We start from the raw sequence: 56,961 nt of genomic DNA, 5'->3' as shown, positions 1-56,961 counted from the left end.
GGCGGGGCTGGACGTGTCCTACGCCGACGACGACCGCCTGGCCGGCGCGGTGGTGGTGCTGGACGCCGACACGCTGGAGACCGTCGACTCGGCCGTGGTGCCCGGTCGTGCCGAGTTCCCCTACCTGCCGGGGCTGTTCGCGTTCCGCGAGCTGCCGCCGCTGCTGCGCGCGCTGGAGCGGCTCACCGTCACCCCGGACCTGCTGGTGTGCGACGGGCAGGGCCTGGCGCACCCCCGGCGGTTCGGGTTGGCCTGCCACCTCGGGGTGGAGGTCGACCTGCCCAGCATCGGCGTGGCGAAGACGCCGATGGGCCGGTTCGACCCGCCCGCCGAGGTCCGTGGTTCGTCCACGGACCTCGTGCAGGACGGTGAGGTGGTCGGGCGCGCGTTGCGGACGCGTGACGGCGTGAAGCCGGTGTTCGTGTCCGTGGGGCACCGCATCGACCTTGATCGCGCGTGTGCCGAGGTGCTGCGGTTGTGCGTGACCCGGCTCCCGGAGACGACCCGTCGTGCCGACGCGCTCGGCCGCGCTCAGCTCAGGTAGGCCAGCTCCGGGTGCCGGGCCACGTACGCGTCCAGCAGGCTCCGCGCGGTGGACACCGAGTCGACCAGCGGGTGCAGCGCGAACGCCTTGAGCGCGGCGGCCCGCGTGCCCGCGAGCACCAGCCGTTCCACGGCCTTCACGGACATGACGAGTCCCGCCGCGTGATCGGGCAGCGGGCGGCCGGCGATCGGGCGCGCGCCACCGCCGTCGACCTCGCACGGCACCTCCACGACGGCGTCGGCGTCCACACAGGACAGCGTGGAGCCGTTGCGCACGTTGAGGATCAGCGTTTCGCGCGTGTCGAAGGCGATGGCGTGCATGAGCCGGAGCGCGACGTGCTCGTACCCGCCGCCGTCCAGTGAGTCGCGTTCCTGCTTCATGTAGGTCGCCTCGCGCTCCAGGCGCGTGGACTCCCAGTCGGCCTCGCCGTCGTAGAACCGCTGCTGCTGACGCAGCAGGAACGCGCCGCGGTCGTCACCGAGCGCTTCACGGGTGTCGTAGTAGTAGTGCAGGTACTCGTTGGGGATAGCACCCAACGCCTGCAACCACTCCACGCCGAACAACCGGCCCTCCTCGAACGACCCCAGCGCTTCGGGGTCGGCCAGCAGGCGGGGGAGCAGGTCCTCCCCGTCCCGGTGCACGCCCTGCAACCAGCCCAGGTGGTTGAGGCCCGAGTAGTCGAAGGTGACGTCGTCGTCGGCATCGAGCCCGAGCGCGTGCGCGACGCGTCGGCAGAGGCCCACCGGCGAGTCGCAGATGCCGATCACCCGCGGCCCGAGGTGCTCCGCCATCGCCTCGGTCACCAGCCCGGCCGGGTTGGTGAAGTTCACCGTCCACGCCTCCGGCGCGAGGCGGGCGATCCGACGGGCGATGTCCCGCGCGACCGGCACCGTCCGCAACCCGTACGCGACACCGCCCGCGCCCGCGGTCTCCTGGCCGAGCACGCCGTGCGCGTGCGCGATCCCCTCGTCCGCGGCACGCCCGGCGAGCCCGCCGACCCGGATCGCGGAGAACACGAAGTCCGCGCCGCGCAACGCCTCGTCCAGGTCGGTGGTCGCGGTCACCCGCGGGCCGCCCACCAGCACGTCCCGGATGCGGGCCAGGCGGTCCGCGGCCACGTCGTGCAGCACGAGTTCGTCCACCCACCCGGCCGCGACCAGCGCGCGGTGCACGAGCGGCACGCGGAACCCGCCACCGCCCAGGATGACCAGCCTCATGTGCCCCATCCTGCCTCTTCGAGCAGTTCGATGAACGCCGTGGCGAGCGGATCGGGCTCCTTCGCGGAGATCGCGGCCAGCACGCGGCTCACCGGCGGGTCGGTCCGCAGCGCCACCCCGTCGAACGTCTCCGGCAGCACGTTGCGGGGCACCAGCGCGGGACCCAGCCCGGCCGCCGCGAGCACGGGCACGGTCGCGGTCTGCTCGGTGCGCACCGCCGCCCACGGCTGGAACCCGCGCTCCCGGCACACCTCGGCCACGAAGTCCGCCAGCCCGTTGCCCGGCGCGGGCAGCACCCAGCCCTGGTCGGCGAACTCGCACAGGTCGACCGGTCCCTCCCGGTCCGTCCCGGCGGGCAGCACCAGGACGAACTCCTCCACGCCCAGCCGGCGGCAGTACCCCGACCACTCGAACGGCTTCGGGCCGATCCCGACGTCCGCCTGGCCGGTGGCCATGGCCTCCCGCAGCTCGTCCACGTGCCGGTGCTCGTACAGCCGGATGCGCACCTCGGGGTGCAGTGCGCGCCACTTGCGCAACAGGGGTGGCAACGCGCCGAGCGTCAGCGAGTACACGGTGGCCACGTGCAGCTCACCGCACTCCATGCCACTCGCGCGGCGGGCCGCCGTGGTGGCGCGTTCGGCGGCGGCGAGGGCGGCGCGGGCGAACGGCAGCCACGCGCGACCCGCCGGGGTGAGGCGCACGGCGCGGGGGAGGCGGTCCAGCAGCGGTGTGCCGACGCTCCGTTCGAGTGCCCGGATCTGGTGCGACAGCGCGGGTTGGGACACGTGGAGGAGTTCCGCGGCACGGGTGAAGGAGCCCTCGTCGACGACCGTCACGAGGTATTCGAACTGCCGCAGGGTCATGAACGCAGTTTATGGCGCGGTTAAGAAACATGCCTTGGACTCATGGGCTCCGGACCGCCGATGATCGACTTCATGGCGCCCCTGATGCCCCTTTCGCTGGTCGCACTCGCCATCGGCGCGTTCGCCATCGGCACCACGGAGTTCGTGATCGTCGGTCTGCTGCCCGAAGTGGCGGCGGACCTCGACGTGTCCATCCCCTCGGCCGGGCTGCTCGTGTCCGGCTACGCGTTGAGCGTCGTCATCGGCGCGCCCCTGATCACCGCCGGCGGTTCGCGCCTGCCGCGCAAGCGGTTGCTCATCGGTCTCATGGCGTTGTTCATCCTCGGCAACCTGCTGTGCGCGGTGGCGGACGGTTACGCGTTGCTGATGGTCGGGCGGGTCGTGGCGGCGTTGTGCCACGGCGCGTTCTTCGGCGTCGGCGCGGTGGTGGCCGCCGGTCTGGTCGCGCCGGAACGCCGCGCGCGGGCCATCGCGCTCATGTTCGCCGGGCTGACCTTGGCCAACGTGCTGGGCGTGCCGATGGGCACGGCCCTCGGGCAGTCGTTCGGCTGGCGCTCCACGTTCTGGGCGGTGACCGTGCTCGGCGTGCTGGCGTTGATCGGCATCGTGGCCCTTGTGCCACCGCAGGCCGCGTCCGGTGGTCTGCGTGGCGAACTGGCCGTGTTCCGACGTCCGGGCGTGTGGCTCGCGTTGGGCACCACGGCGCTCGGGTTCGGCGCGGTGTTCGCCTCGTTCACCTACATCGCGCCGATGATGACGGAGGTGGCGGGTTTCTCGCCGGGCGCGGTGACGTGGCTGCTGGTGTTGTTCGGGGTCGGGCTGTGCGTGGGCAACGTGCTCGGTGGCCGTGCGGCGGACCGCAGCCTGATGTCGAGCATGTACCTCATCCTCGCCGTGTTGGTGGTCGTGCTCGTGGTGTTCGTGTTCACCGCGCAATCCCAGTTGTTGGGAGCCGTCACGATCGCCCTGCTGGGCGTGGTCGGGTCCGCGACCGTCGCGCCGTTCCAGAGCCGTGTGCTCCAACAGGCCGAAGGCGCGGCGGCGCTCGCGTCGGCGGCGAACATCGCGGCGTTCAACCTCGGCAACGCGGCGGGCGCGTGGCTGGGCGGAGCCGTCATCGACGCCGGGTTCGGCTACACCGCGCCGAACTGGGTGGCCGCCGCGATGGCCCTGGGCGCGCTCGTGGTGGCCCTGGTGGGCGGACGGGTCGCGCGGACACCGGTCGGCACACTCGACGTCGCTGGTCAAGGGGTCGATCGTCGGTAGTCGAGTGCTGTCCACTGTGGACTGCGCGACCCCTTGACACGTCTCGTGAGGTGGGGGAAAGGTCTGCATCGACGTGTCCCGCGCATGATGGGGGAACAGCCGTGAAGGGTGTTCGGAGAGCCGCCGTGCTGGCAGCTCTGGCAACGCTGCCGCTGGGCGTGCTGCCCGCGGTGGCCTCGGCCGCGCCGGAAGGCCCGGTGTTCAAGGATGGCGAGGCGCAACCCGTCTTCAACGCCAAGGACGTGGTGCGGGAGAGCCTCTGGGTCCGCGCGCCGGTCGACAGCGACCGCGACGGCAAGGACGACGAGGTCTACACCGAGGTGGTCCGCCAGACGGCCACCGACCGGGGCCTCAAGGTGCCGGTGGTGTTCTTCAACAGCCCGTACTTCTCCGGCGGCAACGACGTGGCCAACCACAACGTCGACGTCGAGCTGTACGTCCCCAACCGGCGCGGCGGCTACGACAAGCGCGACGGCTCGCGGCTCAAGGCCCAGGCCGACGAGCGCATCGCGGCGGCCGTCGGTCCCAACGCCGGCCCCATCACCTCCGCGCGTTACGAGTCGTACTTCATCTCGCGCGGGTTCGCCATGGTCTACGCGGAGTCGCTTGGCACCGGCAAGTCCACCGGCTGCCCCACGTCCGGCGGTCGCAACGAGACCATCGGCTCCCGTTCCGTCATCGACTGGCTCAACGGTCGCACCACCGCGCGTGACGCGTCCGGTCGGACCGTGCGGGCCGGGTGGACCACGGGCAAGGTCGGCATGATGGGCGTGTCCTACAACGGCACCCTGCCGAACGCCGTGGCGTCCACGGGTGTGCAGGGGCTTGAAGCCATCGTGCCGATCGCGGCCATCTCCAGTTGGTACGACTACTACCGCGCCAACGGCGCCGTGGTCGCGCCCGGCACGTACCAGGGCGAAGATGTCGACGTGCTGGCCGAGTACGTGCACACGCGGGCGGATCGGGAGATCTGCAAGCCCGTGCTCGCCGCGCTCACCGCCGAGCAGGACCGCGTCACCGGTGACTACAGCCCGTTCTGGGACGAGCGGAACTACGTCAAGGACGCGTCGAAGGTCCGCGCGGCCGTGCTCGCCGTGCACGGGCTGAGCGACTGGAACGTGAAGACGAAGAACGTGGCGCAGTGGTACGAGGCGCTGCGGAACAACGGCGTCGAGCACAAGATCTGGCTGCACCAGTCCGGCCACACCGACCCGGACACGCTGCGGTCGGCGGAGTGGCGGCGCACCATCAACCGGTGGTTCAGCCACTACCTGTACGGCGTGGACAACGGCATCGAGAAGGAGCCGAAGTCGACCATCCAGCGCGAGGACCTGAAGACGTGGGTGGACGAGGCCGACTGGCCCGCGCCCGGCACGTCGAAGGCGAAGCTGCACCCGTGGGCGGGCGGTACGGCCAAGGGCGCGTTGCAGTCGTCCGCCGTGCCGGGGCGCCCCGTCGTGGAGTCGCTGCGCGACGACTCGTCCAAGCTCGCGGAGGACCTGGTCGACCTGCCCCGTTCCGGCAACCGGCTGTCCTACGCGACCCGTGCGTCCACGACGCCGCTGCGGTTGTCCGGCACGCCGAGCGTCGACCTGGCGATCTCGTTCGACCGGCCCGCCGCCAACGTGACCGCGTTGCTGGTGGACCGCGGGCCGGACGGCCGGAGCCACGTGATCACCCGCGGCTGGGCCGACCCGCAGAACCGCTCGGACCTGGACCGCACCAAGCCGGTCAAGCCCGGTGAGACCTACCGGCTCCGGGTCGACTTGCAGCCGCAGGACTACGTCGTGCCCGCCGGGCACTCGGTGGAGTTCGTGCTGCTGTCCAGCGACTACGACTACACGCTGCGGCCCAAGCCCGGTGCGGGCCTGTCGATCGACCTGACGTCGACGACGGTGGAACTCCCCGTGGTCGGCGGGGTGCCCGCGCTGCGCCGTTCGGTTGGTTAGGAAGTAATTCACCAACTCAATACCCGGTAAGCATTCCACTTGGCGGCTGCGCGTGGTCGGATCGGCACACCCAGTCGTCAAGGAGGCTTGCAGATGCGCCGTGTGCTGGTGACTCTCCTCGTCGCGCCGCTGGTCGGCCTCGCCCTCACCCCGGGCGAGGCCGCGGCGGCGCCGAACTTCCAGCTGCCGTTCCCGTGCAACCAGGTGTGGGAGGGGCAGACCCGGACCAACCACAGCCCCGCCAACTCGGTCGACTTCAACCGCGCCAACGACGACGGCGACCCGGTCGTCGCGTCCGCCGCGGGCACCGTGACCAGGGTCGCCAACGAGGGCGCCACCAGCTACGGCCGGTGGGTCGAGATCGACCACGGCGGCGGCTGGCGGACCCGGTACGCGCACCTGTCGGCGCAGCGGGTGAGCGTCGGGCAGGCGGTGAAGCTCGGGCAGCTGATCGGCAACGTCGGCACCACCGGCGGGTCGACCGGACCCCACCTGCACTACGAGCAGCGGCTCAACGGCGCCGACCAGAAGGCCAAGTTCAACGGCGTGCAGGCGTACTACTGGGGCACGCGCGGCTACACGAGCAAGAACTCGTGCGGCACCGGCGTCACGGGCACGGTGGGAACCGACAGCGGAGCCCCGGTAACCATCCGCTCGGGTCCCTCCACCAGCAAGTCGGCGGTCGGCTCGGTGGCGAGCGGAGCCTCGGTGACCATCCGCTGCCAGGTCAAGGGCGAGACCATCACCGGCAAGTACGGCACCACCGACCTGTGGGACAACATCGGCTCGGGCTACGTGTCGGACGCGTACGTCTACACCGGCTCCGACGGCCAGGTGGCCCCCGCCTGCTGACTCCCGCTCTCGCGGACGTCCCGCTCCCTGCCCCTCGCGCCCTTCGCTCCCTCGCGCCCCTCCGGCCTTCCAGCTCCCGCCCCCTTCCTGCTCCCGCTCCAGCGCGCCCTTCCCGCGCGGTCCCGCCCCTGCGCCCTTCCCGCGCGGTCCCGCTCCCGTTCCGCCCTCGCGCCCCTCCCTCACCCTCCGCGCACGCCTGCGACTCCCTCTCGCGCTCGCTCCAGCTCTCGCGCTCGCTCCAGCTCTCCCGCTCGCTCCTACGCTCCCTTCCGCTCTCCTACGCACCTCCTCTCGATGGCTATGGCTCCCTCTCTCGCTCTTCCAGGGCGGGGGAGGGGGCTTTTCCATTTTTCGTACACAAATGCCCGAAAAGTGTGACCACCTCCAATGAATCAACTGATCGGGTTCATCCGCTTGGCATTTCTCCTCCCGTGCCCCAAACTCAACCCATGACTCCCGCCAAACTCAGCCATCTCCGCACGCCCGGCGACGTGATCGCCTCATTGCCGTACCTGCTCGGCTTCCACCCCGAGGATTCCCTCATCCTGCTGCTGCTGGAAAGCGGAATCATCACCCAGACCCTGCGCCTGGACCTGCCACCCACGCGCAACGACCGCCGCGCGGCCGACGAACTGGCCCTGTCCCTGCGCGACCGGCCCGAGGCGCACACGATTGCCCTGGTGGTCGGCGGCGGCAGCGGGGACCCACCCGAACACCTCCCCAGAGAGCGCCTGGTGGCTGAGTTGGAGGCGTCCCTGAGCCACGTCGGCATCCCGGTGGCCTACGCGGCGTGGACGTCGGCAACAGCCAAGGGCGCACCGTGGCTCAGCTACCACGACCTGGTCGACCAGGGCGTAGTCCCGGACCCGATGGCCACGGCCGTGGCCGCGCAGGCCGTCGCGCACGGCCTGGTGACACACCGGGACCGTGAAGCCCTGGCCGCCACCCTGGCCCCGGACTCGGACGCGGCCCTGACGCGCCGGGCCGCCCTGCTGGACAAGGCGGCGGCCGAGGCGGAGGCGCACGACTACGCGGACCCGGCCACCGCGGCCCGCCACCACGCCCTGGTGAGAGAGCACGTGGCCACGGCCCAACACCGCACCCGACCCCTGACGGATCAGGAAGTCGTGGACCTGGCATTCGCCCTGTCGGACCTGTTGGTGAGAGACGCGAGCCTGGCCGAATCGATAGGCGAAAACGCCCGCGGCGCGGAACGCCTGTGGACCGAACTGACCAGAGCCACCCCACCCCCGGAACGAGCCGAGCCGGCCTCTCTACTGGCGTTCTCGGCCTACGTCAGAGGCGACGGGGCCTTGGCCCTACTGGCACTGGACCAAGCAGAAGAAGCAATGCCCGGCCACCGCCTATCCGTTCTCCTGCGAGCAGCACTGGAAAGCGGCATGCCCCCCACCACGGTAAGAAACCTAGCCGAAAAAGCATCCACCGCAGACTGGTTCCCCACCCCTCCCACAGCCACCTCTCCTGCGGCCACCACCCAGCCCTCTCCCACCCAGCCCTCTCCCACCCAGCCCTCTCCCACCCAGCCCTCTCCCACCCAGCCCTCTCCCACCCAGCCCTCTCCCACCCAGCCCTCTCCCACCCAGCCCTCTCCCACCCAGCCCTCTCCGGCCCGCCCGTCTCCCGCCGAACGATCCCTCACCGAGCCGCCCTCAACCGAGGCACCTCCCGCCCATCCGCTCCCCGTCCAGCCGCTCCCCTCCGAACCGTCTCCCGTTGAGCCGCCCGCCCGGCCACCCCGCACTTCATCAACCCCCGCCGCTCACCTCCCGCCCTCACCCGCCCCCGCTCCCACCTCACCCACCCTCGCCCCCACCCCCGCGCCTCTGCCTCCCACGCCCCTGCCTTCCACCCCTTCCACTCCGCACCCCGTCCCCGCCGCGCCGACCCCAGCCCCCGCTACCCCGCCCCCAACCGCTCCGCTGCCAATCTCTCCGCCTCCAACCACCCCCGAGCCTCCGCCCCTCGAAGCCTCAGCTGCCGCCCCTCCGCCCTCCGCCTCGCCCCCCGCGACTTCAATCGCCGCAACGCCTCCGGCCCCCGCCCCGGCCCCAACCGCCCCAACCCCCGCACCTTCCGCCCCCGCTCCCGCCGGCCCCGCCCCGGTCTCGGACCCGGACGCTCCCGTTTCCACCTCTGCCTCCGACCCCACCGCCGAGACCTCTGCATCCACCGCCCCGGCCCCCACCGCTCCGACTTCACCCGCGCCCACGCCGCCGACCCCCATCCCGACCTCTCACGCCGCTGACCCCGGCACCACCGCTCCGACTCCCGCCCCTCCGACTCCCGCCCCTCCGACTCCTGCCCCTCGGACTCCCGCCCCTCCGACTCCTGCCCCTCGGACTCCTGCCCCTCCGACTCCTGCCCCTCCGCCGGACGCCCCTGCCTCCACCACAAGGACTTCCAGTGCTGCCATGCCTCCGACTCCCGTACCCACCACTTCGCCTTCCCTCTCCGCCGTTCCGCCTCCCGTCGCTACAACCCCTGCCGTTCCCGCGTCTCCGCCTGCCATCCCTGCCCCTCCGCCTCCCGCCGCTCAAGCTCCCGCGGTTCCGCCCCTTCCGACTCGTACCTCTGCCCTTCCACCGCCTGACGCTCCTACCCCCACTACTCCCACGCCCCCACCTCCCACCCCGCCCGTCGAACCCGTCCCGCTTCCTGCCCCCGCCGTCACTCCTCAGCCCCTGACCGCCCCCACCACCCCACCCGCCGCTCTCACCACACCGAAGCCCGCCCCACCCGACACCTCCGCCCCACCACCGCCCACTCCGCCACCCCCAGCCGACACCGCGACTTCACCGCCCGCCGACCCCGTCTCCTCCGAACCGCAGTCCGCCTGGGACCTCTTCACTTCACCTCCACTCGCCACCTTCAGGACAGCGGTGTTCCCGCCCGCCGCTATCACGTGCAGCCCCTCGGGCGCCGCAAACCCTTGCGCCGCCACAAATCCAGCGAACCCGCCCGACCCGTCCACCCGCTGTCGGCGAAGCACTCCCCGCACACACGACAGCGCCAACCCGCCCCCGGTCGACCCCTCGTCCTAGCCCGCTCCACCCGCTGCCCCACGCCAACTCCGCCAGCCAAAGCTGCAGCCGCATCGCACGGCCCGCCGGATCCGCCCCGCGCCACCCCCTCAGCTCACGCGAGCGCGACGCTCATCAGCGTCTTCGCAGCACCACCGGCCCCCGTGGCACCCCGCCCACTCCGGTGCGCCCCTGTCCGCACCGGCTGGCCCCCGGTCCCCGCCGGCACCACCCACCGCACCCCGAATCTCCACCACGGCAGTGCGATGGCCCCCGGACCCCGCACTCGGCGAGCCGTCAGGCCCAGCGGTGAAACCCTTGCCACACAACAGGTCCGAGAGCGCCCGGACCACAACCCACCCAGCCACCCCTCACAGGGGTCGGGCCGAATTCCCCCGCCGGCCCGACCCCACCCCTACCCGGAAGGAGCCCAACACCAAGCCATCGAGCGCAAAGGAGGCCAAGCACCAACAAGGACACCCGCCACACACCCGCGCAGGGGCGGCGTGGGAGCGCGCGAATCCTGGCGGCAGACAGCAAACGGCCCCGCCGTCAGGGACTGGGGCGGGGCCGTTGGGGAGCGGGTTCAGACCAGGTCCGGGCGTTGCCAGGGTTCGCCCAGCACGTGCTCGGCCAGGAAGGAGAAGATCGTCTCGTACCAGAGCTTGGCGTTGCCCGGCGTCAGGATCCAGTGGTTCTCGGTCGGGTAGTACAGGAACTTCGCCGGCACGCCGTGGCGGACCAGATCGAAGTACAGGCGCTGGCCCTCGCCGATCGGGACCCGGTAGTCCTTGTCGCCGTGGATCACGAGCATCGGTGTCCTGATGTCCGCCACGCGCAGGTGCGGCGAGTTCGCCCGGACCTGCTCCTCCTGCCGCAGCGGGTCGCCCATCTCGCGGATCCAGTAGTACGAGTCGTCCGTGGTGCCGGTGAACGCGTCCAGGTGCCACAGCGACGCGTGCGTCACGATGGCCTTGAACCGGTCGGTCTGGGTGGCGATCCAGTTCGCCATGTAGCCACCGAACGACCCACCCATGGCGGCGGTGCGGGTTTCGTCGATGTCGTCTCGCTGGACGGTGACGTCGGTGATCGCCATGAGGTCCGTGTACGGCTTGGCACCCCAGCTACCCCAACCCGCGGCGATGAACTCCGGGCCGTACCCGGTCGACAGGGCCGGGTCGGGCAGGAGGACGGCGTAACCCCGCGCGGCCATCAGCCACGGGTTCCACCGCCAGCTCCACCCACTCCAGCTCATCACCGGGCCGCCGTGCACCCACAGGAGCAGCGGGGCGGGGCGGTCCGCGGAGGCGCCTTCGGGCAGCACCAGCCACGCCCGAACGGTGCGGCCGTCCTCGACCACCGTCTCGACCTCGGTCAGGGTGCCGGGCAGCGACTCGACCGCACCGGGGGCCTGGAGCACCAGCGGGGTCTGCTCCGGCTCCGTCGGCTCCAGCCGCACGGGGCGGGACGGCTGGTTCACGGCGTGGCGCAGGGCGTAGACGTGGTGCTCGCCGACCTGCACGTCGGTGTACGCGCCGGTGGCCGTCAGGCGGATCAGGTCGCCGGTGGCCAGGTCCAGCCGCCAGATCGGCTGGTGCCCGCGCAGGGAGCTGGTGAAGTACACGGCCGCGCCGTCCGGGCTGACCACCGGGTGCTCCGCCTCCTCGGCGAAGTCCGGTGCCAGCTCGGTCACGGTGCCGTCGAGGTCGATCCGCACGAGGGCGTTGCGCCACGGCCGCTCCGGGGTGGAGTCGTGCACGCGCACCGCGATCACGGCAGACGAGTCCGGCAGAAAGGTGACCTGCATGAACGAATGGCCTTCGACATCGGCCAGCACACGACCCGGTGAACCGTCCGTCGGAACCAGCCGCAGGCGCACGCGCGGCCCGTAGGACGGGCTCACGTCGACCCGCTCGGTGTGCACCACCCAGCGCCCGTCGGGGCTGATGGTCGCCGCGTCGTCCAGGCGCGCGGTCGCGGCGGGGCGGAGGTCGGTCAGGTCCGCCGCGTCCAGGCGGCCGTCCGGCAGGGTGCCGGTGAGCAGCCGCGAGTAGGCGGGGCCGAGGTCGGTGTCCCAGTACCGGACCGGGTACGAGTCGTAGAGGATGCCGGTGACGCCCGCGTCCTCGCGTGCCTTGCGCAGCGCCTCGTCGGCTTCGCCGAACTCGGTGGTCGGGTGCGCGCCCGCCGTCAGCAGCAGGGTGCCCGACTGCTTGGCGACCTCGACGCGCTCCACGCCGCGGCCGGGGCGGAAGACCTCGCGGGCCTCGCCGGCGGGTGGCAGGACCCACAGGGCCGTCTTGTCCTTGGCCTTGCCGCCCTCGGCGGGCTTGGCCTCCTGGTCGGGCCGCGCGGAGAGGAACAGGAGCGCGCCGTCCGGCGTGAACACCGGGTTGGACTCGCCCTTCGCGCCGTGGGTCAGCCGCCGGGCGGGCCGCTCGCCCGTCGGGTCGACCTCCCACAACGCGCCCTGCCACGTCTTGCCGTCCGGTGACAGCTCCGCCACCACCGTCACCAGCCGGGTGCCGTCCGCCGACAGCGCCAGCGAACCCAGCCGGGGTAGCGCGGCGATCGCGGAGAGGTCCGCGAAGTCGTCCGCCTGGAAAGTGCCGCTCATCGAGCCTCCTGGGACCGGGTGAACTCCCACGCGTCGCGCACGATGCCGGTCAGCTCGACCCGCTCCGGCTTCCAGCCCAGCTCGGTCCGCGCCCGCTCCGCGGACGCCACCAGCACCGCCGGGTCGCCCGACCGGCGCGGCGAAACCTCTGCCGGGATCGGGTGGCCGGTGACCTCGCGGCACGCGTCGATCACCTGGCGCACCGAGAAGCCGAGCCCGTTGCCCAGGTTGTAGATCCGGTGCTCGCCTGCCTCGGCGTGGTCGAGTGCCTTCAGGTGCGCGTCGGCCAAGTCCACCACGTGGATGTAGTCGCGGACGCAGGTGCCGTCCTCGGTGGGGTAGTCGTCGCCGTACACGGCGACCTGGTCGCGCTTGCCCTGCGCGACTTGGAGCACGATCGGGATGAGGTGCGTCTCGGTGGTGTGCCGCTCGCCGAAGCGGCCGTAGGCGCCCGCGACGTTGAAGTACCGCAGCGACACCGCCGAGATGCCGTGCGACCGGGCGTAGCCGGTGATGGCGTGGTCGATCGCGAGCTTCGTCGCACCGTAGGTGTTGGTGGGCCGGGTCGGCGCGGTCTCCGCGATCGGCACCGCGTCCGGCTCGCCGTACGTGGCGGCGGTGGACGAGAACACCAGGCGCGGCGTGCCGTGCTCCACCATGGCGTCCAGCAGCGCCAGCGCCGTGCCGACGTTGCCGTGCCAATACTTCGCCGGCTCCTGCTGCGACTCGCCGACCAGCGACTTCGCCGCGAAGTGCAGCACACCGTCGTAGCCCTCGGCGAGCACGTCGCCGATGACGTCGTTGATGTCCGCCTCGACGAGCCGGACGCCGTCGGGGACCGCGTCGGCGTGCCCGGTCGACAGGTCGTCGAGCACGACCACCTCGTGGCCGGACTCGGCCAGCCGAGCCGCGCACACGCTGCCGACGTACCCCGCACCGCCCGTGACGAGCAGCTTCACGTGTTCCCCGCTTCCGTTGAGTCGATGATCAATCGTCAGGTCAGGTCGGTTCAGGGCGGGTCAGGTGGGTGATCGGTCGTCCCGGCCGGCGCCCGCCGAGGGCACGGCCGGGAACGTCCTCGGGGCCGCCCACCCGCGTGCGGTGAAGTTGGCGAGCACCCGTTCCTCCACCGCCGCCCGCCGCTCGGCCGGCACCAGCGCGATGACGGAGCCGCCGAACCCGCCGCCGACCATGCGCGCGCCCAGCGCGCCCTCGGCCAGCGCCGAGCCGACCGCGACGTCCAGTTCCGGCACCGACACGCGGTAGTCGTCCCGCAGCGAGGCGTGCGACGCCTCCAGCAGCGGTCCCAGGTCGGCGGGCGACCCGGCGCGCAGCGCGGCCACCGCGTGCAGCACCCGGTCGTTCTCCGTCACCACGTGCCGCACCAGCGGGCGCAGGTCGTCCGGCAGCTGGTCCAGGGCTTCGGTCAACCCGTCGACGCCCACGTCGCGCAGCGCGGGCACGCCCAGCAGCTCCGCCGCGCGCTCGCACCCGGCCCGTCGCGCCGCGTAGCCGCCGTCGGTGTTGGAGTGGTGTGCCCGGGTGTCGACGACCAGCACCTCCAAGCCGTGGGCGGCGGCGTCGAACGGCACCTGCTCGGTCTCGCCGGTCCGCACGTCCAGGAACAACGCGTGCGCCTCGGTGCACAGCAGCGACGCGGTCTGGTCCAGCAGACCGGTCGGCGCGCCCACGAAGTCGTTCTCCGCCCGCTGCACCCAGCGGGCGATCAGCGGCCTGTCCTCGGGTACCCCCGCGAGGCCGAGCAGCGCCAGCGCCACCGCGCACTCCAGGGCGTGCGACGACGACAGGCCCGCGCCCACCGGCACGTCACCCGCCACCACGAGGTCCGCACCCCCGGCCACGCCCTCGCCACGCAGCACCCACGCCACGCCCGCCGGGTACGCGGCCCAGCCCGTCACCGCGCCCGGCTCCAGGTCGGCGATCGCCACCGGGTCGGCGCGGCGCAGCGCGCCGTCCTCACCGAGCGTCGCGACGGACAGCACGCCGTCGGTCCGCGGCGCGGCGGCGACCGCCGTGCGCTGGGGCAGCGCGAACGGCAGCACGAAACCGTCGTTGTAGTCGGTGTGCTCGCCGATGAGGTTCACCCGGCCGGGCGCGGACCACACACCGCGCGGCGCGGAGCCGTGCAGCTCCGCGAACGCGGTGGCGGCGCGCCGGGCCTGCGCCGCCAAGGTCACCTGGCCTGCACCAGGACGGCGTGCGCCACGGACTGGTCCAGCTCGGCCGTCGTGCCGTTGCCACGCACCTGCACGACCTTCGCCCCGGACGGCGCGCACACCTCGACCGTGCCGCCTGGCACGACGCCCACCGCCTTCAGACCCGCCATCAGGGCCGGGTCCATCTGCACGTGCTCGGCGATCCGCCGCACCTCCACCCGGCCGCCGCCGCGCCGCGCCACCTCGTCCACGCGGACCAGGCCGGCCTCGGCCGGTGGGGCCGGCTCGCCGTCGCCCAGCATGTCCAGGCCGGGGATGGGGTTGCCGTAGGGGGAGGTGGTGGGGTTGCCGAGCAGCTTCACGAGCTTGCGCTCGACGGCCTCGCTCATGACGTGCTCCCAGCGGCACGCCTCGCTGTGCACGTGCTCCCACTCCAGGCCGATCACGTCGACCAGCAGGCGTTCGGCGAGCCGGTGCTTGCGCATGACCGCCACGGCCAGGCCACGACCTTCTTCGGTCAGCTCCAGGTGCCGGTCGTCGGCCACGACGACCAGCCCGTCGCGCTCCATCCGACCCACGGTCTGGCTCACCGTCGGGCCGCTCTGCCCGAGCCGTTCGGCGATGCGGGCGCGCAGAGGGACGACGCCCTCTTCTTCCAGTTCGTAGATCGTGCGGAGGTACATCTCGGTGGTGTCGATGAGGTCGTTCACACCCGCTCCCCTTCGTGTGGTGCCAATGCTAGTCGCCCGTGGACGGGTGCAGGATGGTGCCGTGCATCCATTGATCAGCACCGAAGCCCTGGCTGCCGCGGCGGCCGGCGCCGTCCCTCCGGTCGTGGTGGACGTCCGCTGGCGACTCGGCGGACCTCCAGGACGTCAAGACTACGAGGTCGCGCACCTCCCGGGTGCGAGCTACCTCGACTTGGACGACGACCTGGCCGCCGCACCGGGTGACGGCGGGCGTCACCCCCTGCCCGCGCCGGGTGATCTGGAGCGTGCGCTGCGTGGTGCCGGGGTGCGGGAAGGTCACCCGGTCGTGGCCTACGACTGGGGTGACGGGTCGGTCGCGGCGCGACTGTGGTGGCTGCTGCGGTGGGCCGGTCACCCGGAAGTGGCGGTGCTGGACGGGGGTTACGCGGCGTGGGTCGCGGAAGGACGGCCGGTGACGGCGGAGGTGCCCGCGGTCGCGCCGGGCGACGTCGTGGTGCGGCCCGGCGGGATGCCCGTGCTGGACGCCGACGACGCGGCGCGGCTGGCCCGTGACGGGGTGTTGCTGGACGCGCGGGCCGCGCAGCGGTACCGGGGAGAGGTGGAACCGGTCGACCCGCGTGCCGGGCACATCCCGGGTGCGCGCAACGCGCCGTCCGCGGAGCACGTCGACGGCGAGGGGCGCTGGCTGGACGCCGGCGCGCTGGCGGGGCGGTTCCGGGCGATCGGGGTGCGGTCGGGCACACCGGTCGGCGCGTACTGCGGGTCGGGGGTCACGGCGTCGTCGGTGGTGCTGGCGCTGGAGGTGGCGGGTGTCACCGACGTGGAGCGGCCGGCCGCGTTGTACGCGGGCTCGTGGTCGCACTGGTGCACCGACCCGGAGCGAGAGGTCGCGACCGGGCCCAACCCCTGACCTCCGGCTGCGGAGGCGAAGGCAGGGGCGGAGGCGGAGCGCGGAGGGGACCCGTGGCGGCGGGAGCCTCGTGACGGAGTTCGCCGGGCCGCGCACGGGTGGCGGTCGGGTGCTCACCGGACGTGGCGGGGAGTGCGATCGGGCTGCCCGCCGGGAGTGGCGGGAAGCGATTGGTGTGCCGCGCCGGAATGGGGGAGCGGTCGGTGTGCCGCGCCGGGAGTGGGGGAGACCGGTGTGGCCCGCCGGGAGTGGCGGGGAGCGGTTGGGGTGCCGCGGCGCGGGTGGCGGAGCGTGGTCGGTCTGCCACTGTCGTGAGGGGCGGGCGCATCACCCTCCGGCCGCGGGTCAGGCGTTCGGGATCTTCTCGAACGCCTTGGTGGCGAGTTTCTGCGCGACCTGGCACGGGTCGAACGTGTCGATCGGCGTCACGCTCGCCAGGAACGCGGGCGTGATCACGTCCGGGTCGTCGGTGAGCATGACCACCACGGAGCAGTCGCCGCCCTTCTCCTTGACCTCGTACGCGGTGTTCCCGCCGATCTCGATCTCGCGCGCCTCGCCCTCGTACTCGGCGAACGTCACCATGAACAGCACCACGGCGAACGGCTCCTCGGTGCTCTGCACGCAGCCCTTCTCGCCGGCCTTCTTCGCGCCGATGGCCGCGGCCACGTCGTCCGGCGTGAGGATGTCGCAGTCCTCGTAGCCCTCGGTCTTCTTCTTGGTGCCGATCTTCACCTTGCCCGCGGGCTTGGTGCCGGTGGTCGGCGCGCCGGTGGGGTCTTCCTTCTTCCCCGTGGTCGACGCCTTGGTCGACGGCGCCTTGCCGGAGGTCGTCTGCTCAGCGCCGCGCGCCGCGCCCTCGGCCGGCCGGGCCGAACCGGTGACGGTCGTCGCGCACGCCGTGAGACCCAGCGTGAGGGCCAAGGCCAGCACGGCCGTCAGGGAGGAGGCTCGTCGCAGGTGCATGTGTGTCTGACCCCGTTCCGACGTGCGGGGTTCCATCCTCGATGGCCGCAACCTGGCCCGCTTCGTCCCGCCAGACTCTAAGTCCTGCGGGGGAGCGGTCACGCGGGGATCCACCAACCTGTGATCACACCCCGGGGCCGTCCGTGGGTTAGGTTGCCGGTCATGGGCGTCGACGTGGGTGACCGGGCCGCTGTCGTCTGGGACGAGTCCTTCCTCGGCTACGACCTGGGCGGCGACCACCCGTTGAACCCGGTGCGGCTGGACCTGACGGTTCGGCTGGCCGCGGCGCTCGGCGTGCTGGACGGCGTGCCGCTGGTCGTGCCGGAACCCGCCGCGGACGTGGAGATCGAGCGCGTGCACGACCCCTCCTACCTCTCCGCGGTGCAGGCCGCGCCGATGGCGGGCTGGGACGTGGGGCACGGGCTCGGCACCGCGGACAACCCCGTGTTCGACCGGATGCACGAGGCGGCGGCGTTGGTGGTGGGCGGCTCGCTGGCCGCGGCACGCGCCATCGCCGCCGGCGCGAAGCGGGCGGTGAACATCGCGGGCGGTCTGCACCACGCGATGCGCGACCACGCCGCCGGTTTCTGCGTCTACAACGACTGCGCGGTGGCGATCTCGTGGTTGCTGGACCACGGGTTCGACCGGATCGCCTACGTCGACACCGACGTGCACCACGGCGACGGCGTGCAGGACGCGTTCTACGACGACCCGCGCGTGCTCACGGTGTCGGTGCACCAGAGCCCGTCGAGCCTGTGGCCGGGCACCGGCCGACCGTCCGAACTGGGCGGTCGCGGCGCGGAGGGCACGGCGGTGAACCTGGCCCTGCCGCCGGGCACGCGGGACCCGGAGTGGCTGCGCGCGTTCCACGCGGTGGTGCCGTCGGTGCTGCGGGCGTTCCGGCCGCAGGTGCTGGTGACCCAGTGCGGTGTGGACACCCACCGCGAGGACCCGCTCGCGGACCTCGCGCTCACCGTGGACGGGCACCGCGCGATCTACCGGGTGCTGCGGTCGCTGGCCGAGGAGGTGTCCGGCGGCCGGTGGCTCGCCCTCGGCGGCGGCGGGTACGAGTTGGTGCGCGTGGTGCCGCGGTCGTGGACGCACCTGCTGGCCACGGTGCTGGACCGCGACGTCGACCCGGCCGCCCGGCTGCCCGCGGACTGGGTGGCGCACGTCGCGGGCCGCGCGCCGGGCTGGGCGTTGCCCACCACCATGTCGGACGACGCCGACGTCGCGTTCGAGCCGTGGGGCGGTGACGCGCGGTCGCCGCTGGACGCGGCCGTGCGGGACACGAGGCGGGCGGTGTTCCCGTTGCACGGACTGGATCCCGACGACCCGAGGGACTAGCTGTGGACCCCTTCGACTTCCCGCGGCACTGGGAGGCCGACGTCGTGCTCAGCGACGGCGGCACCGTCCACCTGCGGCCCATCACGCCCGACGACGGCGAGCGGCTGCTGGCCTTCCACGGCAGGCTGTCCGAGCGGACCCGGTACTTCCGGTACTTCGGTCCCTACCCGCGGATGCCGCGGCGGGACCTGGAGCGGTTCACCACGGTCGACCACGCGGACCGGGTGGCGTTCGTCGCGCTGCTGGGCGACGACATCGTGGCCGTCGGCCGGTACGACCGGTTGGGCGGCGGCGGGTCGGCCGAGGTGGCGTTCGTGGTGGAGGACGCCCACCAGGGCCGGGGACTGGGCTCGATCCTGCTGGAGCACCTGGCGGCGGCGGCCCGCGAGCGCGGGCTGAGCCGGTTCACCGCCGAGGTGCTCGCCGAGAACGGCCAGATGGTGCGGGTGTTCCGGGACGCCGGGTACAGCGTGAGCCGGGCGTTCGAGGAGGGCGTGCTGCACCTGGAGTTCGACATCGACCCCACCGAGGAGTCGGTGGCCGTGGCGCGTGCCCGCGAGCAGGCGGCCGAGGCGCGCAGCGTGCACAACCTGCTGCACCCGCGCTCGGTGGCGGTGATCGGCGCGTCGACCGACCCCACCAAGATCGGCCACGCGGTGCTGGCGCACCTGCTGGAGGGCGTCTTCCACGGCCCCGTGTACCCGGTGAACGCCGAGCACCGGTCGGTGCGCGGCGTGCGGGCGTACCCGTCGGTCCTGGACATCCCGGACGACGTGGACCTGGCCGTGGTCGCCGTGCCCGCCGCGAGCGTCGACGACGTGATGGACGCCTGTCTCGCCAAGGGCGTGAAGGCGTTGGTGGTGGTGTCGTCGGGGTTCGGCGAGACGGGGCCGGGCGGGTTGAGCGCGGAGCGGCGGCTGGCCGCCGAGGCGCGGGCGCACGGGATGCGGGTGGTCGGCCCGAACGCCCTGGGCGTGCTGAACACCGACCCGGCGGTGCGGTTGAACGCGACGCTCGCGCCGGCCCTGCCGGTGCGCGGGCGGACCGGCTTCTTCTGCCAGTCCGGCGCGCTGGGCACGGCGATCCTGGCCACCGCGGCGTCACGCGGGCTCGGGCTGTCGACCTTCGTGTCGGCGGGCAACCGCGCCGACGTGTCCGGCAACGACCTGCTCCAGTTCTGGGAGACCGATCCGGCGACCGACGTCGTCCTGCTGTACCTGGAGTCGTTCGGCAACCCGCGCAAGTTCGCGCGGCTGGCGCGGCGGCTCGGCCGCACCAAGCCGATCGTCGCGGTGAAGTCGGGTCGGCACGCGGTGACGCCCGCGCTCGCCGCCACCTCGGTCGCGGTGGACGAGTCGAGCGTGCAGGCGTTGTTCGAGCAGGCGGGCGTGATCCGGGTGGAATCGCTGGCGCAGCTGTTCGACACGGCGTTGCTGCTCGCCCACCAGCCGCTGCCCGCCGGGCCGCGGGTGGCGGTGGTGGGCAACTCGACCGCGATCGGCCTGCTGGCGGCGGACACGGCGCTCGCGCAGGGCCTGGAGCTGGCGGGTCCGCCGGTGGACGTGGGCGCGCAGGCCGGTCCGGAGGCGTTCGCGGCGGCGGTGCGCGACGCGTTGGCCAACCCGGGGACCGACGCGCTGGTGGTGGTCTTCGTGCCGCCGCTCGCGGTGCCGGGCACGGCGTTCGCGCGTGCGCTGCGCGACGTGGCGGGCACCAAGCCGATCGTGTCGACGTTCCTCGCGGTCGAGGGCGTGCCGGAGGAGTTGGCGGTGCCGGGGCCGGGTGGCGCGCCGGGCCGCGGTTCGGTGCCGTCGTACCCGAGCCCGGAGCGCGCGGTGATGGCGTTGGCGCGGGCCAGCCGCTACGCCCGCTGGCGGTCCGCGCCGCAGGGCCGGTTCGCGCGGCCGGACGGCGTCGACCCGGCCGCCGCGCACGAACTGGTGGAGTCGCTGCGGTTGGGCGAGACCGGTGAGCGGCGGCTCGACGACGACACCGCCGTGCGGTTGCTGGCCTGCTACGGCGTGCCGGTCGTGCCGTTCCGGGTGGCGTCGTCGGAGGACGCGGCGGTGGCCGCCGCCCGCGAACTCGGGCACCCGGTGGCGGTGAAGGCGACCGACGAGCGGCTGCGGCACCGGACCGACCTGGTCGGCGTGCGGCTGGACCTCACCGGCGACGACGCCGTGCGGACCGCGTACCGGATGCTCGCCGAGGTGTCCGAGCGGCCCGACGTGTACGTGCAGCGCATGGCGCCCAAGGGGATCTCCTGCGTGGTGGGACTCCAGGACGACCCGTCGTTCGGCACGCTGGTGTCGTTCGGGTTGTCCGGTGTGGTCAGCGACCTCCTCGGCGATCGCGCCTACCGGGCCGTGCCGCTGACCGAGACGGACGCGAAGGCGTTGGTGCGCGCGCCGAAGGCCGCGCCGCTGCTGGCCGGTTACCGCGGTGGCGAGTCCGCCGACCTCCCCGCGCTGGAGGACCTGGTGCTGCGGCTTGCCGCACTCGCCGAGGACGTGCCCGAGGTCCGCGAGGTGGCGTTGGAGCCGGTGCTGGCGAGCGCGGCGGGCGCGTACGTCGGCAACGCCCGCGTGACCCTGGGCCCGCCGCCGTCCAGGCACGACACCGGTCCGCGCCGGTTGCGATCACCGGGCGCACCGCGCTGAGCGCACTGGGTCAGCGCCGACGCGCGTGCCGCCGCTCTTGATCGATCCCGCTCAGGTGAATTCCCGTGGACTATGGACGGAAACCTTGTCGCCGCCTAGGTTTCCGGCATCTCAAGAGGACCCGGGAATGGGGAACAATGGCACTGGCATCGCTGCGCGCCCTCGCACTGGTGTGCTCCGCCGCGCTGGTCCTCGCCTCGTGCTCCGCCGGCGACGACACGACGGTCGTCGGGAAGGCGAGCGCCAACAAGCTCGTCGTCGCGGTCGGCTACGACCAGCCGGGGCTGGGCGTCCGCCGGCTGGACGGCGTCTTCAAGGGCTTCGACGTGGACGTGGCGCGGTACGTGGCGAAGGAGCTGGGCGCCGAGGACGTGTCGTTCATCGAGGCCACCCCCTCGCAGCGGGAGCAGCTGCTGGTCGACGGCAAGGCGGACCTGGTGGTGTCCACCTACTCGATCACCGAGAAGCGCAAGGAGGTGATCGACTTCGTCGGCCCGTACTTCGTGGCGGGCCAGGACCTCCTGGTGCGGTTGTCCGACCCGCGGATCACCGGTCCCGAGTCGCTCGCCGCCGGCATGAGGCTGTGCTCGGTGGACAACACGACCTCGGCGCAGTACGTGAAGGACAAGTTCGCCCAGTCCGTGGAACTGGTGAATTACCCGAACTTCAGCGACTGCGTCACCGCGCTCTTGGCGGAACAGGTCGACGCCATGACGACCGATGACGTGATCCTCGCCGGGTACGCGGCGCAGAACCCGGAGCTGCTGCGGGTCGTCGGGAAGCCGTTCAGCAAGGAGGAGTACGGGATCGGGCTGCGCCGCGGCGATGCCGCCGGCAAGGCGAAGGTGACCGCCGCCGTCCAGCAGATGATCGACTCCGGCGAGTGGCGCAAGTCACTCCAGGACAACGTCGGCCAGTCGGGCTACCGCATCCCCGATCCGCCCAAGATCGTTTCGTGACGTGCGACCCACCCCGATAGCGGTCTGACCGGCGCGTTCGAGGTCGTAGGCTCGCCGGGTGCCTGCTTCGCATTTCGTTCCCCAGTACCGCGCGGACGGACCGGTCCGCGCCGGTATCCCCGAGCACGGTCGCATCCCGCGCTACTACGCGGTGAAGACGGAGCTGCTGTGGCTCATCGAGGCGCTGGGGGAGGGCGCGGCGCTGCCGTCCGAGCGGGAACTCGCCGAGCGCTACTCGGTGTCCCGCGTGACGTTGCGGCAGGCGGTCGGCGAACTGGTGCTGGAGGGCAAGCTCCAGCGCCGGCAGGGCAGCGGCACGTACGTCGCGCCGCCGAAGCTGGTGCAGCCGCTGTCCCTGGTGTCCTACACCGAGGGGATGCGGCGGCAGGGCGTGGACCCGGCGCGCAGCGTGATCACCGTGGAGCACCTGCCCGCGGACGACGTGCTGGCGCGCGACCTGCGCATCGGGCGCGGTGACACGGTGGTGCACCTGGAGCGGGTGCTGCTGGCCGACGAGGAGCGGGTGGGCCTGGAGTCCACGTACGTGCCGGAGGCCCGGTTCCCCACGCTGCTGGAGGTGTTCGACCCGACCACCTCGCTGTACGCGTGCCTGACCGACCGGCTCGGCGTGGCGTTCGCGGAGGCCGAGGAGCGGGTGGAGACCGTGTTGGCGACGCCGCGCGAGGCGTTGCTGATCGGCACGAACCCGGCGCTGCCGATGCTGTTGCTGCACCGCGTGTCCCTCGACGACGACGGCGTGCCGATCGAGCGCGTGCGGTCGCTGTACCGGGGCGACCGGTTCAGCTTCGTCGCCCGACTCCGCGCGGACGCGTAGCTTCCGCCGTCCGGCCCAGGGCGGTGCCGCGAACCGCGGCACTTCATCACGTGGGGATAACACATCTAGTCCACAGCTGCGGTTAACGCGCCCGTCGTCTTGGTGACACGACCGGTTCGTCATGGCTGCTGACGATGCGCGGTATGCGAGTGCTCATCGTCGGCGGGGGCGTGCTGGGGACCATGCACGCCTGGCAGGCCGTGGAACGCGGTCACGAAGTGGTCCAACTGGAGCGGGAACCCGAGGCGCGTGGCGCGTCGGTGCGCAACTTCGGCCTGGTGTGGGTCGGCGGGCGCGCGGCGGGCGCGGAGCTGTCCGCGGCACAGCGCTCCCGCGAGCTGTGGGAGCGGATCGGCGCACGCGTGCCCGCGGTCGGGTTCCGGCCGAACGGGTCGCTGACCGTGCTGCGGACCCCGCGCGAGCTGGCCGTCGCGGAGGAGGTCGCGGCCCGCCCCGACGCCGCCGAACGGGGCCTGGAACTGCTCGACGCCGCCGCCGCGCGAGCCGTGAACCCCGCGCTGCGCGGTGCTTTCCTCGGCGCGCTGCGCTGCACGCGCGACGCCGCCGTCGAACCGCGCACGGCGCAGCCCGCGTTGCGCGCGGCGTTGGCGGCGACCGGGCGGTACTCGTTCCTGCCCGGTCGCGAGGTGCGTTCGGTGTCGACCGGCGTCGTCCGCGACGACCGGGGTGACGAGCACCGCGGCGACGTCGTGGTGCTGTGCACCGGCGCGTGGCTCGGCGGCCTCGTCCGCGAGCTGACCGGCGGCGTGCCGGTGCGCCGGGTGCGGCTCCAGATGATGCAGACCGAGCCGTTGGGCGAACCGCTGACCACGTCCGTGGCGGACGGCGACAGCTTCCGCTACTACCCGGCGTACCGGGGCGCGGCGCTGGACGAGCTGAACCACGCGCAGCCCCAGGCCGAGGTGGCGCGGGAGCACGCGATGCAGCTGCTGGTGGTGCAGCGCGCCGACGGCGGCCTCACCATCGGCGACACCCACGCCTACGACGAACCGTTCCCGTTCGACACCGAGGACGCGCCGTACGCGCACCTCGCGGACGTGGCGGAATCCCTGCTGGGACGGCCGTTGCCACGCGTCACCCGCCGTTGGGCCGGTGTGTACGCGCAATGCGCCGACCCGACCCGCGTGGTGCACCGCGAGCAGGTCGAACCCGGCGTCTGGCTGGTCACCGGCCCCGGCGGGCGCGGTATGACGTGCTCGCCCGCCATCGGTTTCGACACGGCCGAGGAGGTCGGCCTGTGACCTCCCTCGTCGTGCTCGACATGGCCGGCACCACCGTGCTGGACGACGGCTTGGTGGAACGGGCCTTCCACCGCGCGCTGCCGGGCGCCACCCCCGCGATGGTCGACCACGTCCGCGCCACCATGGGCCAGTCCAAGATCGTGGTGTTCCGCGAGCTGCTCACCGACGAGACCGCGGCGCAGCACGCCAACGCCGAGTTCGAGCGCGCCTACGCCGAACTGGTCGCGGCGGGGCACTGCCGGCCCGTGCCCGGCGCGCGGGACGTGATCACCGGGCTGCGCGCGAGCGGTGTGCGGGTCGCGTTCACCACCGGTTTCGCCCGCGCCACGCAGCAGCTCATCCTGTCCGCGCTCGGCTGGACCGACCTGGCGGACTTCACCACGACCCCGGCGGAAGCCGGTCGCGGCAGGCCCTACCCGGACATGGTGCTCGCCGCCGTGCTCGGGCTCGGGCTGGCCGACGTCCGCGACGTCGCCGTGGTCGGCGACACCCCCTCCGACGTGGTGGCGGGCCTGCGTGCCGGAGCCCGCGTCGTCGCGGGCGTGCTGACCGGCGCGGGCACGGGCCCCGAGCTGGCCGCCGCGGGCGCGACGCACGTCATCGACTCGATCACCGACCTACCCGCCGTACTCGAAGGGCTGTGAAGAACCCGTGCTGCGCAAGGTTCTGGCTGTCGGACTGCTCCTGCTCACCGCCGCGTGCGGCGGCACGGCGGGCGGTTCCGGCGGCGATCAAACGGTGACCGTGTACACCGTCGACGGGCTGGCCGGCTGGTACGGCAAGCGTGCCGAGGAGTTCCGGGCCAAGACCGGCATCGAGGTCCGGTTCGTGGAGTCCGGCTCCGGCGAGGTGGTCACCCGCGCCGAGCGCGAGAAGGCCAACCCGCAGGCCGACGTGCTGGTGACGCTGCCGCCGTTCATCCAGCGCGCCTCCGCCGCCGGGCTGCTGGCCGACTACGCGCCGGCCGGCTCGGACAAGGTGCCCAACCGCACCGGGCAGTACACCGCGGTCGTCGACAACTACCTGAACTTCATCTACAACCCGAAGCTCGCCCAGCCCGCGCCGAAGACCTGGCAGGACCTGCTGGACCCGCGGTTCAAGGGCAAGCTCCAATACTCCACGCCGGGCCAGGCCGGTGACGGCACGGCGGTGCTGTTGCAGCTCAAGCACGTGTTCGGCGACCAGGGCGCGTTGGACTACCTGGCCCGCCTGGAGGCCAACAACGTCGGCCCGTCGTCGTCCACCGGCAAGCTCCAGCCCAAGGTGTCCAAGGGCGAGCTGCTGGTGGCCAACGGCGACCTCCAGATGAACCTGACCTCGATCCGGGACGACAAGTCCGAGTTCGAGGTGTTCTTCCCGGCCGACGACCAGGGCGTGCGGTCCACGTTCGCCATCCCCTACTACGCCGGGCTCGCCGCCGGCGCGCCGCACGCCAACAACGGCCGGAAGTTCCTCGACTTCCTGCTGTCCGAGGAGGTGCAGAAGACCGTGGGCGCCGACGCGATGGGCCGCGCCACCCGCTCCGACGTGCCCGCCGAGGGCCGGATCGAGGAGCTGCTGCGTGACGTGCGGGTGTGGCAGCCGGACTGGACGTCGGTCGTCGCCACGCTGGACGCCGACATCGCCGCCTACACCCGGGCGGTGGGGCGTTGACGCCCGCGGTCGAGCTGCGCGGGGTGTCCGTCCACTTCGGCCGGACCGTCGCCCTGCACGACTTGAGCCTCGCGGTGGCGCCGGGGGAGACCCTGGCGCTGCTCGGCCCGTCCGGTTCCGGCAAGTCCACCGCGCTCAAGGCCGTCGCCGGTTTCCTGCGACCCACCGCCGGGCGGGTGCTGCTGGCCGGCCGGGACGTCACCGACGAGCCGCCCAACCGGCGCGGGCTCGGCGTGGTGGTGCAGAGCTACGCCCTGTTCCCGCACATGACCGTGGCCGACAACGTGGCGTTCGGGCTGCGGGCCCGGCGGGTGCCGCGCCGCGCCGTCGCCGAGCGCGTCGCCGAGGTGCTGGACCTGGTGGGCATGGCCGGGTTCCGCGACCGGTACCCGCGCCAGCTCTCCGGTGGCCAGCAGCAGCGGGTGGCGATCGCGCGGGCGCTGGCCGTCCGCCCGGCCGTGCTGCTGCTGGACGAACCGCTGTCCGCGCTGGACGCCGCGTTGCGCGAGGAGATGGTGGCCGAGCTGCTGCGGCTGCGGGCGGAGCTGCCCGACACCGCCGTCGTGCACGTGACGCACGACCAGAGCGAGGCGTTGGCGCTCGCCGACCGCATCGCGGTGATGCGGGACGCGCGGCTGGTGGAGGTCGGCCCGGCCGCCGAGCTGTACCACCGGCCCGCCGAGTCGTTCACCGCCGCGTTCCTGGGCGCGTCGAACCTGCTGCCGGTGGACGTGGAGGACGCGGGCGCGGTGCGGCTGGGCGGGTTGCGGCTGGCGGCGTCGTCGGCCGGGCTGCCGTCCGGCGCGGCGGTGGCGCTGGGCGTGCGCCCGCACCGCGTGGGCGTGCGGCCCTACACCGGGTCCGGGCTCGCGGCGCGGGTGCTGGCCGTGCAGTGGCGTGGCACCGGTTACCGGCTGGACCTGGAACTGGAGCTGGGGCACCGGCTGCGTGCCGAGACGCCCGACGTGGCGGGGCTCGCCGTCGGCGACCGGGTCGAGGTGTCCATTCCGGACGGTTGCCCGCTGGTGCGGGTGGCGTGATGCGCCGGTTGCTCTGGCTGCTGCCGCCGGTCGCCGTGCTGGTGGTCTTCTTCGGGTACCCGCTGGCGCTGGTGCTGCACCAGTCGTTCGTCTCCGACGACGGCGTGGTGGGGCTGGCGAACTGGCACGAGGTGCTGGCGTCCGCGGAGTTCCGGCGGGCGCTGGTGCGGACGGTGCTGCTCGCCGTCGCCGCCACCGCGGGCTGCCTGGTGCTGGGCGTGTTCCTGGCACTGGTGATCGCGTTCGCGCCGTTCCCCGGCGTGCGCGCGGTGTCGCGGCTGGTGGACGTGGTCCTCGCGTTCCCGTCGTTCCTGATCGCGCTGGCGTTCACGTTCCTCTACGGCAGCGCGGGCGTGGTGAACGCGGCGCTGGGCGCGGGCGCGGTGGACTTCCTGTACTCCCCTTGGGGCGTGCTGCTCGCGGAGATCACCTTCTACACGCCGTTCGTGATGCGGCCCGCACTGGCGGCGTTCACGCAGATCCCCGGCGCCCAGCTGGACGTGGCCGCGAGCCTGGGCGCGTCGCCGTGGCGGGTGCTGCGGCAGGTGGTGCTGCCCGACGCGCTGCCCGCGCTGGCGTCCGGCGCGTGCCTGACGTTGCTGCTGTGCATGAACGAGTTCGGCATCGTGTTGTTCGTCGGGGCGAAAGACGTGATCACCCTGCCGATGCTGGTCTACACGAAGGCGATCGTGACGTTCGACTACCCGGCGGCGTGCGTGGTCGCCGTGGTGAACGTGGTGTTCTCCGGCGCGTTGTACGCGCTGCACCGCCGGGTGTTCGCGAAGGGGGAGGGCCGTGCTGCTGTGGACGCGGCGTAGTCGGATCATCGCCATCGCGTTGTTCGCGGCGTTGTTCGCGGTCGTCGTGGTCGCGCCGCTGGCGATGATCGCGCTGGCGGCCGTGGCCGGTTCGTGGAACGGCGTGCTGCCGTCCGAGCTGACCGGCACGCACCTGGCGGAGGCCGTGCGTGGTGACGCGGTGGCCGCCGCGGTGGTCAGCGCGCAGACGGCCGTCATCGCCACCCTGACGGCCGTCGTGCTGGGCACGTGGCTCGCGCTCGGCGCGGCGGCGGCGCCGCCACCGGTGCGGCGGTTCCTGGACGCGGCGGCCCACCTGCCGCTGGCCGTGCCGTCCGTGGTGGTCGGGTTGGGTCTGCTGGTGGCGTTCAGCCGCGCGCCGCTGCTGCTCAACGGCACCCGGTGGATCGTGCTGGTGGCGCACCTGGTGATCGTGCTGCCGTTCACGTTCAGCGTGGTGTCGGCGGCGCAGCGGCGTGCCGACCCGGTGCTGGCGGCGGTGGCGGAGAGCCTGGGCGCGTCGCCCGCGCGCGTGCTGTGGCGCGTGCGCCTGCCCGTGCTGCTGCCCGCGATGTCGGCGTCGGCGTCGCTGGGCCTGGCGTTGTCCATGGGCGAGGTGGGTGCGACGATCATGCTGTACCCGCCGGACTGGCGGACCCTGCCGGTCAGCGTGTTCACCCTGACCGACCGCGGTCAGGTGTTCGCGGCCTCGGCGTCCACCGCGGTGCTCCTCGGCATCACCCTCGCGGGCCTGCTCCTGTTGGGAAGGTTGGGCAAGCGTTCGTCCGAACGTTAGGAAGTCGTGCCCTGATACCGCCCATTGGCAGGCGTCGTCGTGAGTGCTCGCGGGGGTACCGTTGGTGCTCGGGAAGTGAGTCCTCCTCACCCGCAGCGGCGCGGGGGAAGCGGGGGGTGTTGCCGTGACGTTCAAAGAGGAGTTCCTGGCGGAACTGGAGGACTGCCTGCGCGGGTACGGTGCCGTGCCGGTGTGCGATCCCGGTGCGCTCGCGCGGTTCGTCGACTACGTGCGCGGCCTGCCGGACGACGACACGAGGCTGCGGTGCCTCGCGGGGGTGGACCAGGGTTCGGGTTCGTTCTGGAACAACCCGGCGGTGTGGTGGGAGCAGGTGCCCCGGTTCGGGGTGGGGCTGCACGACTGCTCGACGCTGCTCGACCGGCTGCTGGACGAGGCCATCACCGACGAGATCGACGTGCTGGAGATGGAGATCCGGGAACTGCCGGGCTGAGGCACCGCCGAAAAACCACCCGTTGTGCGCCCGGGTCGCCGGACGCACAACGGGGAGCGCTCAGACGGACAGCAGCCGGTCGAAGAACGCCCGGTAGCGCCGCAGCGCGAGCCGCAACTCCTCGGTGTCGGCCTGCCCGCCCTCGTGCCACTGCTCCTCCAGGGAGCGCTTGTGCTCGGCGAACGTGGTCGCGAGGCTCTGCACCACCTCGGCGACGAGTTCGTCCGCGCGCCGCACCGCGCCCTTGGGGTCGTCCACGAAGTCGGTCTGGAGGGTCCGCCACACGTCCCGGAAGCCGTCCGCCTCGTCCGCGCCGAACAACGGCTCCTCGTCGTGCCGCGGCTCGTCGTGCCGCGGCGACGGCACGGCGTCGTCCGCCGCCGGGTACGGCTCGCCCTCCGGAACTTCCTCGTACCGCTCGGTTTCCTCGACCACCTGGTTGTCCGGGTGGTGGTCGGTGGCGGCGAAACCCGTGTCCCGGACGTGCTTCTCCGGTGCCGCCAGGTCCTCGGTCGTCAGGCGATCGGTCATCACCGCGCTCCTTCCCGGCGCTGGGCGTCGCGCTGCGCGCCGCCCGCCAACAGGTCTTCGAACAGTGCCCGGTAGTGGACCATCGCCGCGCGCAGGTCCTCGGTGGACGCCTCACCCCGGTCGTGGCGGTCGGAAATGGTGTGCGCCTCGCGGTAGTGGTCGAGCGTCCGCGCGTGTTCCACGGACAGCAGCGACGCCTGCCGCTCGTACCCCTCGGTGGGGTAACCGCGTTCCGCCATCAGGTCGGTCACCAGGCGGTCCGCTCGGGCGACCGCGTCATCCGGCGCGTCGACGAACTGCTCCTGGATGCGGCTCCAGTTCCGCGCGTAGGCGTCGCGGGTGCCGGCGGGCAGGGGGCGCAGCTCCAGCTTCGCGTGCTCGCGCTCGCGCTCGACCAGCTCGCGCTCCGCGGCCATCCGGTTGTCGCCGCGCGCCATCGCCCGCTCGTACTCGGGCCCGAACTTCTCCTGCAACCTCTTGCGCCGCAAGAGGAACGTCGACAGGACGGCGACCGCGGCGACGACGACCAGCACGACGACGACAACGCCGATGATGGTGCCGGTGGACATCATTGCCTCCTTGGCTTGGCTGCCCTCCGGGTAGCCAAGCCGCGCACGGCACAAACGTGGCCGGTGACCGCTCGAGCCGCCGCTACCCCTTGACGCACACCACCTGCTTGAGCCGCGCGACGACCTCCACCAGGTCGTCCTGCCGCGCGATCACCGAGTCGATGTCCTTGTAGGCGCCCGGGATCTCGTCCACCACACCGGCGTCCTTGCGGCACTCGACCCCGGCCGTCTGCGCCGCGAGGTCCGCCTCGGTGAACGTCTTGCGCGCCTTGTTCCGCGACATCCGCCGCCCCGCGCCGTGCGACGCGGACTCGAACGAATCCGGGTTGCCCAGGCCGCGCACGATGTACGAGCCGGTGCCCATGGAGCCGGGGATGATGCCCAACTCGCCCTTGCGCGCCCGGATCGCGCCCTTGCGGGTCACCAGGACGTCCTCGCCGAAGTGGTGCTCCTCCGAGACGTAGTTGTGGTGGGCGCTGATCGGCTCTTCGAAGGACACGTGGGGGAAGGCGTCACGCAGCACGCCGCACACCAGCTCCAGCATGGTGGCCCGGTTGCGGCGCGCGTACTCCTGCGCCCAGTACAGGTCGTGCCGGTACGCCGCCATCTCCGGCGTGCCGGCCAGGAACACCGCCAGGTCCGGGTCGGGCAGCTCGGCGTTGTGCGTCAGGCCCCGCGCCACCTCGATGTGGTGCTGCGCCAGCTGGTTGCCGACACCGCGCGACCCGGAGTGCAGCATCACCCACACCCGGCCCGCGGTGTCCAGGCACACCTCCAGGAAGTGGTTGCCGCCGCCGAGGGTGCCGACCTGCCGCAACGCCTTGTCCAGCTTGAGGGTCGGGGTGAGCCGGTCGAAGCCGTCCCAGAACGCGTCACGCCCGACCACCGGCTCCCGGTGCATCGCGAAACCCACCGGCACGGCGGCCTCCAGCGCGGACCGCAGCGGGCCCAGCGACGCGGGCAGGTCGTCCGCCGACAGCGACGTGCGCACGGCCGTCATGCCGCAACCGATGTCCACGCCGACCGCCGCCGGGGACACCGCGTCCTTCAACGCGATCACCGAGCCCACGGTCGCGCCCATCCCGTAGTGCACGTCGGGCATCACGGCCACGTGCTTCACCGCCCACGGCAGGGAAGCGATGTTGTGGAGCTGCCGCAGGGCCTGCTCCTCGACCTCGGCCGGGTCGGCCCAGAGCCGGATGTCGACGTGCGCGCCGGGGATCGTGGTCGCGTTCATGCCGGAAGGCTAAGTCCGGCACTGCCCGGCGGCGAGTCGATTTCCCCGCCGGGCAGGGGAAACCGCCCCCTCAGCGGCTGACCGCGCGGCGGTACTGGCGGGTGGCCAGCGGCACGAAGACGACGAGGAACACGGCGACCCAGATGAGCGTCATCAGCACCGGGTGGCGCAGCGACCACACGTCCGGAGGCGGGAAGGCGGGATTGGTGTTCCCGAACAGCTCCCGGGCCGCCTGGGTGACCGCCGACACCGGGTTCCACTCGGCGAACGTCTTCAGCACGCCGGGCAGCTTGCTCTCCTGCACGAAGGTGTTGGCGATGAACGTCAACGGGAAGATCGCGATGAAGCTGGCGTTGTTGAACACCTCCGGGCTGCGCACCGCGAGACCGACGATCGCCATGCCCCACGACACCGCGTAGGCGAACAGCAGCAGCAGCGCGAACCCGGCGAGCGCTTCGGGGAACGACGAGTTGATCCGCCAGCCCACGATCAGGCCGGTCACCGACATCACCAGGACGACGATGACGTTGTTGACCAGGTCCGAGGTCGTGCGCCCGATGAGCACCGCCGAACGGGCCATCGGCAGCGACCGGAAGCGGTCGATGACGCCCTTCTGGATGTCCTCCGCGAGCCCGCTGCCGGTGATGGTCGAGCCGAACACCACGGTCTGCGCGAAGATGCCGGCCATCAGGAACTCCCGGTAGTCCATGCCGGGTATCTCGATCGAGCCGCCGAACACGTACGCGAACATCAGCACGAACATGATCGGCGACAACGTCGAGAACACCAGCAGGTCCGGCACCCGCTTGATCTTGATCAGGTTGCGCTTGGCGACGACCGCGCCGTCACCCAGCGCCTGCGTGAAGGCGTTCATTCCCCCTGCTCCTCTTCTTCGGCCGCGTGCCCGGTCAGCGACAGGAACACGTCGTCCAGCGTCGGCCTGCGCAGGCCGACGTCGAGCACCTTCACCGATTCCGCGTCGAGCCGCCGGATGCCCTCCACCAGCACCTCGGAGCCGCCGGACACCGGGATGGTCAGCCGGTGCCCGCGCTCGTCCTCGACGATCTCGCCGACCGCCAGCGGTCCGAGCGCGGCGCGTGCCGTCGTGACGTCCTGCGCGGAGCCGACGGTCAGCTCCAGCCGCTCACCGCCGACCTGGGCCTTCAGCTCGTCGGCGGTGCCGAGCGCGATCACGTGGCCGTGGTCGATGACCGCGATCCGGTCGGCGAGCCGGTCCGCCTCCTCCAGGTACTGCGTGGTCAGCAGGAGCGTGGTGCCGCCCGCCACGAGTTCGCCGAGCACGTCCCACATGCCGAGCCGGCTGCGCGGGTCCAGGCCGGTGGTCGGCTCGTCCAGGAACAGCACGCGCGGCGTGGCGACCAGCGCGCCCGCGAGGTCGAGCCGCCGCCGCATACCGCCCGAGTAGCCCTTCACCGGCCGGTCGGCCGCGGCCACCAGGTCGAACCGGGCCAGCAGCTCCCGCGCGCGTTCCCGGCTGCGCTTCTTGCCCAGGTGGTACAGGCGGCCCACCATGTCCAGGTTCTCGAACCCGGTCAGGTTCTCGTCCACCGCCGAATACTGGCCGGACAGGCCGATGCGGCGGCGGAGTTCCTTCGCGTCGGCGTGGACGTCCAGCCCGGCGACCGTCGCCCGGCCGGCGTCCGGCTCCAGCAGGGTGGTGAGCACGCGCACCGTCGTCGTCTTGCCCGCCCCGTTCGGGCCGAGCAGTCCCATGACGGTGCCTTCGGGCACCACCAGGTCCAGACCGTCCAGGGCGACGACCGATCCGTAGCGCTTGACCAGCCCTTCGGCCACGATTGCGTCTGACATGGGGGCCATGATGGACCCGCCGGATGGCATGTGAAGGGCGGATTTCACTCGGATGGAGCAGTGCCGCCCGGTCGGTGGGGGTTTCCGTGACACCGGGGCGCGGCGTGGTCGCCCGGCCGGCCGAGCCGCGTGGTGGGCGACTTGCGCCGGGCGGCGAAACGGTGTGCGCTGCGTGTCGTGACGATCCGCCGAGCATCCACTCCGGACCTCCCGCACCTCCTCGTGTTGATCCGGGAGTTCTACGGGATCGACGGGCACGAGTACGACGAGGAGCACGTCACCGCCGCCCTCGGGCCGCTGCTGGCGGGTGACGAGGTGGGGCAGGTGTGGTTGTTCGACACCGGCTACGCCGTGCTCACGTGGGGGTATTCGCTGGAGTCCGGTGGGCGTGACGCGTTGCTCGACGAGTTCTTCGTGCGCAACCGCGGTGGTGGCGTCGGTGGGCGGGTGATCGCCGAACTGGTGGAGGCGTGCCGGGCGGCGGGCGCGCGGAAGGTGTTCCTGGAGACGGAAGCCCACAACGACGCGGCCCGCCGCTTCTACGCCCGGCACGGGTTCACGCCGGAGGGGTCCACCTGGTTCAGCCGGGTGCTGGAGCCGGGCCCGCCGCCCGCCTGACCGGCAACCGCTTGCCGCGCCCGTCGCACGGGCGGCGGGAACCGCTTGCCGCCGCCCACCGGACGGACGCCGCCGATGCGGTGGTCCGCCGGACGACCCGTCGGCCCACGCCGACACCACCTGCGCCCGCGACCGGGCGCGGAACCGCCGACCCCGCACGGCGGGAGTCGCCCCGGGGGGCCTCCCCGCTCTGACGCCGCCCGCGCTCCGCGCCCGGGCGAATCGCGTGGTGTGGGGCCGTTCGACGCGTCGCCGCCGGCTCCGGTCGGCGGTGGCCGCGCCGCCGAAGGACCGACCGGACCGCCCTCCGCGCCCTTCGCCCGCCACGCACCGGAGGGCCGCCTTTCCCCGCCGGCGCGGGGTTCGGCATTCTCGTCCCGGGTGAACCGGACGCGGGCGGAGCCCGTGTGCTCACCCGGTTATCGAAGTCCGGCACGAGGTCCAGGGCCGCGCCACCGGCCCCCTCCGCGGCCGGGACCGCGAGACGCCCGCACCGCGACCGGGAGGAGGAGGCCGACGTGGTGTCGAGGACCGGTCGCGCCGCGGCGCGCGGCGAGTGGTCGGACCGGTTCGGGCCGCGCCCGCGTGGCCCCAGTGTTAGGGCTCATATTCAAGGGTGCGTATGCACCCAAAAACGCTCAACCGAGTGAACTGGAACCGGCGTGCGCGCCGACTAGGGTGTTTGCAGTTCTTTTCAGCGAGGAGCGATCCGAATGGCAGCCGTCCAAACCCGACGCAAGCGCAGGCTCGGGCAGTTCCTCAACGCGCTGCGCAAGCGCGCGGGCAAGACCGAGGTCGACTACCACGCGCTCACCCGCAAGACCCAGTCGACGCTGTCGCGGATGGAGAACGGCTACATCAGTCCGAGTTGGACCGAACTGGGCGCGTTGCTCGGCCTCTACGGCGCCTCGGACGCCGAGCGGCGCGAGGCGGAAGCGCTCTGGGAGGACGCCAAGCAGGACAGCACCCGCCTGGCCAACGCCGCCGCGTATACCCCCGAAGCACGCACCTACGCGCGGCAGGAGGCGGACGCGACGGAGGTCCTCACCATCGAGATGATCGTGATACCCGGTCTGCTCCAGACCTCCGCGTACGCCGCCGCGGTGCGCACGGCGGGTCGGCGTTTCCTGGACCCGGCCGTTCCGGTGGACCAGGCCGTGGCCGCCCTGGCGAGCCGACGCCGGCGGCTGCCGGGGCTGCGCCTGCACGCGATCATCGACGAGGCCGCGTTGCACCGCTCCGTCGGCGGGCGGGCGGTGATGGCCGACCAACTCGCGCACCTGCTGGAGATGGCGCGGATGCCCAACATCACCATTCAGGTGATCCCGTTCGGCGCAGGCGCTTACGGAACCATGTCGGGCGGTGGCGCCACCGCCCTCAAGTTCGACGCCGGCGACCCCTCCGCCGTGTACCTGGAGTACGCGGGCGGCGGTAAGTGGGTGGACAATCCCGCCGACGTCGAGAAGTACCTGCTCCACTTCGACGACATGGCAGCGGATGTCGCCCTCTCGCCCAAGGAGTCGGCATCGCTGATCAGAAAACTGGCAACTGCACTGAAGGAAACATGAACACGACTAAGACGTGGCGTAGAAGCTCGTATTCAGGCGCGGGCAACAACTGCGTGGAACTGGCCGTGAGCCGGAGGACCACGGTGGTGCGCGACAGCAAGCGGCCCGCGCCGCACCTGACCTTTGCCGACCGTCCCTTCCGAGCTTTCCTCACCCTCCTCCGCCAGGACTGACCCCCGACCCCGGCCGGCCGCCCGTCGGAACCGCAGTCCTGCGGGCGTCCCCCGGTCAATCTCGTGAAACCACCCGGTGGGCTTATCGCTCCCTCGATCGGGTCGCTCACCGGAGTTAGTCCACAAAGGACGCCGGGGTCGTTCGGTTTCGTCCGGTCGGGCGTGCCGTCGAATCCACCGCGACCCCGGGTGCATCGGTCGTCGATGCACCTTCGTCGCCGTGTCGCGTGGTTGGGCCGTTCGGCGGATCGGCCACGCGGTGCGGTGTGAGCCCGCTCATGGCGCATCGTCCGTCCACACCGGACTGATCGGGTGCTGCGCCGCCGGTCGCGCCCCTCGACGGCGCCGGCCCGGAACGGCGGGTTACCGGATCACCGCGCACACCGCTGTTCCCGTCGGGCGGCCCGATTCCTAAGGTTGCCTGAGCGGACCGCCTCGGGGCGGATGACCGGCGGAGAGGCGGACATGGAGCTACCCACGTGGGTGTGGCTTGCGGTGCTGGGCGGGATCGCGCTGGTGATCGCGCTCGACTTCTGGCTGGTGGCCCGCAACCCGCGGGAGCCGTCGTTCCGGGAGTCGCTGGGCTGGGTCGGTTGCTACGTCGGCCTCGCCGCGGCGTTCGGGCTCGGTGTCGTGGTGCTCGCCGGCCCCGGCCACGGCGGCGAGTTCTTCGCCGGCTGGATCACCGAATACTCGCTGAGCGTGGACAACCTGTTCGTGTTCGTGCTGATCATGAGCAGGTTCTCGGTGCCGCGGGAGAACCGGCAGAAGGTGCTCGTGGTCGGCGTCGTGCTGGCGCTGCTGCTGCGTGCCGTGTTCATCGCGGTCGGCGCGGAAGCCGTCGAGCGGTTCGACTGGCTCTTCTACGTGTTCGGCGCGTTCCTCGTGTACACCGCCTGGAAGCTGCTGCGGCAGGGCGACGAGGAGGAGGCCGAGTTCCACGAGAACGCCGTGCTGCGCGTGGTGCGGCGGGTCGTGCCGACCTCGTCGGCGTACGACGGCGCGCGGCTCACCACCGTGGTCGGCGGTCGGCGGGTGGTGACCCCGATGCTCATCGTCATGGTCGCCGTCGGCACCACCGACCTGCTGTTCGCCGTCGACTCCATCCCGGCGATCTTCGGCCTCACGCAGGAGCCGTTCCTCGTGCTGACCGCCAACGCGTTCGCCCTGATGGGCCTGCGCCAGCTCTTCTTCCTGGTCGGCGGACTGCTCGACCGGTTGGTGCACCTCGCCAAGGGCCTCGCCGTCATCCTCGCGTTCATCGGGGTGAAACTGGTCCTGGAGGCGTTGCACCACCACGGCGTCGCGTGGGCGCCGGAGATCCCGATCCTGGCCTCGCTCGGCGTCATCGTCGGCGTGCTGCTCGTGACGACCGTCGCCAGCCTGATGACCTCGGCTCGGGCCGAGGCGCGCGACTCCTGACGGCCACCGCGGACCACACCGCCCCACTAGCCTGATCGGGTAACTGTGAAAACGGCGGGGCAACCCGGATCGCGGTTCGCCCCGTCCTCTGCACATGAGAAGCCTAGGAACCGCACTCGGTGCCGGCGCGCTGCTGCTCGCGCTCGCCGGCTGCGCCACGTCCCAGCCCACGGTTGACGCGGGTGACGGCGGCGGTCCGACGCTGACCACGTCGCCCGCGTCGACCTCGCCCTCCGCGGACCCCGATTCCACCAGCCCGGTGCCACCGGGTGGCCGCGAGGTGCCCAAGGAGAAGCTCGACGCCGCCGCGGTGCCGGAAGGCACGCCCAAGACCGTGTGGACCGAGGGCGACGGCCGCACCCTCGGCCTGATCGGCCAGGAGGGCGGCTGCGGCAAGGCGAGCGTCGAGATCACCGAGCAGAACGCGACAACGGTGAAGGTCGTCGTGGTGGAGACCACGCCGAAGGACGCGGAGGTCTGCACGATGGACATCCGGTACCCGCCGCTGACCGCCGCGCTCGACGCGCCGCTGGGCGACCGCCAGGTCGTGCTCAGCACGCGCCAGGACCAGAAGTAACCCGCCACGCGCCCGGCTCGGCCGCCCCCGGCCGGGCCGGGCGCGACCCGGTGCGCCGGGCCCGACGGCGGTAGCGTCCTACCGCTATGAGGAACGTGAAGCTCGCCGGGGTCCTGGTGGCCCTCGTGCTGGCCGGCTGTTCCGGCGGCGGCGACGGCGCGACCGGCCCGTCGACGACCCCGACCACCGCGACGGGCACCACCAGGCCGAGCCCGCCGCCGCAGTCCTCCGCGCCACCGCTGCCCGACCAGACCGCGGTGCCGCCGGAACGCCTGGACGCCGGGGCGTTGTCCGACGCCTACGAGCGGCAGGCGTGGGTGTCCGCGGACGGGCGCACGGTGCGGGTGCTGAGCCTCGCCGGCGGCTGCAAGCGGGCCTCCGCCGAGGTGGCCGCGCAGTCCGCCGACCAGGTCCGGATCACCCTCGTCACCACCTACTACCCGCCCGACGGCGGCGCGTGCACCCAGGAGCTGTACGACGTGCCGGTGCACGTGTCGCTGGACGCGCCGCTCGGCGACCGCCTGCTCGTCCTGGAAGCACGTGAGCAGACCGCCTGACCACGGGCGGTTGATCTAGCATCCGTGCGTGTCGATTCCACTCGAACTGCGCCGGGGGCTGGCCGACCCGGAATTCTGGGCGATGTACGCCTTCACGTCCGACGACGAGTTCTTCGAGGAGGACGAGCACGTCGCCACCTTCGAGGTGGGCGGTGGCCTGGCGCTGGACCTGTCGGTCAGCGACGGCTACTTCGACCTCGGCGTCCGCTCCGGTGACGAGGAGCCGGTGACCGTCGGCTGGGACGACGAGGGGCACCCGCACCCGCACGCCCTGCGCTGGGCGGAACTGGACCTGGTGTGCCGGGCCGCCGCGTTGCTCGACCCGGAGCTGCGCCATCCCGGTCCCGGGCTGGCCCTGCTCGCCCGGTTCGCCGTGCTCGGCGAGCACGACGACGTGGACCGCGCGTCGGCCGCCCTGCACGCCGCCGTCACGGGCCTGCGTGGTGGTGGCGACGCCCCGTACCCGAAGCCGTCGCGGATGGGCGCGGGGTGGCACGTCGACGCCGAGGGCAACCACTACCTCGTCCACGACGACGCCTACACGACGCGTGGCGAACCGGACGACACGGACTTCCCTTGGGAGACCTGGCGCGCGTTGCTCGCCGAAGCCGAGCGGACGCTGGCCACCCGCGTCCACCGGCTCGCCGACCGCACGCCGCTGGACGCGGCCGTCGCCGACCCGGAGGCCGCGCCGGAACTGGCGCGGGTGCTGGCCGCCGACGGCTACGCCGACCGCGTGGTGCTGCGCGCGCTCACCGACCCGGTGCACCCGGCCGAGACCGCGTGGGTGCTCGAACTGCTGTCCGGCGCACCCCGCGGCTCACTGCTGCCGACGACCGCCACCGACGCGCGCGCCTGGTGGGCGGACCACTGACCGGGACTACTTGCGGAAGCTGATCTGGAGGGTCGGGGCGGAGGTCTCGGCGAAGAAGTCGTTGCCCTTGTCGTCGACGACGACGAACGCCGGGAAGTCCTCCACCTCGATCCGCCAGACGGCCTCCATGCCCAGCTCGGGGTACTCCAGGACCTCGACCTTGCGGATGCAGTCCTGCGCGAGCCGCGCCGCCGGTCCGCCGATCGAGCCGAGGTAGAACCCGCCGTGCTCCCGGCACGCGTTGGTGACCTGCTTGGAGCGGTTGCCCTTGGCCAGCATCACCAGCGAGCCGCCCGCCGCCTGGAACTGCTCCACGTACGAGTCCATGCGGCCCGCCGTGGTCGGCCCGAACGAACCGGACGCGTAGCCGTCCGGCGTCTTCGCCGGCCCCGCGTAGTAGACCGGGTGGTCCTTCAGGTACTGCGGCATCGGCTCGCCCGCGTCCAGGCGCTCCTTGATCTTGGCGTGCGCGATGTCGCGGGCCACCACCAGCGGGCCGGTCAACGACACGCGGGTCTTCACCGGCAGCCTGCCCAACGCCTCCCGGATCTCCGCCATCGGCCGGGTCAGGTCGATCCGGACCACCTCGTCGGAGAGGTCCTCGCCCTCGACGTCCGGCAGGAACCGCGCCGGGTCGCGCTCCAACTGCTCCAGGAACACGCCCTCCGGCGTGATCTTCGCCTTCGCCTGCCGGTCCGCCGAGCACGACACGGCGACGCCGACCGGGCACGACGCGCCGTGCCGGGGCAGCCGGATCACGCGCACGTCGTGGCAGAAATACTTGCCGCCGAACTGCGCGCCGATGCCGAAGTTCCGGGTCAGCTCCAGCACCTGCTGCTCCAGGTCCACGTCCCGGAACGCGTGGCCCGCCGCGGAGCCCGAGGTGGGCAGGCCGTCCAGGTAGCGGGCGGACGCGAGCTTCGCGACCTTCAGGTTCTGCTCGGCCGACAGGCCGCCGACGACCACCGCGAGGTGGTACGGCGGGCACGCGGCGGTGCCCAGCGAGCGCAGCTTCTCGTCCAGGAACCGCGCCAGCCGCGCCGGGTTCAGCAGCGCCTTGGTCTCCTGGTACAGGAACGTCTTGTTCGCCGAGCCGCCGCCCTTGGCCATGAACAGGAACTCGTACTTCGGCGCGGTGCCGGGCGCGGCGAACAGGTCGATCTGCGCGGGCAGGTTGGTGCCGGTGTTCTTCTCGTCCCAGAAGGTGACCGGCGCCATCTGCGAGTAACGCAGGTTCAGCTCCTGGTACGCCTCGAAGATGCCGCGGGACAGGGCTTCCTCGTCGGCGCCGCCGGTCAGCACGGACTCGGTGCGCTTGCCCATCACGATCGCGGTGCCGGTGTCCTGGCACATGGGCAGCACGCCGCCCGCGGAGATGCACGCGTTGCGCAGCAGGTCCATGGCGACGAACCGGTCGTTGCCGCTGGCCTCCGGGTCGTCCACGATGGCGCGCAGCTGCGCGAGGTGCGACGGCCGCAGCAGGTGCTGGATGTCGCGGATCGCCTCCTTGGCGAGCAGCGTCAGCGTGGCCGGCTCGACCTGGAGGAAGCGGCGGCCTGCGGCCTCGACGACCGACACGCCGTCCGCCGTCACCAGGCGGTACTCCGTGTCGGTGTCCTCGGCCAGCGGCAGGACGTCGGTGTGCACAAAAGGTGTGGTGGGCACTGCGGGCACGTCGCGGGCTCCCTTGCGCGCGTTCGGGTTCCGACGAACCTATACCGCGCCGACCGCCCCGAGGCCGTCGGCGTGGTGTGATTCGCGTCGTGCCCCCGGACGCGCGGAAGGCCGGGCCGGCCCCCGACCGCCCCGACCTTCCTCAGCGCGCGACCACCTCCACGAGAGGGGTGGAGGTGACGCGAAGATCCGTGTAACACGCGACCGTGCCGTGACCGGAGTCACAAGTCAACCCGGCCGTTCGGGTGAGTTCGTCAGCTCGCGTAAGCGCGGAGCTTCGCGGCCCGCTCACCCTGGCGCAGCTTCGCCATGACCTCGCGCTCGATCTGCCGGACCCGTTCCCGGGACAGGCCGAACTGCTTGCCGATCTGGTCCAGCGTGCGCGGCTGCCCGTCCTCCAGGCCGTAGCGCAACCGGATCACCGCCTGCTCGCGCTGCTCCAGCGTGGCCAGCACCCGCCGCAGGTCGTCCTGGAGCAGGCCCGAGATCACGGCGCTCTCCGCGTCCGTGGCGTCGGAGTCCTCGATGAAGTCGCCGAGCGGCGCGTCCTCCTCGGAACCGACCGGCATGTCCAGGCTCACCGGGTCGCGGGCGTGGTCGAGCAGGTCGGACACCTTGTCGGGCGTCAGGCCGGACTCGCGCGCCAGCTCCTCGGTGGTCGCCTCGCGGCCGAGCTGCTGGTGCAGGTCCCGCTTGATCCGGGCGAGCTTGTTCACCTGCTCCACCAGGTGGACCGGCAGCCGGATGGTCCGGCCCTGGTCCGCCATTCCGCGGGTGATCGCCTGGCGGATCCACCACGTGGCGTAGGTCGAGAACTTGAAACCCTTGGTGTAGTCGAACTTCTCCACCGCGCGGATCAAGCCCAGGTTGCCTTCCTGGATGAGATCCAACAGCGGCATTCCACGGCCGGTGTATCGCTTGGCCAGGGAAACGACCAACCGCAGATTCGCTTCGAGCAGATGGTTCTTTGCCACGTGGCCGTCGCGCACCAGGGCGCGCAGTTCCTCGCGGCGGGTCGCGGACAACCCGGACCCCGTCTCCAAGACGTGCTGCGCGAAGACCCCCGCCTCGATCCGCTTCGCGAGTTCCACTTCCTCGGCCGCGGTGAGCAGCGCTGTCTTGCCGATGCCGTTCAGGTAGACCCTGACCAGGTCGGCGGCCGGTCCCTGGGCGTCGAGGTCCAGCTCGGCGCTCGGTGCAGTCGTGTCCTCGCGGTCGAGGACCCTCGGGACGGTCATGGAGCTCCCTCCCCCTTGTCGTCGCGGGCGGCAGTGCGGTCACTTCCGCGCTGCGCTGCGCGGCGTTGCAGTCATCTGGGGAAACGCCGACCGCGTCGAAATGGTTCCCGCTTCCCCGATCTGGAGACGTCACTGCCGTCACAGCGGTTGCGCCGCGAATCCTGAGGATTGCCTGAGAAGGCAGCTAGAGTTCGACCAACACGGTGAACGGGCCGTCGTTCGCACTGCGCACGGACATCATCGCGCCGAACCGCCCGGTTTCCACTCGCGCGCCCTTCTGGCGCAGTTCCCGCACCACGGCGTCCACCAACGGCTCGGCGTGCTCCGGGCGCGCGGCGGCGGTCCACGACGGCCGCCGCCCCTTCCGCGTCTCGCCGTAGAGCGTGAACTGGCTCACCACCAGCAGGGGAGCGCCGGTCGTGGCGCACGACTCCTCGTCCCGGAGGACCCGCAGTTCGTGCAGCTTGCGCGCCATCAGCGGCGCCTTGGCGGGTGTGTCGTCCACGTGCACGCCCAGCAGGACCAGCAGTCCCGGCTCGTCGATCGCGCCGACCCGCTCACCACCCACGGTCACCTCGGCCTCGGTGACGCGCGCCACGACCGCCCTCACGCCGGCGTCACCATCCCGTGCCGCACCAGCTCCCGCACCACCGGCAGGGCCGCGTCGGCCAGCGCGTCGGCGTCCGCGTCGTGGGCGTAGGCCAGCAACGCCACCAGGTCCGCGAGCGGCAGCGCGCCCCGGAAACCCGCCAGCAGCTTCGCGGCCACCTCGTCCAGCTCGTGCTGCCAGCCGGGGCCGTCGGTCCGGTGCAGCCGCCGCACGACGGGCTCCCAGCCCTCGTCGGCGGGTGTGGAGACCTCCTCCAGCACCACCGTGTCCGGCACCGTGAAACGGGTGTTCAGGAGCTGTTCGTCGTCGTGCTCGCGCAGCCACCGCACGCGGTCCAGCCACGCCGCCGACTCCGGCCCCAGCGGGTCGTCGTAGGCGTGCCGCAGGTCCTCGCACACCACGTCGGGGTGCGCGGCGTCGGTGCGGCGCAGCGTCACGAACCCGAACCCGATGCCCTCCACGTCGTGCTCCGCGAACCAGTCCAGCCACGCGCCCGCCTTCGCCCGGCCCTCCGCCGACCGCGGGTCGACGCCGGCGTCCCGCAGCCACGTGCCGACGTAGAGCGCCGGGTCGGCCACGTCCCGCTGCACGAACCACGCGTCCACGTGCCGGGGCAGCCAGGACGACACGCGGTCCGCCCAGTCCTCGCCCTTGCGGTGCAGCCACGAGGCCAGCAGCTGGCCCACGCCGCCCTCGTTCAGGAACGCGGGCAGCTGCCGCACGACCAGGGCGCTGGCGTCGTCGCCGTCCAGGCCGGAGTCGCGGTACACGTAGTCCACCCGCGGCGGGCCGACCACGAACGGCGGGTTGCACACCACCTGGTCGAACTTCCGGTTGCGCAGCGGCGCGAACCACTCGCCCCGGCGCAGCTCCACGTCGACCTCGTTGAGCCGGAACGTGCCCTCGGCCAGCCGCAGCGCCCGTTCCGACACGTCGGTGGCGGTGATCCGCCGGGCGTGCCTGCTCGCGTGCAGCGCCTGCACGCCGCAGCCGGTGCCGAGGTCGAGCAGCGAGTCCACCGGCCGCCGGGACGTGGCACGCGCCAGGCTGATCGAGGCGTGGCCGACGCCCAGCACGTGGTCGGCGGGCACCGGGCCGCCCCGCTGGTCGGCGTCGAGGTCGGCGATCACCCACCAGGAGCCGTCGTCGTCGCCGTGCGGCCGGACGTCCAGCCCGGCCCGCAGCCGGTCGCCGGCGGCGGTCAGCAGACCGGCCTCGACGGCCCGCGCGACGTCCAGGTCGCCGAGGGCCGCCGCGACGTCGCCGGGCGACTCGGCGTCGCCGAGCAGGAACAGCCGGATCAGGGTGCCCAGCGGGCCCGCGTCGCGGGCGGCCCGGCGCGCGGCCTCCGGCTCGCCCCGGCCCAGCGCGGCGTGTGCTTGCGGCCCGAGCGCGGACACCACCCCGTCGGCGTCGTACCCGGCTTCGCGGAACGCGGCGCGCAACCGCGTGGTCAGGTCTGTGGAGAGATCAGGGAACACCGCCGAATCCTCCCGCACTCAGGTCCGGTACCGCCCCACGGCCAGCGCGATCGCCATGGCGAGCCGCTGGTCCGCGTCGTCCAGCGGCAGCGGGGTCACCTCGGCCATCTTCTGCATCCGGTACCGCAGCGTGTTCGGGTGCACGGACAACGCCCTGGCCGCCTCCCGCGCGTCGCCCTGCGCCGCCAGCCACGCCTGCAACGTGGTGGCGTACTGGGTGCCGAACTCCAGGTCGTGCCGGACCAGGTCCGCCACCGGTCCCCGCGCGGGCAGCCTGCCCGCCTCGGCGACGGCGGCCAGCCGACGCAGCAGGACCCGCGCCCAGGACTGGTCGTAGACCACCGGTTCGCCCGCGGACAACGCCAGGCACTCGTCGGCCTCGGCCCGGGACGCGGGCAGCTGGGCGGCGTCGGCGCGCCCGCCGATACCGGCCTCGACCACCGCCTCGGGCGGCAGTTCGCGGATCAGCGCCCGCACCCACTCCACCGCCACCGCCGGGTCGTCGCCGCAGGGCAGCACGGTGTAGAGGACGTTGCCGAACAACGCGCTGCGCCCGGGTCGTGACCAGCCGAAACCCGCCGTGGCGCGCTCGAAGGCGAGCAGCGCGGCACCGTGCTCGCCCTCGCCCGCGTGCGCCTGCACGGCGATCACCCGCAGGTCGGCGCCGGGCAGCCCGAGCCGGGCGAGGTTGCCCGAGTGGCCCGCGTCCAGCACGCCGATCACCAGGTCGGCCTCGGCCTGCCGCTCCAGGTCGGCGCTCGCCCGCGCCCGCAGCAGGTGCAGCGCGGCGGTCCGCGCGCCGTCCACCAGCGCCGCGTGCCGGGCCGCGTCGACGTCGCGGTCGACCTCGACCCAGACCGAGCCGAGCAGTTCCCGCCCCGCCCGCACGGCCACCACCAGCCGCCCGCCGAGCTGGTCGGTCAGCTTCGGCACGAACATCGGCTCGTCCGACCGCGCCAGGTGCGTGAACACGCCGTACTCGCGCAGCGACCGGCGTGCCTCGTCGGGCACCCGGCGGCCCAGGATCGTCTGCACCCGGACCGGGTCCACGCCCTGCTGCCGGTAGGAGTAGGCCAGCACCCGCGACTGCTGGTCCTCGATCGTCACCGGGCCGCCCACCACGGCGGCGATCGCGTCGGCGACCGCGAACAGGTCGCCGGAACCCTTCGGCCGCCCGCCGAGCACGACGGTCTGGGTGACGTTGGCCAACTGGCCCCACGGCACCGACGGGTCGACCAGCAGCACCGCGGCGCCCGACTTCCGCGCCGCCGCGACCACCCGTTCGTCCAGGGGAGGCGCGCCGTGCAGCACGACGGCCGCGGCCCCGGTGGACCCGACCAACCGCGCCGCCGCCGCGGGTGACGGCACGCCCAACCCGAGCAGCACGTCATCGGCCGCCGCGGTGCCGTTCTCCGCCGGGTCGTGCAACGCGACCCCGCGCAACTCGACGTCCCGCCCCCTGGGCGCGCAGCTCAGGTGCGTGCCCAGGCTCCCGAGCACGTCGACCAGACGATCAAGCGCCACCACGGACGGATCGTACTTTCACAATGAGACGCACGCCCCGCTCCGGCACCTTCGTGCCGAATCACCGGAACGCGTGGCGGTTGTCACCACGGAGGAATAACAAGCCCCGGTAGCTGTCGCGGGAAACCGCGTGGTGGGACGATAAGACGCATGGTGGACCACGAGCGCGACGGCACACCGGTGCTCATCACCGATGCGGCCCTCTCCTACGAGGAGCAGCACGCGGCGCGCAAGCGCAAATACATGATCATGATGGGTGCGCGGATCCCGTGCCTGGTCCTGGCGATGGTCTTCTACCAGACGTGGTGGCTGGCGCTGGCCCTGCTGGTGCTGTCCGTGCCGTTGCCCTGGATGGCGGTGCTCATCGCGAACGACCGGCCGCCCCGCAAGGCGGAGCAGGCCAACCGCTACGTCAAGGAGCACCGCGCCCTGGAGGCCAAGGGCCATCACGTGATCGAGGGCTGAGCACCCACCGCCGAGACCGCGCGCGCCGCCGCGCCGACACCGGCCGCCAACGCGTCCTCCCGGGACGCGCCGGCCAGCCAGGCGGCCAGCAACCCGGCGTCGAACGCGTCGCCCGCGCCCGTCGAGTCCACGCACTCCACGGGCAGTGCCGGCACCGGGACCACGCCGTCGCGATCGACCCAGCTCGCACCCCGCGCGCCGGACGTGGCGACCACGGCGCCCACCACGTCCAGCAGGGCGGTGGCCGATCCCGGGTCCGGTGACCCGGTGAGCGCCGTCAGCTCCTCCTCGTTGGGCAGCAGGAGGTCGACGCCGCGCACGTCGTCCAGGAAGCCGTCGTAGATCAACGCGGCCGACTGCGGGTCGACCGAGGTGGTCAGGCCCGCGGCCCGCGCGGCACGCAGCACCGCCAGCCCGGCGGGCCGGGACGTGGCGTCCAGCAGCACGTAGCCGGACAGGTGCAGGTGCCGTGCGCCCCGCAGGACCGCCGGGTCCAGGTCGGCGGGCGAGAACCGCGCGTTCGCGCCGCGATCGGGCAGCATGGAGCGCTGGCCGGTCTCGTCGACCAGGACGACGACGCAGCAGGTGGCCCGTTCGGTGTCCACGGCGAAGGCGCACCGGACGCCGGCCGCGGTCAGCTCGGCGTGCACCTGCCGTCCCGCGGCGTCCGCGCCGACCCGGGCCACCAGCGTCGGCGACGCGCCGCAAGCGGCCAGCCACACGGCTGTGTTCGCGCCCGCGCCGCCGGGTTCGATGGTCACGGCGGCACGCGAGTCACCGCCGTGCACGATCGGACCGGAGTGCCGGGCGACCACGTCGAGCCCGGCGTCACCGACCACGACGATCCCACTCACCGACACAGCTCCACGGCGACCCGCGCGGCCAGCGAGGCGTTGGACAGCACGAGGGCTTCGTTGGCGTCCAGGCTCACCCCGCCGCTGGCCGTGTGGAAGTGCTCCAGCAGGGCGGGGGTGACGTCCTTGCCGTGCACGTCCCGGGTCCGCTCCAGGCCCTCGGCCAGCAGCCGGTCGTGCAGGTCGAGGTCCATCTCGAACTCGGCCGGGATCGGGTTGGCCAGCAGCACGCCCGCCGAGCCCGGCACGGAGGAGCGGTGTGCGGCCACCACCGCGGCGGCGTCCGACGCCGTGTCCACGCGCCACGGCACGCCGAACGCGGACTCCCGCCGGTAGAAGGCGGGGAACGAGTCGGTGCCGAAGCCGAGGACCGGCACGGAACGCGTTTCCAGCAGTTCCAGCGTGGCCCCGATGTCGAGGATCGACTTGACCCCGGAACAGACCACGAGGACCGGCGTGGTGGCCAGCACGTCGAGGTCGGCCGACACGTCCCAGGTCTCGCGCGCACCCCGGTGCACCCCGCCCAGCCCGCCGGTCGCGAACACCCCGACCCCGGCGGCGTGCGCCAGCGCGGCCGTGGAGGCGACCGTCGTGGCACCGTCGACCCGCAGGGCGAAGGCGGCACCCAGGTCCCGCCGCGACAGCTTCACCAACGAGTTCGCCGGGTCGCACACGTAGTCCAGCTCGGAAGCGGTGAGACCGACCTTCGGCACCCCACCCAGGACCGCGATCGTGGCGGGCACCGCGCCCGCGGCCCGCACGACGTCCTCGATGCGGGTGGCGACCTCCCGGTTGCGGCCGGGCGGTAGCCCGTGGGACAGGATGGTCGACTCCAACGCGACCACCGGCCGGTTCCCGGCCAGGGCGGTGCGGACCTCTTCGCTGATGCTCGGCGTACTCACGAGGGGCCATCATCCCAGGTAAGCTGGGGCCGTGAGCACGCAGACTCTCCCTGACGTCGAGACCCGGCCCGAAGGCACGGACCACACCGGGGACGACACCCCGAAGATGTTCCACTACGTGCGCAAGGCCAAGATCGCCGAAAGCGCGGTCATGGGCACGCACGTGGTGGCGCTCTGCGGCGAGGTCTTCCCGGTCACCCGCACGCCCAAGCCCGGTTCCCCCGTCTGCCCGGAGTGCAAGAAGATCTACGAGGGCCTCCCCAAGGGCAACAACGGCGAGTAAGTCGTAGGACCCCCGCGCGGCCGGCCGGCCTCCGCCCGTCCGCGCGAACAGGCACGCCCGCCGCAGGGCGGGCACCGCCAGGCGGGCCGGGAGCGGCAGCCGTCGGACGAGATCGGCGGATGGACCTCGGTGAGGGCGGGCAGAGGTAAGTCCGGCTCAACAGGCGGGCACGCTGCCCGGTTCCCGGATATGGGCGAACAGGCGTCTCCCGGATATGGGGCGAACAGGCGTCGCACATAAGTCGGTTCCACACACCCTCCCCTCCGTCGTGTTCTCCCCGTATGGCCTGCGCGCCAGCGAACCGCGCTCGTTCCCAGGGCGCAAACACGCTTTTCGTTTGCGCCCTGGGAACGAGGGTGGTTGTCTTGACCAGGCCATACGGGGAGAACACGACGGCGCTTTGACATTCTCCTTGGCGGCCTGCCAAGCGGCGAGCGTCGCTTTTACTCTTTTTCTCTCAAGCTTTCGGCCGAGCGAATCTCCACGGTCTCCGACTCCGACTCCGTCTCAGACTCAACACGCCCCCGCCCCACACCCCACGCCCGCCGCCCCTCCTCGGACCGGATCCTCTCCGCGGCCCTCTCCAACTCCAGCCGTCGCCAGCGGCGGCGCTGTCGGCGGGTCATCCGCGCAGGCCACATCTCCTGCATCGCGGAGTTGAAGTAGGCGCCGATGATGATCGCCAACCCGATGAAGAACGCGAACAGCAGGAACGCGATCGGCGTGGCCAGCGCCCCGTAGGTGTACCCGGTCGTCGTGATCCACTGGATGTACAGCCGCAACCCGATGGACGACAACACGAACACGGCCATCGCGAGCACCGCACCGGGCACCAACCGGTGCCACGGCAGCTTGTTCGGCAGCGACAACTTGTACAACGTCGCCAACGCCAACACGAGCAGCACCGCGATGCCGGGGTAGTAGAACGCGCTCAGCCAGAACTCGATCGTCGGCCGCCACCCGGTGGGGAAGACCAGCAGCAGCAGGTCCGGCCCCAGCGCGAGCACCGGCAGCCCGATGATCAGCAGCAGCAGCGAGGCCATGTACAGCAGCAACGCGAAGATCCGCTGCCACACCTCGTTCCGCACGCCGTACTGGTCGTGCGCGGCCGTGATCGCGTCGACGAACGACGACATCGCCGACGACCCGGCCCACAACGAGATCAGGAACCCGACCGACACGATCTCGCCCTTGCCGGTGGTCAGGATCTGGTCGACCGTCGGCGCCATCACGCCGTTGACGACGTCCTGGCTGAAGATCGTCCGGCAGAACGAGATGATCCGGTCCTTGACGGCCGACACGACGTCCGGTCCCAGCCAGTCGCCGAGGTACCCCAGCGACCCCAGCAGCCCGAGCAGCAGCGGCGGCAGGGAGAGCGTCTGCCAGAACGCGGCCTCGGCCGCCTCCGAGAAGATGCTGCCCTCCCACGCCTTCGACAGCGTGCGCGCCAGCAGGCGCAGTGGCCCCTTCTTGGGCGTGCTGCGTACCGTCTCGTCGTTGGGCGAAGCCATCGCGCCGTCCAGCATGGTGCATGACCGCCTTTTTCGCGGCATCGGGCACGCGATGAAGGTGCGGGTCGCTCCACGCCCGCCCTCCCCGCCATCCCGCAGCGGGTAAGCTGTCGCTCGCCCTCGCCGGTCACCCACCACGAGGGCATTCGCATGTCCCGCACGGACACGCCGTCACCAGCAGGACGCCACCAGCAGCACGCCGTCGTGAAGGGAACGAGGTTGTCGCAACCGCAAGTCGCCACGACCCGTCCTCTCCGCGCATGGCAGCGGCGCGCCCTCACGAAGTACCTCGCGGCCAAGCCGAAGGACTTCCTCGCGGTCGCCACGCCGGGCGCGGGCAAGACGACGTTCGGCCTGCGGGTGGCCGCCGAGCTGCTGGCCGACCGCACGGTCGAGGCCGTCACGATCGTCACACCGACCGAGCACCTGAAGCACCAGTGGGCGGAAGCGGCGGCGGCGGTCGGGATCGCGATCGACTCGAACTTCCGCAACACCAACGCCGTCACGTCCCGCGACTACCACGGCGTCGCCCTCACCTACGCGCAGGTCGCGGCGCACCCGATGCTGCACCGGGTCCGGACCGAGCAGCGCAAGACGCTGGTTCTCCTCGACGAGATCCACCACGGTGGCGACGCGAAGTCCTGGGGTGACGCGATCCGCGAGGCGTTCATGCCCGCGACCCGGCGGCTCAGCCTCACCGGCACGCCGTTCCGCAGCGACGACTCGCCGATCCCGTTCATCACCTACGAGCCGGGCCCGGACGGGGCGCAGCGCAGCAAGGCCGACCACTCCTACGGCTACTCGGACGCGTTGAAGGACGGCGTCGTCCGCCCCGTGATCTTCCTGGCGTACTCGGGCGAGGCGAGCTGGCGGACCAGCGCGGGCGAGGAGTTCTCCGCCCGGCTGGGCGAGCCGCTGACCCAGGAGCAGACGGCACGGGCGTGGCGCGTGGCGCTGGACCCGACCGGCGAGTGGATCCCGTCCGTGCTGAAGGCGGCGGACCTGCGGCTCACGCAGCTCCGCGAGGGCGGTATGCCCGACGCGGGCGGCCTGGTGATCGCGACCGACCAGGCGGTGGCGAAGGCGTACGCCGAGATCCTCAAGCGGGTCACCGGGCACGACGCGACGCTGGTGCTGTCCGACGACCCGAAGGCGTCCGGCCGGATCGCCGAGTTCGCGCGGGGCTCCGAGCGCTGGCTGATCGCGGTGCGCATGGTCTCCGAGGGCGTGGACGTGCCGCGGCTCGCGGTCGGCGTGTACGCCACCAGCTCCTCCACGCCGCTGTTCTTCGCCCAGGCGATCGGCCGGTTCGTGCGCGCCCGCGCCAAGGGCGAGACCGCCAGCGTGTTCCTGCCCAGCGTGCCGGTGCTGCTCGGCCTGGCCAGCGAGCTGGAGCAGCAGCGCGACCACGTGCTGGGCAAGCCGCACCGCGAGAAGGACGGCTGGGACGACGAGCTGCTGGCGCAGGCCAACCAGGTCCAGGACGAGCCGGGGGAGGAGGAGCGCGCCTACACCGCGTTGGGCGCGTCCGCCGAACTCGACCAGGTGATCTACGACGGCTCCTCGTTCGGCACCGCGGCGTTCTCGGGCAGCGAGGAGGAGCAGGAGTACCTGGGTCTGCCCGGTCTCCTGGAACCCGACCAGGTCCGCGCGCTGCTGCGGCAGCGCCAGGAGAAGCAGCTGGTCGAGGCGAGCAAGAAGACCGCGCCCGCCCCCGCGCCGCCGGTGCGCGAGCGCCCGGTGAGCGTGCAGGAGCGGTTGGCGGCGTTGCGCAAGGAGCTGAACACCCTGGTCGCGATGCACCACCACCGCACCAAGAAGCCGCACGGCAAGATCCACAACCAGCTCCGCGAATACTGCGGTGGGCCTCCGACGGCCATGGCGAGCATCGAACAGCTCGAGGAACGGATCGCGACGCTGCGCTCGTGGTGAAGGCAGTTCGTTGCACTCCCACACACACTCGGGCGTAACGGGCTGCTCCTTCCAGCCCACGCCTCATTACTCCACGTTACCAATCGGTAAGCCCAACGTGACGGCTTGATCAATCCAGTGTGGTTCCGGTCACCCCATCGCGCGGCATACGTTGTGCGCCACAACATTTCCCGCGTAGTTCGGAAGGGGATGGCGGATGCGCAGCAGGAGCCTCGCCGTCGGCACCGTCCTGGCCGTGGCCGTCACGGCGTGCGGCACCAACTCCGGCAACACCTCGGGCAGCGGCACCGCCGATCCCGGCGGGTCGGGCGACGGCGTGAAGGTCGGCGTCGTCCTCCCCGAGACCGCCACCTCCGCCCGGTGGGAGGGCTTCGACAAACCGCTGCTGGACAAGGCGCTGCGCGCGGAGGGGCTCGACCCCGACATCCAGAACGCCCAGGGCGACGTGCAGAAGTTCGCCACCCTCGCCGACGGCATGATCAACGCCGGGGTCCGGGTCCTGCTCATCGCCGCGCCGAACAGCGAGGTCGGCGCGTCGGTCGCGCGGAAGGCCGAGGCGCAGGGCATCCAGGTCATCGACTACGACCGCCTCAACCTCGGCGGCAGCTCGAAGTTCTACGTGTCGTTCGACAACGTGAAGGTCGGCGAACTCCAGGGGCGGGGCCTGGTCGACGGCCTGGCCAAGCTCGCGCCCGGCAAGAAGCCCGCCGAGGTGATCGAGATCGAGGGCGCGCCGACCGACAACAACGCGACCCTGTTCTACAACGGCCAGCAGAACGTGCTGAAGCCCAAGTACACCTCGGGTGAGCTGAAGCTCGTGCAGTCGCAGCCCATCGAGGGCTGGGACAACCAGAAGGGCGGCACCACCTTCGAACAGATCCTGACCGGCAACGGGCAGAAGGTGGACGGCGTGGTCGCCGCCAACGACGGCCTCGCCGGCGCGGTGATCACCGTGCTGCGCAAGTACGGCCTGACCGGCAAGGTCCCGGTCACCGGCCAGGACGCCACCCCGGACGGCCTCCAGGCGGTGTTGCGCGGCGACCAGTACATGACCGTGTTCAAGCCGATCGCCGCCGAGGCGGAGGCCGCGGCGAAGCTGGCGGGCGCGTTGGCCAGGGGCGACACCGCCGCCGCCGACAAGCTCGCCAACGGCGTCACCAAGGACCCCAAGGGCAACCGCGACGTGAAGTCCGTGCTGCTCACCGCTCAGCTCATCACCAGGGAGAACGTCAAGTCCGTGGTGGACGCCCAGTTCGTGAAGGCGTCGGACATCTGCGTCGCCGACACCGCGGCGGCGTGCGCGGAGTTGGGCATCAAATGAGGCAGCGCTCCCCGAGCACAACGGCACCGGGGCAGCACACCCCGGCGGTGAGCGAGCCGATCCTCGAACTGCGTGGCGTCAACAAGAGCTTCGGACCCGTCCGCGTCCTGCACGACATCGACTTCACCGTCCGCGCGGGCGAGGTCACGGCGCTCGTGGGTGACAACGGCGCGGGCAAGTCGACGTTGGTCAAGTGCGTCGCGGGCATCCACGCGGCCGACTCCGGCGAGATCCGGTTCGCGGGCAGGCCGGTGCGCATCCACGGCCCGCGTGACGCCGCCGACCTCGGCATCGAGGTCGTCTACCAGGACCTCGCGCTGGCCGACAACCTCGACGTCGTCCAGAACATGTTCCTCGGCCGGGAACGCGGCCGGTACGGGTTGCTCGACGAGGCGGACATGGAGCGGGCCGCCCGCCGGACCCTGACGTCGTTGTCGGTCCGCACCGTGAAATCCGTCCGGACGAAAGTCTCGGCGTTGTCCGGTGGGCAGCGGCAGACCGTGGCCATCGCGAAGGCCGTGCTGTGGAACAGCCGGGTGGTGCTGCTGGACGAGCCGACCGCGGCGTTGGGCGTCGCGCAGACCCGCCAGGTGCTCGACCTGGTGCGCCGGCTCGCCGAGCAGGGCCTCGGCGTGGTCCTGATCAGCCACAACATGAACGACGTCTTCGCGGTCGCGGACCGCGTCGCGTGCCTCTACCTGGGTCGGATGGCGGCCGAGGTGCACACGAAGGACGTCACCCACGGCCAGGTGGTCGAGCTGATCACCGCCGGCCGCTCCGGCGACCTCGGCATCGCCCGCCCCGAATCCGCCACCACCTGAGGACCGAGCGCATGGCCGACGACGAAACCTCACCCACCGCCACGGCAACTCCCGCCGCCTCCCTCGACCCCGACCAGCACCACACCGACCAGCACGACTCAGACCAGCACTACACCGACCCACCCGCCGCGATCACCGACTTCGGCATCGACACCACGTCCCGCTCCACCGACGAGGCCGTGCGCGACTACTGGGCCCGCCTGCGCGGCGGCGACCTGGGTCCACTGCCCGCCCTGCTCGGCCTGGTCGTGCTGCTCGCCGTGTTCAGCTCGCTGGCCGACACCTTCCTCACCCTGGGCAACATCGCGAACCTGCTCGCCCAGGGCGCGAGCATCACGATCATCGCGATGGGGCTGGTGTTCGTCCTGCTGCTGGGCGAGATCGACCTGTCCGCGGGCACGGCGTCCGGCGTCGCCGCGTCCGTGATGGCGTTGCACCTGGTGAAGGGCGGCAACCTGCTCGGCGGCATGGGGCAGGGGGTCTTCCTCGCGTTCTGCGCGTTCCTGCTGCTGGCCGCGCTGCTGGCGGCCGTGATGCGGATCTGGGCGGGAGCCGCGATATCGCTGGTGGCGCTGGTGATCGCGGTGATCGGCGTGCCGCCGAACCCGTGGGTGGAGATGCTGCTGGCGATCTGCGTCGGCACGGCCATCGGGTGCGTCACCGGGTTCCTGGTGGCGAAGGTCGGCATCCCGTCGTTCGTGGTGACGCTCGCGTTGTTCCTGGCGTGGGGCGGTGTGGTGCTCCAGCTCATCGGCCAGGGCGGCACGCTGGGCCTGAACGACGACGTGTTGTTCCGGGTCGCCAACGGGAACCTCGGCACGGCCGGGTCGTGGGTGCTCTGCGCGGTCGCCGCCGGCGGTTATGCTGCCGTCGTGCTCGGCAGGCATTTCTCCAGGCTGCGCAAGGGTCTGGTGGCCCCACCCACCCCGCTCGTGCTGACCAAGGTCGGCGCGGTCGTCGTGCTCGCCGCGGTCGGGACCCACCTGCTGACGCTCAACCGCTCCGTCTCCGACGTCGTGGTCATCACCGGTGTGCCGTACGTGGTGCCGATCGTCCTCGTGCTGCTGGTGATCGGCACGTTCGTGCTGGAGCGCACCCGCTACGGCCGGCACGTGTACGCCGTGGGCGGCAACCGGGAGGCGGCCCGCCGGGCGGGCATCGACGTGGCCCGCGTCCGGATGAGCGTGTTCGTGATCTGCTCCGCCGCGGCGGCGGTCGGGGCGATCGTCTACTCGTCCAAGGTCGGTTCGGTCGACCCGAACGCCGGTGGCGGCAACACGTTGCTGCTGTCGGTCGGCGCGGCGGTGATCGGCGGGACGTCGTTGTTCGGCGGCAAGGGCCGGTTGCGGGACGCGGTGATCGGCGCGGCGGTGCTCGCGACCATCAACAACGGCATGGGCCTGCTGAAGCAGCCCGCCGCCGTGGTGTTCATCGTGACCGGTCTGGTGCTGCTGCTCGCGGCGGGCGTCGACGCGTTGTCCCGGCGACGCGCCGCGGCGGCCCGCTGACGGCAACCGCCGAGCGACCACACCGCGCCGAACCCAGTGAAGTGATGACGCCGACGTGACCACACCCACCGCGGGCGCCCGGCCGGACGAGGTCCGCAGGCACAACCGGACGGCGCTGCTGCGCCGGCTGCACGTGACCGGACCCGCCACCAGGGCGGCGCTCGCGACCGAGCTGGGCCTCAACCGCAGCACCATCAAGGCACTGGTGGACGGCCTCGCCGAAACCGGCGTGGTGGCGGAGCGGGTGCCCGCGCTGCGTTCCGGCGCGGGCCGCCCGTCACTGCTGGTGCTGCCGCAACCGCAGGCGGCGGTGGTGGTCGCGGTGGACGTCCGCGTGGAGCAGGTGGCGATGGCGTTCGTCGGGCTCGGCGGCCACATCCTCGGCCGCGACTCGTGGAACCTGCACCACCGGTCCCGCGAACCCGCGGAGGTGATCACGCACATCGCGGACTCGGTGCGGCTGCTGGCCGACGAGCTGGACGTGACGGCGGTGGGCGTCGGCGTGTCCGTGCCGGGCGTGGTGCGGCGTTCCGACGGCCTGGTCCACGAAGCGCCGAACCTGCACTGGACGGACGTGGCCCTGGGCCGCCGGCTGTCGGCCGTGCTGAAGGCGCCGGTCCGGGTCGGCAACGACGCCGAGCTGGGCGCGTTGGCGGAGCACGTCCGGGGCGCCGCGCGTGGTTCGGACGACGTGGTCTACGTCTCCGCCGACGTCGGCGTGGGTGGCGGCGTGATCTCCTCCGGCGCCCCGCTGCGCGGCAGCGGCGGGTACGTGGGGGAGCTGGGCCACATGGTGGTCCGACCCGGTGGCCGGCCCTGCTACTGCGGTTCGCGGGGCTGCTGGGAGACCGAGGTCGGCGAGGCGGCGTTGTGCCGGGCCCTGGGGCTGCCCGAGGACGTGCCGCGTGGCGCGATCGTCGCGGAGCTGCGGTCGGCGTCACCGGAGGCGCTGGCGGACCGCCTGGCCGGGTTCACCGAGTGGCTGGCGCTGGGTCTGGTGACCGCGGTCAACGTGCTGGGACCGGAGCTGGTGGTGCTGGGCGACCTGTTCACCGCGCTGCCCGAGCAGGTGGTGGACGAGGTGCGGCGGGTGGTGCGGCACCGGAGCCTGGTCAGCCGCGCGGTCGGCGGCACGCGCGTGGTGCGCTCGCCGCTCGGCCGGGACGCCAAGCTGATCGGCGCCGCCGAGCTGGCGTTCGAACCGGTCCTCGACGAGGTCTGAACGTGCAGGGGGGCGGAGACCCACTGGATCTCCGCCCCGGACGGCTAGGGTGCTACAGGCCGCGTGCGCGGCCCGTTCGTGTTCAGCCCTGCTGCAATTCGGCAGCGAGTTCACGCAGCTTCGTGCTGTGCTCACGAGCGTGGTGCCCGCAGAACAGCAGCTCGCCCCCGGACGGGAGCACGGCGCGTACCTGGGCAGCAGCCCCGCAGCGGTCGCAGCGGTCGGCAGCGGTCAACTCGGGGCGGGTGAGCGTCGTAGTCATGGAAATCTCCCTCCGTCCCGGCACCGTGGTTCGGTGCCCTCACACCTAGCTGCGACCACTCCGCATCTGGCGGGTGCGTCGTGCTCGCTGGCTTCCACTCTTGCAGACGCACGGGCGTAAGTCAGTGTTCCCGGGGCCGTGGCGACCCGCGTCACTCCGGATTTACCCACCGGCACGCCGCCCGAACCACCGCACTTCCACCGGTTCGCCCGCGTCCCGCTCACGTTCCGCTGTCGTGCCAACGGTTTCAGACCTGCGAATACGGTGCGGGGACGAGATCCACTAGGCCGAACGGTGGGTGCGCGTTGGGCCGTTCTGTGATCGGTAACACTTTGGTCCGCCCAGAGCGAACACGGCCCGGAATTCCACGATCCGGACGGATTACGTCCAGTTCACCCGCGCGTCAGCTCACACCGTCCTCACGCGACGATCGCTTCCGGGCGTCTTCCGGGCGTCTTCCGGGCGTCTTCCGGGCGTCTTCCGGGCGT

52 protein-coding genes (1 of these 52 only partly in view) are annotated in these 56,961 nt (G+C 72.3%); 31 read left to right on the top strand and 21 right to left on the bottom strand.

Annotated elements, in window-relative coordinates:
• On the top strand, positions 1-544 hold the 3' portion of the coding sequence (locus tag KZQ38_RS34205) for an endonuclease V (protein WP_219448162.1). Its footprint begins 89 nt before the window's first position; the window shows 544 of its 633 coding nt (coding positions 90-633); its start codon lies off the left edge, out of view; the stop codon is at positions 542-544.
• On the opposite strand, the gene KZQ38_RS34200 is transcribed toward KZQ38_RS34205, so the two are convergent.
• Positions 532-1,761, bottom strand: a complete 1,230-nt coding sequence (locus KZQ38_RS34200; RefSeq protein ID WP_219448161.1) for a family 4 glycosyl hydrolase — start codon at positions 1,759-1,761, stop codon at positions 532-534. The two genes, KZQ38_RS34205 and KZQ38_RS34200, sit on opposite strands and share 13 nt — an antisense overlap.
• Positions 1,758-2,624 (bottom strand): LysR family transcriptional regulator, encoded by an 867-nt coding sequence (locus tag KZQ38_RS34195; RefSeq protein WP_219448160.1) that lies wholly within the window; start codon positions 2,622-2,624, stop codon positions 1,758-1,760. Before KZQ38_RS34195 ends, KZQ38_RS34200 begins: the two co-directional genes overlap by 4 nt.
• Positions 2,625-2,708: 84 nt before the next feature.
• Between KZQ38_RS34195 and KZQ38_RS34190 the strand changes: the two genes are divergently transcribed.
• The 4 genes from KZQ38_RS34190 (at position 2,709) to KZQ38_RS37560 (ending at position 9,753) form a co-directional block, all read left to right on the top strand.
• Entirely contained in the window at positions 2,709-3,890 is a 1,182-nt protein-coding gene (locus KZQ38_RS34190) for an MFS transporter (protein ID WP_219448197.1), read from the top strand.
• Between the two features lie 101 nt (positions 3,891-3,991).
• Complete coding sequence (locus tag KZQ38_RS34185) at positions 3,992-5,839, top strand: Xaa-Pro dipeptidyl-peptidase (protein WP_219448159.1); 1,848 nt, start codon at positions 3,992-3,994, stop codon at positions 5,837-5,839.
• Between the two features lie 93 nt (positions 5,840-5,932).
• Positions 5,933-6,691, top strand: a complete 759-nt coding sequence (locus KZQ38_RS34180) for a M23 family metallopeptidase (RefSeq protein ID WP_219448158.1) — start codon at positions 5,933-5,935, stop codon at positions 6,689-6,691.
• Positions 6,692-7,140: 449 nt separating this feature from the next.
• Positions 7,141-9,753 carry a DUF4192 domain-containing protein gene (locus tag KZQ38_RS37560; protein WP_372452319.1) on the top strand — a complete coding sequence of 871 codons (2,613 nt, stop codon included), beginning with the start codon at positions 7,141-7,143 and terminating at the stop codon, positions 9,751-9,753.
• Between the two features lie 565 nt (positions 9,754-10,318).
• On the opposite strand, the gene KZQ38_RS34170 is transcribed toward KZQ38_RS37560, so the two are convergent.
• From KZQ38_RS34170 to KZQ38_RS34155, 4 genes are read right to left on the bottom strand one after another with little or no spacing between them, the layout of a single operon-like run.
• Entirely contained in the window at positions 10,319-12,349 is a 2,031-nt protein-coding gene (locus KZQ38_RS34170) for a S9 family peptidase (RefSeq protein ID WP_219448157.1), read from the bottom strand.
• Positions 12,346-13,308: a UDP-glucose 4-epimerase GalE gene (gene galE, locus KZQ38_RS34165; protein ID WP_219448156.1), complete on the bottom strand. Its 963-nt coding sequence runs from the start codon at positions 13,306-13,308 to the stop codon at positions 12,346-12,348. Before galE ends, KZQ38_RS34170 begins: the two co-directional genes overlap by 4 nt.
• Positions 13,309-13,368: 60 nt before the next feature.
• Positions 13,369-14,547, bottom strand: coding sequence for a galactokinase (galK, locus tag KZQ38_RS34160; protein WP_372452318.1), 1,179 nt, complete (start codon positions 14,545-14,547; stop codon positions 13,369-13,371).
• Positions 14,544-15,236 carry an iron-dependent transcriptional repressor DtxR gene (locus KZQ38_RS34155; RefSeq protein WP_219448155.1) on the bottom strand — a complete coding sequence of 231 codons (693 nt, stop codon included), beginning with the start codon at positions 15,234-15,236 and terminating at the stop codon, positions 14,544-14,546. The genes galK and KZQ38_RS34155 overlap by 4 nt, the downstream gene beginning before the upstream one ends.
• A gap of 61 nt (positions 15,237-15,297) precedes the next feature.
• Between KZQ38_RS34155 and KZQ38_RS34150 the strand changes: the two genes are divergently transcribed.
• Positions 15,298-16,146 (top strand): sulfurtransferase, encoded by an 849-nt coding sequence (locus KZQ38_RS34150; RefSeq protein ID WP_219448154.1) that lies wholly within the window; start codon positions 15,298-15,300, stop codon positions 16,144-16,146.
• A gap of 345 nt (positions 16,147-16,491) precedes the next feature.
• Here KZQ38_RS34150 and KZQ38_RS34145 read toward each other — a convergent pair whose 3' ends face one another.
• Complete coding sequence (locus tag KZQ38_RS34145; RefSeq protein WP_219448153.1) at positions 16,492-17,109, bottom strand: DUF3558 family protein; 618 nt, start codon at positions 17,107-17,109, stop codon at positions 16,492-16,494.
• A gap of 162 nt (positions 17,110-17,271) precedes the next feature.
• Between KZQ38_RS34145 and KZQ38_RS34140 the strand changes: the two genes are divergently transcribed.
• The 11 genes from KZQ38_RS34140 (at position 17,272) to KZQ38_RS34090 (ending at position 28,909) form a co-directional block, all read left to right on the top strand.
• Entirely contained in the window at positions 17,272-18,456 is a 1,185-nt protein-coding gene (locus KZQ38_RS34140) for an acetoin utilization protein AcuC (protein WP_219448152.1), read from the top strand.
• Between the two features lie 2 nt (positions 18,457-18,458).
• Positions 18,459-21,116: a bifunctional acetate--CoA ligase family protein/GNAT family N-acetyltransferase gene (locus KZQ38_RS34135; RefSeq protein ID WP_219448151.1), complete on the top strand. Its 2,658-nt coding sequence runs from the start codon at positions 18,459-18,461 to the stop codon at positions 21,114-21,116.
• Positions 21,117-21,253: 137 nt separating this feature from the next.
• Positions 21,254-22,075: a glutamate ABC transporter substrate-binding protein gene (locus tag KZQ38_RS34130; RefSeq protein WP_219448150.1), complete on the top strand. Its 822-nt coding sequence runs from the start codon at positions 21,254-21,256 to the stop codon at positions 22,073-22,075.
• A gap of 58 nt (positions 22,076-22,133) precedes the next feature.
• On the top strand, positions 22,134-22,910 hold the full coding sequence (locus tag KZQ38_RS34125; protein WP_219448149.1) for a GntR family transcriptional regulator: 777 nt from the start codon (positions 22,134-22,136) through the stop codon (positions 22,908-22,910).
• A gap of 143 nt (positions 22,911-23,053) precedes the next feature.
• Entirely contained in the window at positions 23,054-24,172 is a 1,119-nt protein-coding gene (locus KZQ38_RS34120) for a TIGR03364 family FAD-dependent oxidoreductase (RefSeq protein WP_219448148.1), read from the top strand.
• On the top strand, positions 24,169-24,816 hold the full coding sequence (locus KZQ38_RS34115; protein ID WP_219448147.1) for a phosphonatase-like hydrolase: 648 nt from the start codon (positions 24,169-24,171) through the stop codon (positions 24,814-24,816). Before KZQ38_RS34120 ends, KZQ38_RS34115 begins: the two co-directional genes overlap by 4 nt.
• Before the next feature lie 7 nt (positions 24,817-24,823).
• Positions 24,824-25,825 (top strand): 2-aminoethylphosphonate ABC transporter substrate-binding protein, encoded by a 1,002-nt coding sequence (locus KZQ38_RS34110; protein WP_219448146.1) that lies wholly within the window; start codon positions 24,824-24,826, stop codon positions 25,823-25,825.
• On the top strand, positions 25,822-26,865 hold the full coding sequence (locus tag KZQ38_RS34105; RefSeq protein WP_219448145.1) for an ABC transporter ATP-binding protein: 1,044 nt from the start codon (positions 25,822-25,824) through the stop codon (positions 26,863-26,865). Before KZQ38_RS34110 ends, KZQ38_RS34105 begins: the two co-directional genes overlap by 4 nt.
• Positions 26,865-27,683 (top strand): 2-aminoethylphosphonate ABC transporter permease subunit, encoded by an 819-nt coding sequence (locus KZQ38_RS34100; protein WP_219448144.1) that lies wholly within the window; start codon positions 26,865-26,867, stop codon positions 27,681-27,683. Before KZQ38_RS34105 ends, KZQ38_RS34100 begins: the two co-directional genes overlap by 1 nt.
• Positions 27,661-28,458 carry an ABC transporter permease gene (locus KZQ38_RS34095; protein ID WP_219448143.1) on the top strand — a complete coding sequence of 266 codons (798 nt, stop codon included), beginning with the start codon at positions 27,661-27,663 and terminating at the stop codon, positions 28,456-28,458. Before KZQ38_RS34100 ends, KZQ38_RS34095 begins: the two co-directional genes overlap by 23 nt.
• A gap of 124 nt (positions 28,459-28,582) precedes the next feature.
• Entirely contained in the window at positions 28,583-28,909 is a 327-nt protein-coding gene (locus KZQ38_RS34090) for a hypothetical protein (RefSeq protein WP_219448142.1), read from the top strand.
• A 60-nt stretch (positions 28,910-28,969) separates the two neighbouring features.
• Here the strand turns inward: KZQ38_RS34090 and KZQ38_RS34085 are convergent, their stop codons facing one another.
• The 5 genes from KZQ38_RS34085 to KZQ38_RS34065 form a co-directional block, all read right to left on the bottom strand.
• Positions 28,970-29,440, bottom strand: a complete 471-nt coding sequence (locus KZQ38_RS34085; RefSeq protein WP_219448141.1) for a hypothetical protein — start codon at positions 29,438-29,440, stop codon at positions 28,970-28,972.
• Positions 29,440-30,009, bottom strand: a complete 570-nt coding sequence (locus KZQ38_RS34080; RefSeq protein WP_219448140.1) for a hypothetical protein — start codon at positions 30,007-30,009, stop codon at positions 29,440-29,442. Before KZQ38_RS34080 ends, KZQ38_RS34085 begins: the two co-directional genes overlap by 1 nt.
• A gap of 82 nt (positions 30,010-30,091) precedes the next feature.
• A complete protein-coding gene (locus KZQ38_RS34075; RefSeq protein ID WP_219448139.1) occupies positions 30,092-31,246 on the bottom strand; it encodes an RtcB family protein in 1,155 nt (384 codons plus the stop codon).
• A 70-nt stretch (positions 31,247-31,316) separates the two neighbouring features.
• Complete coding sequence (locus tag KZQ38_RS34070; RefSeq protein WP_219448138.1) at positions 31,317-32,120, bottom strand: ABC transporter permease; 804 nt, start codon at positions 32,118-32,120, stop codon at positions 31,317-31,319.
• Positions 32,117-33,076 carry an ATP-binding cassette domain-containing protein gene (locus KZQ38_RS34065; RefSeq protein WP_219448137.1) on the bottom strand — a complete coding sequence of 320 codons (960 nt, stop codon included), beginning with the start codon at positions 33,074-33,076 and terminating at the stop codon, positions 32,117-32,119. Before KZQ38_RS34065 ends, KZQ38_RS34070 begins: the two co-directional genes overlap by 4 nt.
• Before the next feature lie 177 nt (positions 33,077-33,253).
• On the opposite strand from KZQ38_RS34065, the gene KZQ38_RS34060 reads away from it, so the two are divergent.
• From KZQ38_RS34060 to KZQ38_RS34030, 7 genes are all read left to right on the top strand, one after another.
• Positions 33,254-33,694, top strand: a complete 441-nt coding sequence (locus KZQ38_RS34060) for a GNAT family N-acetyltransferase (RefSeq protein WP_308258730.1) — start codon at positions 33,254-33,256, stop codon at positions 33,692-33,694.
• Between the two features lie 713 nt (positions 33,695-34,407).
• Positions 34,408-35,262 (top strand): helix-turn-helix domain-containing protein, encoded by an 855-nt coding sequence (locus tag KZQ38_RS34055; RefSeq protein ID WP_219448136.1) that lies wholly within the window; start codon positions 34,408-34,410, stop codon positions 35,260-35,262.
• The gene (locus tag KZQ38_RS34050) at positions 35,259-35,435 is read left to right on the top strand and encodes a DUF397 domain-containing protein (protein WP_219448135.1); all 177 of its coding nucleotides are present in this window, start codon (positions 35,259-35,261) and stop codon (positions 35,433-35,435) included. The genes KZQ38_RS34055 and KZQ38_RS34050 overlap by 4 nt, the downstream gene beginning before the upstream one ends.
• Positions 35,436-35,900: 465 nt before the next feature.
• Positions 35,901-36,857: a TerC/Alx family metal homeostasis membrane protein gene (locus KZQ38_RS34045; protein WP_219448134.1), complete on the top strand. Its 957-nt coding sequence runs from the start codon at positions 35,901-35,903 to the stop codon at positions 36,855-36,857.
• 94 nt (positions 36,858-36,951) lie between these two features.
• A complete protein-coding gene (locus KZQ38_RS34040; RefSeq protein ID WP_219448133.1) occupies positions 36,952-37,434 on the top strand; it encodes a hypothetical protein in 483 nt (160 codons plus the stop codon).
• A gap of 86 nt (positions 37,435-37,520) precedes the next feature.
• A complete protein-coding gene (locus KZQ38_RS34035; protein WP_219448132.1) occupies positions 37,521-37,991 on the top strand; it encodes a hypothetical protein in 471 nt (156 codons plus the stop codon).
• Positions 37,992-38,019: 28 nt separating this feature from the next.
• Positions 38,020-38,865 (top strand): hypothetical protein, encoded by an 846-nt coding sequence (locus KZQ38_RS34030; RefSeq protein WP_219448131.1) that lies wholly within the window; start codon positions 38,020-38,022, stop codon positions 38,863-38,865.
• A 6-nt stretch (positions 38,866-38,871) separates the two neighbouring features.
• Here the strand turns inward: KZQ38_RS34030 and KZQ38_RS34025 are convergent, their stop codons facing one another.
• The 5 genes from KZQ38_RS34025 to KZQ38_RS34005 form a co-directional block, all read right to left on the bottom strand.
• A complete protein-coding gene (locus tag KZQ38_RS34025) occupies positions 38,872-40,539 on the bottom strand; it encodes a fumarate hydratase (protein ID WP_308258729.1) in 1,668 nt (555 codons plus the stop codon).
• Positions 40,540-40,793: 254 nt separating this feature from the next.
• A complete protein-coding gene (locus KZQ38_RS34020) occupies positions 40,794-41,777 on the bottom strand; it encodes a sigma-70 family RNA polymerase sigma factor (RefSeq protein ID WP_219448130.1) in 984 nt (327 codons plus the stop codon).
• 184 nt (positions 41,778-41,961) lie between these two features.
• Positions 41,962-42,387 (bottom strand): D-aminoacyl-tRNA deacylase, encoded by a 426-nt coding sequence (gene dtd / locus KZQ38_RS34015; protein WP_219448129.1) that lies wholly within the window; start codon positions 42,385-42,387, stop codon positions 41,962-41,964.
• Entirely contained in the window at positions 42,384-43,868 is a 1,485-nt protein-coding gene (locus tag KZQ38_RS34010) for a DUF7782 domain-containing protein (protein ID WP_219448128.1), read from the bottom strand. The genes dtd and KZQ38_RS34010 overlap by 4 nt, the downstream gene beginning before the upstream one ends.
• An 18-nt stretch (positions 43,869-43,886) precedes the next feature.
• Positions 43,887-45,395: a PucR family transcriptional regulator gene (locus KZQ38_RS34005; RefSeq protein WP_219448127.1), complete on the bottom strand. Its 1,509-nt coding sequence runs from the start codon at positions 45,393-45,395 to the stop codon at positions 43,887-43,889.
• 147 nt (positions 45,396-45,542) lie between these two features.
• On the opposite strand from KZQ38_RS34005, the gene KZQ38_RS34000 reads away from it, so the two are divergent.
• A complete protein-coding gene (locus KZQ38_RS34000; RefSeq protein WP_219448126.1) occupies positions 45,543-45,857 on the top strand; it encodes a DUF3099 domain-containing protein in 315 nt (104 codons plus the stop codon).
• Here KZQ38_RS34000 and KZQ38_RS33995 read toward each other — a convergent pair.
• Positions 45,839-46,711 (bottom strand): carbohydrate kinase family protein, encoded by an 873-nt coding sequence (locus tag KZQ38_RS33995; protein ID WP_219448125.1) that lies wholly within the window; start codon positions 46,709-46,711, stop codon positions 45,839-45,841. The genes KZQ38_RS34000 and KZQ38_RS33995 overlap by 19 nt on opposite strands.
• Positions 46,708-47,613, bottom strand: coding sequence for a pseudouridine-5'-phosphate glycosidase (locus KZQ38_RS33990; protein WP_219448124.1), 906 nt, complete (start codon positions 47,611-47,613; stop codon positions 46,708-46,710). The genes KZQ38_RS33995 and KZQ38_RS33990 overlap by 4 nt, the downstream gene beginning before the upstream one ends.
• Positions 47,614-47,644: 31 nt before the next feature.
• Here KZQ38_RS33990 and KZQ38_RS33985 point away from each other — a divergent pair, with 31 nt between their 5' ends.
• Positions 47,645-47,896 (top strand): DUF3039 domain-containing protein, encoded by a 252-nt coding sequence (locus tag KZQ38_RS33985; RefSeq protein WP_219448123.1) that lies wholly within the window; start codon positions 47,645-47,647, stop codon positions 47,894-47,896.
• 443 nt (positions 47,897-48,339) lie between these two features.
• Here the strand turns inward: KZQ38_RS33985 and KZQ38_RS33980 are convergent, their stop codons facing one another.
• Positions 48,340-49,422 (bottom strand): YihY/virulence factor BrkB family protein, encoded by a 1,083-nt coding sequence (locus KZQ38_RS33980; RefSeq protein WP_372452317.1) that lies wholly within the window; start codon positions 49,420-49,422, stop codon positions 48,340-48,342.
• Positions 49,423-49,557: 135 nt separating this feature from the next.
• Between KZQ38_RS33980 and KZQ38_RS33975 the strand changes: the two genes are divergently transcribed.
• The 5 genes from KZQ38_RS33975 (at position 49,558) to KZQ38_RS33955 (ending at position 56,211) form a co-directional block, all read left to right on the top strand.
• Positions 49,558-51,339: a DEAD/DEAH box helicase gene (locus tag KZQ38_RS33975; protein ID WP_372452316.1), complete on the top strand. Its 1,782-nt coding sequence runs from the start codon at positions 49,558-49,560 to the stop codon at positions 51,337-51,339.
• A gap of 196 nt (positions 51,340-51,535) precedes the next feature.
• A complete protein-coding gene (locus tag KZQ38_RS33970) occupies positions 51,536-52,660 on the top strand; it encodes a sugar ABC transporter substrate-binding protein (RefSeq protein ID WP_219448121.1) in 1,125 nt (374 codons plus the stop codon).
• A gap of 47 nt (positions 52,661-52,707) precedes the next feature.
• Positions 52,708-53,481 carry an ATP-binding cassette domain-containing protein gene (locus KZQ38_RS33965; RefSeq protein ID WP_219448120.1) on the top strand — a complete coding sequence of 258 codons (774 nt, stop codon included), beginning with the start codon at positions 52,708-52,710 and terminating at the stop codon, positions 53,479-53,481.
• Positions 53,482-53,492: 11 nt separating this feature from the next.
• Complete coding sequence (locus KZQ38_RS33960; RefSeq protein ID WP_257902895.1) at positions 53,493-54,989, top strand: sugar ABC transporter permease; 1,497 nt, start codon at positions 53,493-53,495, stop codon at positions 54,987-54,989.
• Between the two features lie 55 nt (positions 54,990-55,044).
• Positions 55,045-56,211, top strand: coding sequence for an ROK family transcriptional regulator (locus tag KZQ38_RS33955; protein WP_219448119.1), 1,167 nt, complete (start codon positions 55,045-55,047; stop codon positions 56,209-56,211).
• A gap of 82 nt (positions 56,212-56,293) precedes the next feature.
• Here the strand turns inward: KZQ38_RS33955 and KZQ38_RS33950 are convergent, their stop codons facing one another.
• A complete protein-coding gene (locus KZQ38_RS33950) occupies positions 56,294-56,473 on the bottom strand; it encodes a DUF7455 domain-containing protein (protein WP_121011206.1) in 180 nt (59 codons plus the stop codon).
• Between the last annotated feature and the right edge of the window lie 488 nt (positions 56,474-56,961).

Origin of the sequence: Saccharothrix obliqua, assembly GCF_019375475.1 — a bacterium.
GTDB lineage: Bacteria > Actinomycetota > Actinomycetes > Mycobacteriales > Pseudonocardiaceae > Actinosynnema > Actinosynnema obliqua.
This window is presented reverse-complemented; position numbering and strand designations above follow the sequence as displayed.

Bases quoted from the DNA above. Each gene is read 5' to 3' on its own strand.
- KZQ38_RS34045 (WP_219448134.1), top strand. From the start codon at position 35,901: ATGGAGCTACCCACGTGGGTGTGGCTTGCGGTGCTGGGCGGGATCGCG.
- KZQ38_RS34140 (WP_219448152.1), top strand. From the start codon at position 17,272: ATGGGCGTCGACGTGGGTGACCGGGCCGCTGTCGTCTGGGACGAGTCC.
- KZQ38_RS34020 (WP_219448130.1), bottom strand. From the start codon at position 41,777: ATGACCGTCCCGAGGGTCCTCGACCGCGAGGACACGACTGCACCGAGC.
- KZQ38_RS34100 (WP_219448144.1), top strand. From the start codon at position 26,865: ATGCGCCGGTTGCTCTGGCTGCTGCCGCCGGTCGCCGTGCTGGTGGTC.
- KZQ38_RS34195 (WP_219448160.1), bottom strand. From the start codon at position 2,624: ATGACCCTGCGGCAGTTCGAATACCTCGTGACGGTCGTCGACGAGGGC.
- KZQ38_RS34000 (WP_219448126.1), top strand. From the start codon at position 45,543: ATGGTGGACCACGAGCGCGACGGCACACCGGTGCTCATCACCGATGCG.
- KZQ38_RS33960 (WP_257902895.1), top strand. From the start codon at position 53,493: ATGGCCGACGACGAAACCTCACCCACCGCCACGGCAACTCCCGCCGCC.
- KZQ38_RS33975 (WP_372452316.1), top strand. From the start codon at position 49,558: ATGTCCCGCACGGACACGCCGTCACCAGCAGGACGCCACCAGCAGCAC.
- KZQ38_RS33950 (WP_121011206.1), bottom strand. From the start codon at position 56,473: ATGACTACGACGCTCACCCGCCCCGAGTTGACCGCTGCCGACCGCTGC.
- KZQ38_RS34120 (WP_219448148.1), top strand. From the start codon at position 23,054: ATGCGAGTGCTCATCGTCGGCGGGGGCGTGCTGGGGACCATGCACGCC.
- KZQ38_RS34080 (WP_219448140.1), bottom strand. From the start codon at position 30,009: ATGTCCACCGGCACCATCATCGGCGTTGTCGTCGTCGTGCTGGTCGTC.
- KZQ38_RS33980 (WP_372452317.1), bottom strand. From the start codon at position 49,422: ATGCTGGACGGCGCGATGGCTTCGCCCAACGACGAGACGGTACGCAGC.
- KZQ38_RS34040 (WP_219448133.1), top strand. From the start codon at position 36,952: ATGAGAAGCCTAGGAACCGCACTCGGTGCCGGCGCGCTGCTGCTCGCG.
- KZQ38_RS34075 (WP_219448139.1), bottom strand. From the start codon at position 31,246: ATGAACGCGACCACGATCCCCGGCGCGCACGTCGACATCCGGCTCTGG.
- KZQ38_RS33970 (WP_219448121.1), top strand. From the start codon at position 51,536: ATGCGCAGCAGGAGCCTCGCCGTCGGCACCGTCCTGGCCGTGGCCGTC.
- KZQ38_RS34070 (WP_219448138.1), bottom strand. From the start codon at position 32,120: ATGAACGCCTTCACGCAGGCGCTGGGTGACGGCGCGGTCGTCGCCAAG.
- KZQ38_RS34190 (WP_219448197.1), top strand. From the start codon at position 2,709: ATGCCCCTTTCGCTGGTCGCACTCGCCATCGGCGCGTTCGCCATCGGC.
- KZQ38_RS34145 (WP_219448153.1), bottom strand. From the start codon at position 17,109: ATGCACCTGCGACGAGCCTCCTCCCTGACGGCCGTGCTGGCCTTGGCC.
- KZQ38_RS34180 (WP_219448158.1), top strand. From the start codon at position 5,933: ATGCGCCGTGTGCTGGTGACTCTCCTCGTCGCGCCGCTGGTCGGCCTC.
- KZQ38_RS34130 (WP_219448150.1), top strand. From the start codon at position 21,254: ATGGCACTGGCATCGCTGCGCGCCCTCGCACTGGTGTGCTCCGCCGCG.
- KZQ38_RS34065 (WP_219448137.1), bottom strand. From the start codon at position 33,076: ATGTCAGACGCAATCGTGGCCGAAGGGCTGGTCAAGCGCTACGGATCG.
- KZQ38_RS34170 (WP_219448157.1), bottom strand. From the start codon at position 12,349: ATGAGCGGCACTTTCCAGGCGGACGACTTCGCGGACCTCTCCGCGATC.
- KZQ38_RS34050 (WP_219448135.1), top strand. From the start codon at position 35,259: ATGAACACGACTAAGACGTGGCGTAGAAGCTCGTATTCAGGCGCGGGC.
- KZQ38_RS37560 (WP_372452319.1), top strand. From the start codon at position 7,141: ATGACTCCCGCCAAACTCAGCCATCTCCGCACGCCCGGCGACGTGATC.
- KZQ38_RS34200 (WP_219448161.1), bottom strand. From the start codon at position 1,761: ATGAGGCTGGTCATCCTGGGCGGTGGCGGGTTCCGCGTGCCGCTCGTG.
- KZQ38_RS34055 (WP_219448136.1), top strand. From the start codon at position 34,408: ATGGCAGCCGTCCAAACCCGACGCAAGCGCAGGCTCGGGCAGTTCCTC.
- KZQ38_RS34035 (WP_219448132.1), top strand. From the start codon at position 37,521: ATGAGGAACGTGAAGCTCGCCGGGGTCCTGGTGGCCCTCGTGCTGGCC.
- KZQ38_RS34085 (WP_219448141.1), bottom strand. From the start codon at position 29,440: ATGACCGATCGCCTGACGACCGAGGACCTGGCGGCACCGGAGAAGCAC.